The organism is Paenibacillus sp. FSL H3-0321, assembly GCF_038002865.1.
Lineage (GTDB): Bacteria > Bacillota > Bacilli > Paenibacillales > Paenibacillaceae > Paenibacillus_AQ.
In genome coordinates this window covers 1557127-1614797 of sequence record NZ_JBBODH010000001.1, presented here as the reverse complement: position 1 = coordinate 1614797, position 57671 = coordinate 1557127, and the positions used below count along the sequence as shown (strand labels likewise).

Below are 57671 nucleotides of genomic sequence, written 5' to 3'. Positions count from 1 at the left end.
GCCTGTGCGCAAAGCCGCTAATACTACATTTATTAAAATTGATACCGCCCTTGGTTTCCATCATGCAAAAGCAAGCAAAAAGAATTTTGTTTTGATGGCAGGTTCCTTTTCCCTGAGTATCATTCTTTTTCTCGCCTTTTCAGTCACGATTGACTTTATGCACCATACACTTACACCGTTGAAGCCGTGGACACCGGATTTATCTATTATCAGCACTGACAATACCGGTTCGATCAGCAACACCTTGTTAGAAAAATTCCAGAAAAATCCGGCGATCAAACGAGCATACGGACGAATGTTTGCCTATGACGTGCCAGTTACGGTGAACGGGGAAGAAAAAAAGGTTGATCTGATTTCTTATGAAAAGAACCAATTTGAGTGGGCAAAGGACTATTTGCTGGAGGGTTCTTTGGATACCGTTCAAAACGAGAACAATACCGGACTGATTGTTTTTGAACAGCAGAATACCGTGAAAGTTGGAGATACGGTGACGTTACACACAGAAAATCATTCTGCGAATATAAAAATTGTGGGCTCGCTTTCTTCCAGTCCTTTTAACAATGCCCCTGATGTTGGAACGATTATCTGTTCTGAGAACGCTTTTCGGCAGCTGACCGGCCAAACGGATTATACGATTATAGACTTGCAGTTGTCTAAGAACGCGACGGAAGCTGATATCGATGAAATTCATAAATTAGTTGGTACAGAGGTTATCTTCTCTGATGAACGCTCAGGCAATCGCAGCGTAATAGGCACTTATTACTCCTTTGGATTGTTTATCTATGGGTTTATGGCTTTGATTGCTTTGATTACCATATTCAATATCGTAAACAGTCTTGCAATGAGCGTTTCGTCTCGCATGAAACAATATGGCGCATTTCGTGCCATCGGTCTAAGTAATCGGCAGCTAATAAAAATGATTATTGCTGAGGCTTCAACCTATGCAATCACAGGAAGTATCTGCGGCAGCGTTGTCGGGTTAATGCTGAATAAGTTTCTGTACGCAAGGCTGGTAACCTTTCACTGGGGTGAACAATGGAGTATTCCATTTGCAGAAATTTCCATCATAATAGCAATCGTCCTTTTCTCCGTTGTCTTAGCTGTACGAGGCCCAGTAAAACGCATCCGCGAGATGTCTATTGTAGATACCATCAGTGCACAATAATAAAGGAGGCAATGAGGTTATTGGCTTTATGCCAAAGGGCTGAGCGGAATAAAAAATGGAGTTCATGAAATTCAGCACATAGGGGAATCTAGAGAATGGAGAGAACTCTCTAATTCCCAAAGTGATGAGGACGAAATTCATGAACCAAGCTTCCCGTAATACCAAAGAAGACAAAAAATTGAAATGGTGGCAGCTGAGTTTGCTGGGAGTTGCGGGCACCATTGGTACAGGGTATTTTTTGGGCTCGGGTCTGGCGATCTCCATCGGCGGACCAGCGGTGCTGTTTGCCTACATCCTTGCAGCTGTTGGAACCTATGTAGTCTTTGATGCCTTGTCTCAAATGACGGCAGAACACCCGGAGCAGGGCTCTTTTCGATCCTATGCCAAAAAAGCGTTCGGAACCTGGGCCGGGTTTGGCAGCGGCTGGGTATATTGGTTCTCGGAGCTGCTGATTATGGGGAGCCAATTGACGGCTTTGTCTATATTCTCACGCTTCTGGTTTCCGGCCGTACCGATGTGGATTTTTGCAGCCGGGTTTGGCGTCGTGAGCTTGTGCATTGTTTTCTTTGGCAATAAGGGGTTTGACCGGGTGGAGAATGTGCTGGCTGTCATCAAGATAGCGGCAATTCTGATGTTCCTGGTGATTGCGGCTGCTCTTCTGGCAGGCTGGATAGGGGGTGGGAAGTATGCCCCTAAACTCCCGCTCAGTTATCCTGCATTGTTTCCTGCCGGGGGGATAGGCTTATGGTCGGCCTTTATTTTTGCTTTCTATGCCTATGGCGGCATTGAGGTACTCGGCATTATGTCCAACCGGCTCCAAAAACCCGAAGAGGCACCGAAAGCAGGTAAGGTGATGCTGCTGGCATTGACTACAGTATACGTCTTGTCTATTGGGCTTGCCGTAACGATGGTTCCCTTAAGCGCCTTTAATCCGAAGGAAAGTCCCTTTGTGCTGGCGCTCAGCAGTGATCATCTTGCTTTTGTGCCTCATCTGTTTAACGGAGTATTGATTATTGCCGGTTTTTCCACAATGACTGCCTCGCTTTATGCGATAACTTCGATGATGATCACGCTTGCGCAGGAAGGGGACGCTCCCCGGCTATTTGCAAAGAAATGGAAGGATAAGTATCCGTTCTTTGCCTTGTGTCTGATTGCTGCCGGTTTAGTTGGTGCCATCGTGATGGCGCTGTGGTTGCCGGGGAAGGTGTATGAATATATCACGACAGCTGCGGGGCTAATGATCTTGTACAATTGGGCTTTTATCCTGTTATCGTCAGGCAGGCTGCTACAGCCAAGCAAGTTAAGCGGGGTAAAACGCTGGATCGGGTTGCTGCTGATCGGGGCAGCGGCAGCGGGGACTCTGTTTCATGCACTCAGCCGTCCAGGCTTCTACATCAGTCTGCTGATTCTATCGCTGATCGCGCTCAGTGATTGGATCGTCCAGCGGGTTCAGAAGAAACAAGCAGCCAGTTCCGCTGGCGCCAACGCTCATGAAGATAAACTATCGAATGAACACGAAGCCATGCGAGGCAGCAATCCTAAGTTTCGCATTACAGGCATCAGGCTGCGGAAGAGTAAACTTTAGTAGAAGAACAGCAGCTGAACAGCCTGTACGCCAAAATAAAAACCAAAACCAACCAGCGACAGGCCGGACAAGACGGAAATTCCCTTTAAGACCCGTGCGGTCATCACTCTGCGAAAGATGCTGGAGGCTGCGGCCATGGATACATCCCAAAGAAGAATCCCCATTACGATAGCTCCACTGTACATTAATAACTGCTGCATTGGATATTCATTGGCTGCTTTAGCAAGAATGGATCCGTAAATCCCGAGCCAGAACAGAATCGAGAGCGGATTAAATAAAGACATCAGAAACCCGGAAAGATAGGACTTTGACAGGGAAGTTTCGCTTGCTCTCATTTCAGCTGCGGAGATTACGCCTGCATTTTTGATGCTCTCCACACCTGTATAGACCAGAACAAAGAAACCGAATAACCATAAGAAGGCTTTCACAAAAGGAGCCTCAAGCAAATGGATAACGCCAAAATAAACCAGCAGCATATAAATGATATCTGCACTGATCGCCCCTAGACCGACAACCCAGGCGTGCCAGAAGCCTCCGCGAATCCCCTTGTCCAGCTGCGCGGCATTAATCGGGCCGATAGGAGCCGAAAGTGACAACCCAAGAAAAATATAACCTATAAATACATTAATCAGGACCTCCCCCTTTATATTTAGCTTATTCTTATAATGTTGTTTATAGGACAACCAAAACGAAGGCCCGCAAAGAGCGCGGGCCTTCGTTATATCCTGAACTATTGAAGCTTTCACATGACTGTGTGATCATAACTACACTTCAATAATGATCGGAAGAATCATCGGACGGCGTTTTGTTTTGTCGTACAGATATTTGCTCAAGGCATCTTTAAGCGTCTGCTTCATAATATTCCATTGGCCCAGATCCCCTTTGCTCATTTTCTCCAGGGTTGCTGCGATAAACTGATTGATCTCTTCCATTAGATTGTCTGAATTCCGTACATAAATGAAGCCTCGGGATATCGTGTCAGGGGCGCTCAGCATCCGGCCATCCGTTTGGCTAAGGGTAATGACAGTGATTAACACACCATCCGCAGACAATTGGCGGCGGTCCCGCAAGACCACATTGCCGATGTCGCCGACTCCCAGGCCATCCACAAATATTTGCCCGGCGGGAACCCGTCCCGATTGACGGACAACCCCTTCCAGGGATTCAACGACTTCACCGTTTTTCAAGATAAATATGTTGTCCTCCTTAACTCCGACTGCTTCTGCCAAGAGGCTATGATGATGAAGCATGCGGTATTCTCCATGAATCGGAATAAAGTATTCAGGTTTCATTAGGGTAAGCATCAGCTTCAATTCCTCCTGGCTGCCATGCCCGGATACATGAAGCTCACTCTTTGATCCGTAGATGACCCTTGCGCCGAGCATATACAGATTATCAACAATCCTGGATACATTACGTTCATTGCCCGGGATCGGATTGGCAGCGAGAAGAACGGTATCCCCGGCTCCAATTTCCATCAGCCTATGGCTGGAGTTGGCCAAACGGGACAATGCTGCCATGGGCTCCCCTTGACTACCTGTGCAAAGGACTGCTATCTGTTCTGGAGGAAGCTTCGCAGCTTCCGCAGGTTCTACCAGCATCCCGTCCGGGATGTTCAAATAACCCAGTTCCTGGGATACGGAGACCACATTTACCATACTCCGGCCAAGTAAGGTGAGCTTACGTCCGGTAAGGATAGAAGCATCTACAATTTGCTGCAGACGGTGCACATTGGAGGCGAAGGTGGAGACAAATATTCTGCGGTCCGCTTTTTGAAAAGCTTCTTCCATATGGGCGCCTACAAGCTGCTCAGACGGCGTGAATCCAGGGCGTTCGGCATTCGTACTCTCGGAGAGCAGAATTTTAACACCGTTTTTGCCGATGTCGGCCATTTTATGTATGTCCGGATATTGTTTATTGACAGGCGTCATATCGAACTTGAAGTCGCCCGTATGGACAACCGTTCCTTCAGGAGTATCAAAGACGACCCCGAGACAATCAGGAATGCTGTGGTTGGTACTAAAAAAGGTTGTCGTAATGGAACCGAAGGTGAGGCTCGACTCGGCATCAATGCAATGCAGGCTGGTTTGGCGGAGCAGACGATGTTCCTTAAGCTTGTTCTCAATTAACCCCAGTGTCAGACGGGAGGCATAGATGGGGATATTTAATTGTTTGAGCAGGTAGGGAATCCCTCCGATGTGGTCCTCATGCCCATGAGTTACAATCAGTGCTCTTAACTTGTCGACATTATTCAATAAATAAGTAACATCTGGAATGATAAGGTCAATGCCAAGCAGACTCTCATCCGGGAATTTAGAGCCGCAATCGATAACAAGGATGTCATCGGCGTATTGCAGGAAATACATGTTCTTACCAATTTCATGAACACCACCTAAGGCTGCAATCGATAACCTTTTATCTGACATTTTTATATTCCCTCCTTATTAGAATCCTCTATATTATGTTTAGAGTCTTTAATAACTATCCATCTTTTCGGCAGGTGAGTTAGGATAACACAGAACAAAAATAAAGCTGCGTTCCTCTTAACATGACGGAGAACGCAACTTTATGTCTGAATGGATCCAAATGAATCGTAATACGGCCTTCCTTGCAGCAATCTGCTCGTGAGGAGCATGGTGCAGTTGAATAATCTAGTAAACGTATTCCAAGCGTATTAAACTTGCTTTTCGCTATGGATTAATTCCAGAAACTCAACAATAATTTCGGAGGTCACATCTTCCGCCGGCAAATGTATAAATTGACTTAGCCGGAGAATGACCGGCTTGTACAGCTCAATCAGTTGAAGCGTGGCTTCAGGGTCTTTGTTTCTGACCTCGTTCAGCAAATTTAAAAATTCGCGATCTGGGATAGGCGCTGAATCAGCTTCCTTTTCCATTTGTGCACCCCCTGTTGACTGATGTTGAGTTGGCGAGCGACTTCAGCTTCCGTCAAACCTTCCAAATAGATTTTTTGCAAAATGGATCGCTCGTATGGGGACAGCATACTGATCAGCTGTTCCGCAGCGATTTTGTTATCTGAAGATTCTGTGAATGAAGGGACGGCAAGCTTGTCATCGTAGCTGTTCTCTTGTCGCTTGATCTTCTTTGCCCGATATTGCAGCCTCCAGCCAATACGGTAAATTTCGGTTTTATAGCGGTTATATTCACTCTGCTGCACACCAACACTCCCCTTTCTACTATTTAACGTTTATGTATATAGGGAACTTTTAAGAGGGAAATAACAACCAAAAAAGGAACATGTGTTCCTATATATTATACACGTTTTCCAATTTAATGGAATCGGTTGTAAAACAAAGCCCGAAATTTCCCTTCAATTAAAACGTCGGTTTAGGAAGGGAGGGGAGATTTATGGACATTGCAGATGTTGTCAGCTTGATTACTAATGTGGGCTTTCCGGTCACACTCTGCTTTATTCTGATTCGTTATGTACTGGAAACGGTAGGAGAGAAGCTGGATAAACTGGATGCTTCGCTTCATCAGCTCACCCAGGCTATTCAAACTCTGGAAGGCACAGAAAAGGCGGTAGAGTTCAAAAGTGTTAAATCTAAGCAAGTTTGACAAGCGTATCGCTTCAGCACAAAAAGCTTCCCACAAGAGGAAGCTTTTTGCCTTGAACTGTAAACCTGCTAATCATTGATGATAGGTTAGCGTATAATATGATTTAGAAAATTGAGGATTCCATTAGCCACCGATCGCCATCGCGCTAAAAACAACAGGACCGACAACAAATGCTGTGGAGTTATTATCCTGATTTTCAACAATCAGCTGATAATTTTGTGTTCCGGCAGGAACATTGATATCCACCATATGCAGGCTGATGATCCCATCATCGTTAAAGTCTTCTTCATATTCTGCCAGCGCATAGAAAATTTCAACACCTGCACGCCAAATGCGGATCAGAATATTCGGGAAATCACCGAGATTGGGAACATCGATACCAATGGTAGCTTTCAATTCCACCTTGTTCGGAAAATGGGCAGGATTTGCGGGATCAATAAACACCGCTACTCCTGCAATCTGCACGCCCGCAGGAGAAATTGGGATCAATGTAGAAATCCCTCCTGTAATTGGTGTTACTACAGTAGCATTATAATCCAAAAGAGTTTTTACCATTTCAAATCACCCCCTTCGGTCTACATCATCTTATGTGTGGCGCTGAATTCGGAGTGTGTGGTTGTCTTAATGAATATGCTCATTTTTAGTAGATTAAGTGAGTAGTGAGGTTGTTTTAGCCCCCGCACCAAGATCGTTGTAACCTTTCTTCCTGAAGATGGCACCTATAGTTAAGAACATGTGAAAAGAGGATCTAAAGTGATGCGGCAATGGGTTGAAGAGGCACAACAAGAGAATTCGGAGGCGTTCGGGCAGTTAATGCGGCATTTTCGCGGTATGGCTTATGCTGTAGCTTACGACATGCTGAAAGATGTACATCTTGCTGAAGATGTTGTGCAGGAAGCGTATATTGAAGCGTATTTGAATCTAGGAAAGCTACAGGAGCCGGCTGCGTTTCCGGGATGGTTCAAGACGATTGTCGTAAGGCAGTGCCAGCGGAGTCTGAGAAGTAAACGACATATATTGCTGCCTCTTGATGATGCCCTGCACCTCTCGGAAAAGTCGCCGGGCGTTGCGGAAATTGCCGAGCGCAGAGAAGGGGAACAGCTGCTGCAGAGAACGGTTGCGGCGTTGTCTGCGAAGCTGCGGGTGCCCATGCAGCTGTTTTATTATTATGGTTATTCCCTTCAGGAGATCTCTGATTATTTGGGGATTCCGGTTTCGGCGCTAAAGAAGCGGCTGTATGATGGGCGGCGCAAGCTGAAGGGAGCTCTTCCCGTTGCCGATCTCGCCTCCATGTTCAACTATCTATATGAAGGAGGCAGAAATATGCTGCATATTGTGAACGGAGACAGTGTGGGTGAAATGCTGAAGCAGGGAATTGTCCAGGGAGAGGTGCTGGTCTGGCGGGAAATCTATTCCGCGGGTCCGATATTCGTCAACCCGGCAGGCTCCAGTGAACGGATACAGCGGGCCGGGGTTCTGGAGAAGACATTAGGCATTCCTTCTACAGAGTATATAGCAGGCTGCGAGGCACAGGAGGCGAAGCTTCGCGAATTCAAACGTTATGATGAAGTAGTACTGTGGTTTGAGCATGACCTGTTCGACCAGAGCATGCTTGCTTATCTGCTGCACTGGTTCAAGGGACAGAAGCTTGGCAGTACGAAGCTGAGCCTGCTCTGCATTGGTGAATTTCCGGGGATTGAGCTGTTTCACGGTCTTGGCCAGCTGACTCCGGCGCAGCTTGGAACATTGTCTGGAACCTGGCAGGGCATCGGGCGCAAAGAAATGGAACTGGGCAGCGATCTTTGGCGAGCCTATGCGTCTCCCGATCCTGGAACGATGTCTGCTCTGCTGGAGGAGAGAAGGGGAGAACTTTCGGCATCTGCGCTGCCCTTTGCCTATGAAGCATTCAAAGCCCATCTCTCAAGGCTTCCTTCGGTTCATAACGGCCTGGGCATCGTAGAAGAGACTACGCTTCAGGCTGTCCGCCATGGCGCGCTTACACCGATGGAACTGTTCCCTCTGGTTTCCGACAAGCTGCACCGGCTCGGCATGGGTGATCTTGATTTTGGCCGTTATCTGCACACTCTGGTGTATAACCGGCAGCCTCTGCTGACTATAGAGGGAGCAGAGGGAAATACGGATTTCCGGCAGATTGCGGAATTTTGGGGCCGCCGGGTTGCCATCACCGAGCTTGGTGAGCGGATACTTGACGGGTTAGCAGACCGGGTAGAGGTTCAAGGCCTAGACGAATGGTACGGCGGGCTGCATCTGGAGGGTCACACCGTTCCATGGCGCTGGGACAGCTCCTCCGGCAGTTTGGTCCGGTCTGAATTGTAAGCTCCTCAGGGATGCAGAAATGGGCGCGGGCCAGTCCTATAAAGTTGTAGCCGCTTGCAGATTGACAAAGAAGACCTGAGATGCCCTCAAGGTCTTCTTTGTGATTACCAACCCAGCTTCTGGTCTCTAATCTCCGTTATCCAGAGATCCTGAAGCTTCTTGACGTGAGCTTCAGGCATCGCTGCTGCGCTGGCCGATATATTCTCAATCAGTTGGGCACTGTTCCGTACACCGGGGATGACGGTTGTGACTTCAGGATAGGCCAGGATGAATCTCAGAGCGGCCATCGTCATCGTCGTTTCTTCATTGGTTATGAATTTGATTTGCTCCAGAAGTGCTGCACGCTTACGGATCACTTCCGGCGACCAGCGGCTGCGCACACCTTCGAAGCTGCTCTGGCTGTTATATTTGCCGGACAGCCAGCCGGAGTCGAGTGGGACCTTGACAATAATGGCGATATTGTTATCCTGGGCACGCTTGAACGCTTCGGCAGTCTCCTGATAAAAGATATTAAACATCACTTCCAGCACACCGATGTTCGTATGCTCGATAACTTCCAGCATTTCCGGGATGGAATCGACAGAAACGCCGTAGGTGAGGATTTTACCCTCGGCTTTTAATTTCTCCAGTTCCTCATAATGTCCGTGTTTCCCATCCAGCATGTCAAAAGGCGGATTATGGATCAGCACGGAATCGACATAGTCAGTTTGCAGCCGCTGCAAGCTGACTTCAACCGAGGCCCTGATTTGATCCGCGCCATAGTTCGAGCTGCCGTCCGCCTGATGTCCGAATTTCGTATTGATGACGGCATTCCTGCGTTTTCCGGCTAGAGCCTTCCCAAGCAGCTCTTCGCTTTTGCCAAGTCCATAATTGGGAGCGGTATCAAAAAAGTTCATCCCTCTCTCCAAAGCTTCATGCACCAGGCGCACCGCCGCATCATCCTCCATGGCTTCCCAATCCTGTCTGTTGCCCAGCTGCCATCCGCCGAAGCCGATTTCGGATACGGGTTTACCTGTACGTCCATAAGTTCTTGAGTTCATCATATTCACTCCCTATAGGATTGATCAATGGTTCATATACTTAGCTGCTCATATTTCCTGAAGATTATATTATATTACTAGAATATTGCAATACTGGACACAGATATTTCCTAAGGCATGCAAAGAGCCTATGAAACATAGGATTGTATAAGAGCTGTCTCCATTCAACTGCAGCAGGAGGGATTGGTGTATGGACGGGAAGATGAGTGCAACCATTATGCAGATAGACGCTCTTGCAACCGATATCATTGTACCTTTACGCAGAAAAATTATTAATGAGGCCGGATTTATGCGGCTGTATGCCGTTCTGGAAGAGGTTTATGTGTTGATTGAGCACGAAAGGCAGATTGACAGGGAGCTGGCGGCCATTTTATTCCTGATTTATTCACAGCTTGTGACCCAGGCTAATTATGTGTATGACAAAAGCACTTTTGTGCCTCATATCGGCAAAATGCAGGGATACATCCGCAAAATATTTGGCGGCACGCTGCAAAATGACTAGTCCCAAGGTACAGGAAATCTCCGTTATCCGTCCTATTATCAAGGAGAGATAACGGGGATTTTGTGTTATTTAGGGCCAAAACTTGTCATTTTAACGGAGATTAGAGGTTTTTGAGCGGTGTGCTTTCATTTGTCCATTGCCAAACAACGCCATTTTCATTTACAATATTACAATGATAATGAGAATCAATTTCATAGAAAACAGGTGACTTTAATGAATCAACAGGCAACGGCCAGCAAAGGGCTAATCCAGGGGAGAGATCCGGTGAAGTTCCGTTCACGCCCATGGGCAGCAACGCTGATATTGGTCGGCGGTCTGATTGCATTAGCACTAGGCATTGCGCTTTCGGTCTCGTTCGGAGCCAAAGACATTAACTTTTCTGTAGTGTGGACCGCTGTGTTTCACTTCAATCCGGATATTACGGATCATCAAATTATCCGCGAGCTGCGGCTGCCGCGCGTGCTCGGCGGGGCCATGGTAGGTGCCAGCTTTGCGGTGGCAGGAGCGATTATGCAGGGGATGACCCGCAACCCGCTCGCGGATTCCGGGCTGATGGGCATAAACTCTGGAGCGGGGTTTGCGCTTGCACTCTGCTTTGCATTCTTGCCGAATTTACCGTTCATGTATCTGATTTTATATGCATTTGTCGGAGCCGGGGCCGGGGCGGCTATTGTGTATGGTATCGGGTCCATGGCCAAGGGCGGCCTTACACCTGCCCGCCTGGTACTGGCCGGAGCGGCCTTCAGTGCGCTGCTCTCTGCGCTCAGCGAAGGCGTAGCTTTATATTTTCAGATTGGACAAGATCTGGCTTTCTGGTATGCAGGAGGCGTAGCCGGTACGAAGTGGATTCAGCTCAAAATTATGTTTCCCTGGATCGGCGGGGCGATTATAGGAGCCCTCATTTTATCCCGTTCCATCTCTATGCTCAGCCTGGGTGAGGATATCGCCAGAGGCCTAGGGCAACGGACGGGTCTGGTCAAATTGGCCGGTGCATTAATTGTGCTGATTCTTGCCGGCTCCTCGGTAGCAGTAGTCGGAGCAGTGGGCTTTATTGGACTGATCATTCCCCATCTGACGCGTTATCTTGTAGGGGTGGATTATAGGTGGATTATCCCTTGTTCCGCCATTCTGGGCAGTCTGCTGGCTGTATTTGCCGATCTGACCGCCAGAATGATCAATCCGCCGCAAGAAGTGCCCCTGGGCGCTATCATTGCGTTAATCGGTGTGCCTTTCTTTCTGTATTTGGCCCGCAAAGAAAGAAGGGAGCTGTAGTCATGCAGAGAACAACAGCTTTATCCTATGAATCTACCAGACGCAGACGCGGACTGACCGTTCTGGCTGTGATATTCGCATTAATCGTACTCGTGTTTATTATCAGTGTGAATACAGGATACATACGACTTACTCCTATGGAACTGCTGAACACTTTGCTCGGCAAAGGTACGGACAAGCAGGAGCTGATCCTGTTCGACTTCCGTCTGCCGCGCATCGTGATCTCCGTTCTGATCGGAGCGGGACTTGCCGTTTCCGGAGCGGTCATGCAAGGCGTTTTCCGCAATGATCTGGCCGATCCCGGCATTCTCGGCATCAACGCCGGAGCCGGTCTGATGGTTATGCTGCTGGTTTCTTTTTATCCGTCGACGACTGCTGCACCGGTATACCTGCTGCCGCTGGTTGCTTTTGTCGGAGCGGGGCTGACTGCGGCCTTGATTTATATGCTTGCGTATAAGCGGTATCAGGGGATATCTCCGATCCGCCTGCTTCTGACCGGCGTAGCAGTTGCAGCCGGAATCAGCGCAGCTATGATTGTGCTGACGCTGCGTCTTGATCCTGATAAGTATCAATTTGTCGCTACCTGGCTGGCGGGCAGCATCTGGGGGACCAGCTGGAAATTTGTGCTTTCCCTGCTCCCCTGGATTGTGATTCTGCTGCCCTATGTGATCTACAAAGCCCGGGTAATGAATGTACTTAATCTGGGCGAGCAGACAGCCACCGGCCTTGGAGCCGCTGTTACCAGAGAGCAGTTCAAGCTGCTCGCAGCCGCAGTCGGACTCGCAGCTTCTAGTGTCGCTGTCAGCGGCGGGATCGGTTTTGTCGGCCTGGTCGGCCCGCATTTAGCCAGACGTCTGGTGGGTCCGAAGCATCAGCTGATGCTTCCGGCTTCCGCGCTGCTAGGTTCCCTGCTGGTTATCACCGCCGATACGATCGGCCGCTGGATATTGCAGCCCTCGGAGATTCCTACAGGTATCGTGGTTGCTGTTATAGGTGCCCCTTATTTTCTCTATTTGCTGGCCCGGACGAAGTCTTGATAGAGACCAAAAATACTCAAGCCAAAAACATATACGGAGGGAAATAAATGAGCAATCAACTGGAATTATACGATGTAACGATCATTGGCGGGGGACCCGCAGGTATGTATACAGCATTTTATAGCGGCATGAGAGATTTGAAGACAAAGCTGATTGAAGCCAAGGAAGAGCTTGGGGGGAGAATGCTCATTTATCCCGAGAAAATGATCTGGGATGTGGGTGGAGTGACCCCGATCCTCTGCGGCCAATTGATTAAACAGCTGGAGGAGCAGGCCCGGACTTTCGATCCGACCATTATTCTGGGGCAGCAGATTATTGCTCAGGAGCGGCAGGAGGACGGAACCTATATTCTGACTTCGAATACAGGCGAACAGCATTGGACGCGTACGATCATTCTGGCGATCGGCTATGGTATTCTGCAGATGGCGAAGCTGGAAATTGAAGGGGCGGACCGCTACGAGGTTACGAATCTGCATTATACAGTGCAAGAGCTGGAGCCGTTCCGCGGCAAAGCGGTGCTGATCTCCGGCGGTGGCGACTCGGCAGTAGACTGGGCCAACGAGCTTGAAGGTATTGCAGCCAGCGTAACTATTGTGCACCGCAGAGAGCAGTTCGGCGGACATGAGAAGAATATCGCGCGGATGAAGGCTTCCTCCGTAGAAGTACGCGTGCCGTTTGCGGTAAGCCAGCTGCACAGCAGCAATGGAGAGACGATCGACCAGGTGACGATCACCCATATTGAATCTGGGGAAACAGAGCAGTTTGCGGTGGACGCGGTAATTGTGAACCATGGTTTAAAAAGCGATTTCGGGCCACTCAAGGAATGGGGCCTCGATATGGGCGACTGGTGCGCCAATGTCAGCGGGCGGCTGGAGACGAATCTGCCCGGTATCTTCGCCGCAGGCGATTTTGTAGATTACAGCAGCAAGGTCCGCCTGATTGCCGGCACCTTTACCGATGCCGTTCTGGCTTTGAACAGTGCCAAGCTGTACATGGATCCCGATGCACCCAAAGCAGCCTATGTATCCTCGCATAATGACCGCTTCAAGGAAAAGAACAAGGCGCTTGGCGTAAGCGATGAACACTAGCATACAACTTAATGATTGATAAATATGGCTGTCCCAAAGTAGAAGAATCTACGGCGGGGCAGCTTTTTCTGTTTCCGCATGGATAAATTCAGTAATGAAGAATGAAGGATCAGCGGCTGGAAAGCTTCATGCAGCATCTCACACATTCCATAACCTGCATAAAAAGAGAGTGGCAAGCGAATAGTAAAAGGCAGGAGGTGCCGAAGATGGCTAAACGCAACCCAGAACCCAAGCCCGCCGGGGCGCATGAAGGCAGCACTTCAAGCCCCCCGCTCTCCTTAAGCCTAGAGGATAACGTTAAAGTGATAAGGTCCAGACTTGGAAACAGCCCGGATCTGATTATACGCGAGTACGAAACAACAGATAATGCCAACCAGATGGCTGCAGCATACATCAGCGGCATCATCGACAAGGAAAGGGTAGAAGAGTTCATAACCCATGCCTTTTCGTTTGGAATTCTAAGCGAAAAGACGTCTGATGAACAGACAATCTTGGACTTGTTCGCCTATGTGCAAGAAAAGGCTCTCACTATCGGCAAAGAAAAGCTCATTAAGGATCTGAACAGTCTTCTGGAAGCCCTCATGTCGGGAGACACGGTATTGCTGTTCCATGGTCTGAAGGATGCCATCAGCCTAAGTACAAGCGGTGGTGAAAGCAGAGCTGTCACGGAAGCCGCAACCCAGGTAGCCATCCGCGGCTCCAAGGAGAGCTTTACGGAATCTCTTGGTACGAACATTGCCCTTGTGCGCAGAAGAATCAAGAGCCCTGATCTTTGGATCGAGACAATGACCCTTGGGGCTGTAACTAAAACCGATGTCACCATGATGTATATTCACGGACTAGCCCCGGAAGAGACACTGCAGGAATTCAGGAAGAAGCTTCAGGCGATCCACGTAGATTCTATTCTGGAATCAGGATATATTGAGCAAATGATTGAAGAGAACAGGTTCTCTCCTTTTCCGACGATGTACAATACAGAACGGCCGGACAGCGTGGCCGGAAATCTGCTGGAAGGCAGAATAGCTTTGTTTGTGGACGGGACTCCTTTTGTGCTGATCGCGCCTACAACCTTTCTTATGTTTTTTCATACAGTTGAGGATTACTATCAGCGGTATGATATATCGACATTAATCCGTTTACTGAGATTACTCTGCCTGGTGATTTCCTTATTTGGTCCAGCCGTTTTTGTTGCAGCACTGAATTTTCATCAGGAGATGATCCCCACACCCCTGCTGATTAATCTGGCGTCCCAGCGGGAAGGCGTGCCCTTTCCCACGTTCGTTGAGGCGCTGATGATGGAGGTTACCTTTGAGATCATCCGCGAAGCCGGCATTCGGATGCCTTCTCCCATCGGTCAAACCGTCTCGATTATTGGGGGTCTGGTTCTGGGACAGGCGGCCGTGCAGGCCGGGATTGTGTCTCCCGCCATGGTTATTGTGGTTTCATTAACGGGGATCTCCAGCTTTGCCACGCCTTCCTTTAATATGGCGTTGTCCATACGCGTACTCCGCTTTGTTATCATGTTTATTGCTGCTTTTATAGGTCTTTACGGCATAGCCATTATCAGCCTGATGCTGGTTGCCCATATGTGCTCCTTGCGTTCCCTGGGTGTTCCTTATCTCTCCCCAATCGCTCCGTTTGCGCCGGGTGATCAGAAGGACGTCATATTACGGACACCTTTGCATTTCATGAAGACCCGTAAACGTTTGATCAACCGCAGTAGTACTGAATCCGGCCAGACCGGTCAGAACCGGCAGGGAAATAACAATGAGAACTAAAATGCCGGTTCTGCTGACGGTTTGGTTGATCCTATCTCTGATCCTCACAGGATGCTGGAACAGCAGAGAATTAAATGACCTTGCCATTGTGAGCGGTATCGGAATTGATCTAACGGCAAACAACGGGGAATTCCGGGTTACCTTTCAGGTGGTTAATCCGTCGGCTTCGTCTACAAGTATGGGGTCCGGGAACGGAATGCCTGCGGTTACTGTCATTTCTGCAAGCGACCGGACAGTATTCGGGGCATTGCGCAAAGCGTCCAAGCGGGCGACGCGTCAGCTGTTTTTTGCCCATTCTCAGCTCGTTGTTGTGGGTGAATCGCTGGCCAGAAGCGGAATTGAAGGCTTGTTCGATATTTTTGAACGATCACATGAACTTCGCCTGAACTCGCCGGTGCTGATTTCCAGAAATTCAGATGCCGCATCTGTACTCAAGATTTTGACGACGCTGGAAAGTCTGCCCTCCATGGGGGTGGTTAAAAAGATGCAAAATACCTCCAGAGTATACGGAGAAAACCGGAACATGAATGTATTCGAGATCATTAACGGGATCACGGGGGAAGGGGATTTGACGATTAACGGTCTGCGCCTTATAGGGGATCCGTCCGATGGGATGAAGAAATCCAGCCTCGAACAATCAGAAACGAAGGCAGGAACAATAATGAGCGGACTGGGTGTCTTTAAGGACGATAAGCTGATTTATTGGATGGACGGGCCTGCGGCGAGGGGTACTCAATGGGTGCTTAATAAAGTCATAGAAACTAATATTGACATCGCCTCTGCTAATAAAGATGAGGATATTGCCGTCAATGTGTTCTACTCGAAGACCACTGCCAAGGTTGAAGTCAGGAACGGTATACCGGTCTTTCATCTGCATATTCGTGAGGAAGGCATTATAAATGAAACGGGAAGCTACGTGGATTTGAGCCTCAAGGAAGAAATTGTGAAGCTGGAAGCCGAACTGGAGGAAAAAACCAAGGAGGAAGTAGAACTGGCTGTACGAACCGCGCAAGCGTCTCAAACCGACATCTTTGGTTTTGGCAATGAACTGAAGCGTACCGATCCGGCGATCTGGGATAAGGTAGGGAAGGAATGGAGCACCGCCTTTGCACGAGGAGAATTGGATATTCAGGTTGAAGCTTATATCCGCAGCACCGGGATGAGGTTGAAGCCTTACATGGCTCCAGAAAAAGAATGAATGGGTGAGCAGATTCATGAGAAAAGAAGCTATCGGGCCGATTCAATTATTTTCCATGATGGTACTGTTTGAACTGGGGACGGCGATTGTGGTACCCATTGGGCTGGAAAGCGGACATGCCGTCTGGCTGTCGATCCTGATGGCTCTGCCCGGGGGGATTCTCTTATATTGGATTTACGTCGATTTGTATCTTCAATTTCCCAATATGATTATCAGCGGATACACACAACAAATTCTCGGCAAATGGATTGGCTGGCCGCTGAGTTTGCTGTTTCTTCCCATACTGCTCTATAACGGCTCCCGGAATTTGCGGGAAGCAGGAGACCTCCTCATCTCGGCTTCATACGACAGGACGCCTGTGTTTATCATTAATTCAATTATGGTAATCGCCGTAATGTATATTCTATACAAGGGGATCGAGGTGTTCGCAAGAACGTCAGAGATCTACTTCTTTATCACCATCCTTATGGGTTTGCTCTGCAACTTTGTAGTCATTGCGGCAGGGCTGACTAAGTTCAAAAATCTGTTTCCGATTCATGCCGGGGAATGGATGGAAGCACTGCGCTCCGCATACCCGAGCATATGGATTTTCCCTTTTGGCGAACTTGTCTGCTTCACGACGATACTTCCTCATCTCAACAAAACGCGGAAGGTCAGGAAGACAGGAATCGCCGCTATTCTTTTAAGCGGATTTCTGCTCAGCTTCACGCATGCTGTTGAGATGTCGGTGCTTGGAACAGACATTTACAGCCGCACAACCTTTCCGATGTTTACGACCATTACGCTTGTCAATGTGGCCAACTTTATTCAACGCCTGGATGCTTTTGTCATCCTGACCCTGATTATTGGCGTGTTTTTCAAAATGTCGATTTATTGCTATGCGGCTGTCATGATTGCGGCGGATTTATTTAAGGTTAAGGATACGCGCAGGCTGGTCATCCCGGTAGGGGTTGTGGTATTGTTCACTTCGTTTGTCAGTGCGGAGAATTACCCTGTTCATATGAAAGAAGGCAGCGTTTTTCTCAAGAATATTCTGCCCTTTCTGTGTGCTGTCATCCCGATTGTGCTGTTTCTTGTGAACAGGCTGCGGCGCAGATTCGGACTGTACCGGTAAATTATTATTTCTGCGGAGCTCTGTTCCGTTTGATAAAGCCGGCGATTGCGGCAACAATGGGCAGAGCGGCAAATACAACCATGATGAATGCTTCCTGCAGGGCAGTGGTTGCAAATACGTTATAAAAGGAATGCATCGACATCGCGAGGCTGGTGCCTGACAACAGATCGACAATTACCAACAGCGAAAATGTTAAAAAAGCTAGCAGAAAATAGATCCCTAGAACCTTCATCCGGTTGTCCTCCTTGGCGGCAAGTGTTTGAAAAGTATTGCTCTTTCGGGAACTGTAGACTAGAGGTATTATCTCCATTTCTGGGTGCGGTTAATCAGACTGCCTCCTGTATACTCCGGGCTGCGGAAGCTGGCCATAAAAAAACCGGCAGACCAGCCAATCAAGGCTAATCTCCGGCTTGTGCTTATTGTCCTTTAGTCAGCCAGTCCGCCAATTCCTCAGTCTGGGACAATACGGCAATGGGGTCATAATACCACGAACGTTCCTCTTTCCAGACATAGAGATGATCGTTTTTTACTGCAGGGAGATTGCCCCAAATAGGATCATCTTTGAAGTCCTGAACGGTGTAGTTATTATCGGTCACGATGAGATAATCCCCTGCGTACTTGTTAAGCACCTCTGACGATAATTCCGCCCACTGCTTCTCCATGATTTCGGCGGCGACTTCGGTTGGAGGCTTGCGGCCCAGCGCCTGATAGATCGGCTGTCCGCCCCGTCCGAAATTGTCCCCGTAGACCCAGGTGGTTTTTTCTGAATGCTCCAGGATACTGAAGGTTGCATCTGCAGGAATGGCTGCATCTACCTTAGCCTTAGCAGCTGCGATACGTTTGTCGTATTCGGCCAGCCAATCCTTTGCTTGCTGTTCTTTGCCCAGCAGCTCACCGAAATAAGTCAGTTCCTGATGAGCATCTTTTAGATCCCCGTAAGGTACAATGACCGTTGGCGCGATTTGGCTTAAAGCCTCATAGCTGTCGGCATTGCCGGAGATAATCAGGTCCGGATCCAGCGCGATGATTTTCTCGGGCGACATTTTTCCGTAGGTTCCGGTATCCGCCACACCTGTAAGGGATTCCTTGTAGTACATATTTTGCAGCGTCAGGCCAGGAGCACCGACGGGAATGGTGTCCAGTGCAATCAGGCTGCCCAGATATTCCTCGGCAACGATCCGCTTCGGCTGAACGGGGATTTCAATATCGCCGCTTACAGTTGTCACTGTTTTGAACGATGCCGGTGCAGTTGTTTCTGCAGGCTGCTGTGAAGGTGCCGGAGCTTCGGCAGCACTTCCTGAATTAGTTGCGGAGCCAGTGCTCTGGTTGCTGCCACAGGCTGAGACCAGAAGAGTCAGGGTCAAGAGCAGCGGGTAGACGAGCCAGCGCTTCCGGGTGTTGCTGTTATGTTGCTGGTTAATCAACTTATAGGCCTCCTTATGTAGAACGATTATCATTCTCAATTACACTTTACAGACTTCAGCCAATGAACACTATGGCTTAATGTGATCTTGTCCTATGGAAATTTGTGATCTTATTGTTCTCATCAGCGTCTTTAGCTGAGCCAATGAAGAGAGGGGATCAAACCCATAGAACATGTCCGGCTGATCGAGGAGATAGACATGCCCGCTGCGGGCTGCGTCAAGCTCCTGCCAGCGGGCGGAGCGCAGCAGGGTCTCGAAGCGCCGCTGGCCCTCAGCGGTTGAAGCGCTGCTGGTGAAGAAGATATGATCTGCCGGATAATCGGCTATTTGCTCAGCCGGTATTTCCAGATAACCACGGTTCATCAGCCCGTGCTCCATCAAGACACCGGGCGGCTGAAAGCCGAGATCGCCATATAAAATCTGGCAGCCATGGCCATAACTGCTGCTGAAGCAGTATGCGCTGCTCGTGCCGAACTCCCAAATGACGGCTGTGCCCCGTGCGCCAAGCAGCCGGTCCAATTGCAGGTTAGCTTCGTAACACAGCTGATCATAATGTCTCAACCAGGCTTCGGCCTGTGGCTGCCGGCCTGCAATCCCGGCAATCATCCGAAACTGCTCGCGCCAGTCCATTTGCATGTAAGGCAGCTCTATCACTGGAGCTACCGGCAGCAGCTGCTTGCTCTCTCCGGGGAGGTCATAGCTGATGATGACATCCGGGCGTACAGCGGCAACCCTGTTATAGAGCATGGCCGCGCTGCTGCCTTCCAGCTGAAGCTTAAGCGCAGAAGGAACCGTCTCATGACGTTCCATCCACCCGGAATACACTCCGAGCTGTGGCGTAATCTCCAGAGCCCGCAGGCTTGCGGTATGGTTAAAATTGAGGGCCACAATTCTTTTATTCTTACGGTGGTAGGCTGCAGGAGAAATACCAACGACCTGCTTAAATTTCCGGCTTAAATAGGTCCCTTCAACATAGCCGACCTCCAGCGCGAGCTGAGACAAATTCGGAGCACCGGTCAGCATCCGCTTCTGGGCTCTGCGGATGCGCTGCAGGGTTACATATTCGTTGAAGGTTTGTCCGGTAGCTTTGCGGAAGACCCGCGAGAAGTGTTCCGGGCTAACTCCTGCACGTTCGGCCATCTGACTTCTTGTGATATCCTCGGAATAATGTGCTTCTATATATTCCAGCACGCGGTCAAGCCAATGCGCCGGGGACTGGCTGTTCTCTCTGATTTCGTCATGAAGCTCAGTCAGCAATTCGGTGAATAACTGCTGTACGGTGAAAGGGGACTGAATTTCGCTCCCCTCCCAGACTCTCAGCAGGCGGGCTGCGAGTGTGCAAACCTTAGTCGAGCAATTCCCCAACGGGTGCCTGTCGTTCAGGGGATTTGTCTGATTGCTCAGCAGCGGAAATGTAGAGTATTCAATCCATACACCCTGCAACTGATGCTGCGGGCTCAGAGAAACACCGGGCTGTGTGCTGCAGCACAGCATGCTGCCGCCGGAGAGGCTAAGGCGTTCGTCTTGAATATCGATAGTTCCGCTGCCTCCGGTTACAATAACAGACAAGTGTCCGGAGGATCCGGGTCCGGGAGCAATGCTTGCGGCTAATCCGGCTAGATTTTCAACGCGTACCGGGAAGTAGAAATGATGGGGATGAGGGCGGGAATCGCCAGGTTGCCGGAGAGGCATGGATAGAATCACTCCTTTGATGTTTGATAATCATTCTCATTTGTATTATAGCAGCCTTTCCCCCTATTGACGATTGTCCGGGCAATCGGTAGAGTTTAGGAGAATTCATGTAAAGGTATTATTGTTCAGAAAGAGGTGGGAGTTTCCATGACGACCTGGAATTTGCAAGGAACAGTAAGCCATCTGCTGATCTGCAATGGGAGCAGCTGCAGAAAGCATAAGGGTGAAGAGGTTGCTGATGCAATAGAGGATGAGATCGAGAAGCAGGGCGCGGAACGGCAGATTCATACGACGGTTACCCGCTGCAACGGAAGATGCTCGGATGCCTGCGTAGTGATTTCCTATCCGGAAGGCGTATGGTATAAGGAGATTACCCCCAAATCGGCCAAAGCGCTGGTGCGCAAGGTTCTGGAAGGCGAACGTCTGGAAGACAACGTGCTCTATACTTACGATGGAGGGCTCATTGCAGCAACCGAGAAAGATGCGAAGGGCAAAAAGAAGAAGTAAAAATTACATCCAATATGATCAAAATACCGTCAAAGCGCTGGCGGTATTTTTTTTATACTAAATTTATAAACAGCGCACAACCAATAACGAAACTATTGAGGTGTTAGACATGGGACAAAACCTGGAAACTTTACCGCAACAACCGCCTGTGCGCAGCCGTAGAGCCTGGTCGCTGCAAAAGGGTGAGACGCTTTCCGGACTGCTGTTCGTAAGCCCGATGCTGATCGGGGTGACGATACTGGTGCTGATTCCGATCATCGCCACGTTATTCCTCGGATTTGCCGATTGGAACTTTGTTCAGGGCTTTGACGGCATCCGCTGGGTAGGCCTGCAGAATTTCACCAATCTGCTGCAGGACGAGATGTTCATCCGTTCGGTGCGCAACAATTTTCTGTTTCTGCTGACGGTGCCGGTGTATTTGCTGGTGTCGATGGTGCTGGCGATTCTGATTGACCGTTATGTGTATATGAAGGGATATTTCAAAATTGCCTATTTCGTTCCTTATGTGTCCATGACCGTAGCGGTAGCCATCGTATGGCAGGTGCTGTTCCAGCCCTCCTATGGACCTATTAATGAGATGCTCAAGGCCATCGGGATTGCCGACCCGCCGAAATGGATTGCCGATCCGCATTTCGCGTTGATCTCGATCATGATGATCTCTGTCTGGATCTCCATCGGCTTCAATATGATTATTTACATCGCCGGACTGCAGTCCATTCCGAAGGATTTGTATGAGGCGGCCGACATTGACGGAGCAGGCGCCTGGACAAAATTCAGACGGATCACCTTCCCGCTGCTGTCACCAACGACCTTTTTTCTTCTTGTAACCGGTATTATTGCCACTTTTAAAGTGTTTGATATTATCGCTGTACTGACGCAGGGCGGCCCCATCGGCTCAACGACAATGATGGTATGGTATTTATACGATACAGCTTTTGTAAATCTGAAGGTGGGTTATGCGTCGGCCATCGCTGTGGTCTTGTTTATCTTCGTGATGCTGATTACTTTCGGCCAGTGGCTGGCAGAGAAAAAATGGGTTAATTACTAGGGCGGCAAGGGAGGGAAGAGAAACTATGGAAATACGCACAGGCTTAGACTGGCGCAAAGTAATTATTACGGTTGTAATGTTTGCGGGAAGTGTTTTGTTCCTGCTGCCTTTTATATGGATGCTGGTAACGTCGTTCAAAGTAGAGTCGGAAGTGTTTGCTTACCCGATCCAGTGGCTCCCCAAGAAGTGGAATGCCATAGAGAATTACAAGGAAGTCTGGTTCGGGGATTACCCGTTCACTCTATATTACTGGAACTCGATCAAAGTGGCGCTGATCACGACGGCGTTGTCCTGTCTGGTCTCGGCAATGGCCGCCTACGGCTTTTCGAAGATCAGATTCCGCTCCAGCAATTTCTTGTTTATGGTCGTACTAGTGACGTATATGATTCCGGGACAGGCGATCCTGATACCGCAGTTTATCCTATACCGTAACATCGGGCTGTTTGACAGCCATTTTGGACTGATTCTGCTCGGCAGTTTCAGTGTTCTTGGAACCTTTATGCTGCGGCAGTTCTTTATGGGACTGCATCAGGAGTTCATTGAATCAGCTAAAATAGACGGTGCGGGCCACCCGAGAATCTTCTGGTCGATTGCACTTCCGCTGGTGAAGCCTGCTGTGGCTACTTATGCTATACTCCGGTTCATCTGGACCTGGAATGATTATCAGAATCCGCTGATCTTTATCCGAAGCGACAAGCTGCTGACCCTTCCGATTGCCATTCAGAAATTCACTTCCATGAGCGGAGAGTTCTATTCCCTGATCATGGCGGCCGCAGTGTCGGCAATTCTTCCGCTCATTATTATCTTTATCCTTGGCCAAAAAAGTGTTATCGAAGGAATTGCTCTTGGCGGTGTTAAAGGATAAGCTGCAAGCGGGAACTCTCCTATATTAAATAGAAGTAAAAATAATTCAATAAAAGTAAATATTGTTTCATGTGTCAAATGAAAGCGTATTCTATAATTCAGTTGTTAGTTTCATGTAAGTGAAAGCTGAAGAAAACTTTGAGGAGGGTTATAGAAATGAGAACAAAAGTATGGGCAGGAGCAATTACGGGGGTTCTGATGTTAAGCCTGCTGTCGGGCTGCGGCGGTAATAACAATAACAATGCTGCGGACGGTGGAGCAACTGCAGGCGCAAACGGGGGGGCCTCAGGCAGCACCGAGACTACCAATCTGCGGCTCTACACCTACGGTACTGAGGAGGCCTATAACTGGAAGCATACGCTGGAGGCTTATGAAGCGGCAACTCCGGGAGTGAAGATTGAGCTGGTACAGCTCAGCGAGAAGGGAGATACACAGGAGGCCTTCAAAAAGCTGGATCTGGAGGCAGCGTCCTCCGCCCAAATGGACATTCTGATGTTCAGCGATGCGGCGGGTTATGCGCAGCGTGTCGCGCTTGGCATGGCGGAACCGCTGGATGAGTATATTGCCAAGGATAACTATAAGGTGGAAGAGGATTACAAGGTGGATACCCATCTGGACGGCAAGGTCTATGCGCTCCCGGGCAAATTCAATCCATGGTATGTGCTGCTGAACAAGGACCAATTGGATGAAGCGGGTCTTGCAGTACCGGCCGAATGGACCTGGGATGAATTTGCCGACTACGCCAAGAAGCTGACTAAAGGTGAAGGCGCAGATAAACGCTACGGAACCTATTTCCATGGCCCTCAAGCCGGCGGCTGGATGGAATTCCTGAAGCTGAAGCTGGAGAATCAACCGCAGAATTCCGAGTTTCTCAAAGCCGATGGCACGTCCAATCTGGACGATCCAAACTTCAAGGCGACGCTTGAGCTGAGACTGCGGATGGAGAAAGAGGATAAATCCTCGGTGCCCTATTCCGATATGATCTCCCAGAAGCTGGCCTACCGGACGCAATTCTTTAACCAATCCGCCAGCATGATTCTGATCGGCAGCTGGATGAACACGGAAATTGGCGGTACGGAAAAGGTGCCTTTGAACTTTAATGTGGCGGTTGCCCCGTTCCCTAAGAACACTGCAGGCGATGAAAATGGTCTGACTCCGGTTACTACAGACTATGTGGCTGTGGCAGCCAAATCCAAAAACAAAGAAGCGGCTTACAAGTTTGTGCGCTGGTACACAACGGAAGGACAGCTTGTCCAAGGTAAAAACATCCCGGCCTGGAGCAAGGTGACCAGCGATCAGGTGGAAGGCATCATTGATACGATTCTCACCGGCACCAAAAATCCGGAGAAGGTGGACAAAAAGTCACTGGTAGATACTCTCGTAGCTTCAAAAGCTTCGGCGATTATTCCACCCGCTACTTACCAGGCTGAGGTCTACAAAGCGATCAATGAAGAATACGAGAAAATGATTCTCGGCGATCAGGATGTGGATACAACGGTGAAAAACGCCAAGGAGCGGGTCGACAAAATTATTGCTGCCAACAAAAAATAATTGATATAATGTTTTAACCTTATACTTCTTGCAGAAACGGATGCCTTCCTTCATACAAGGGGAGGCGCACCGTTTCTACTTGTTTCAGGGGGACATCCGATATGATAGGCAGACTGAGGGAACTTGCCCCTAAATCGATCCGCCATAAGCTGATCCTGGCAGCTGTGGCTTGTATTCTCGTTCCAGCCGCTCTGACACTAATCATTTATAATTCCTTGACCCAAGAGGCAGTAAAACGGCAAGCGGTTTCAAATGCGGAGGATTCCCTGCAGCTGGTGAGCGGTTCAGTAATGAACAGCTTGAAGGGAATGGTGACCATTGCCAATTATGTGCAGACCAATCCCGGGCTGAGAGCCTATTTCAAGCTAGTGGCCTCGGGCAATGCCAGCGGCAATGAGTATGAACGCTTTATGGACAGCAACCGGGTGCTGGAGCAGCTTGATACCCTTACGGTTGTAGGCCAGAACTGCTATGTTACGATTCTGCTGACCAACAATGCTTACTATATGAACTATTCTGTTAGCGATTACAATCCGCTGGATCTTAAGAAAAAGCCCTGGTTCCAGAAGCTGATGGAACTGAAAGGGCTGGAATCCTATTGGATCGGTGTCGAGTCTACTGATTTCTCCTATGACAAATTTGATCATCCGTATCAGTTGACCGTTGCCCGTACGCTGCGGCTGGACAGCACAGAGATTTACGGCTATGCCATTGTCACGATTATGGAGGATCAGCTCCATTCGATTTTTGGCAATCTTTCCGCCGGCCAGAAGGTGACGCTGCTGGACAGTGCCGGCATGATCGTCTCCGGTGGCGATCCCGAAAGTATCGGCAAGCCGTTTCCATACACCGCCGCTGTGGATCATCTCAAGGATTCCTCTGTGGTTTCAATAGCAGGAGAGCGGTATCTGGTCGCCCAGCAGCAGATTCCGTTCAATGGCTGGAGGCTTGTGCTGATGCAGCCGTATTCACAGAGCATCGTCGATATCAGCTCCATCTTCAACCGGGTATTTACCATACAGCTCATTTCTTTTTTTGTGTTTCTGCTACTGCTGATTACACTGGTCCGTGCCTTTACGAAGCCGCTGGTGCGCCTCGGCAAAGTGACAACGGCAGTGCAGCGGGGCAATCTGCTGGTGCGTTCGGGGGTCCGGGGTAATGACGAGATCGGGCGCTTGGGCCTGCTGTTCGATCAGATGCTGGACCGGGTCAAGGAAATGATAGCCGAAGTGTCCGATACCCAGGCGCGCAAAAGAATAGCGGAGCTCAAAATGCTCCAGGCCCAGATCAACCCGCATTTTCTCTTTAATGTGCTCAACTCGATCCGGATGAAGGTCATGAAGCGGGGAGACCCGGACAGCGCCAAAATGATCGGTTCGCTGTCCATGCTGCTGAGGATGACGATCAGCCGTGAGGAGGATGAGATTTTCCTGCATGAGGAGATCGATCTGGTCTCCCATTATGTCAGCTTGATGAATCTGCGCCAGAAGGAAGAGGCTGCGCTTCAGCTGGATATTGATCCGGAAGCTTTTCTCCTTAACGTGCCGCGTTTCTTTCTTCAGCCGCTTGTCGAGAATGCGCTCATTCACGGCCTCAGCCAAAAGCCGGGAACGATCAGCATCCGGGCAGTCGTGGAAGAGAAGTTCATCGTGCTCACGGTTGAGGACAACGGGCGGGGGATGGACAGCAGCGAATTATCCAGCCTTACCCGCAAGATAAGCTTGGAAGCGGAGAGCCTTCCCGGCAAGGCGGAGCTTAAGGGCTCTTTTTCCGGCATGGGACTGCATAATGTGGTCGAGCGGATGAGAATTCTTTTTGGCGGGGAATTTGCTATTGAAGTCAGCAGCATAGCAGGGGAAGGGACAGTAATCAAGATGTTTATTCCGCACAGGGAGGTGATCCGGGATGTATAAAGTCATGCTGGTGGATGATGATTATCCTGTAATTGAGCTTTTATCCGAAAGTATCCGCTGGGAGGAGCTTGGCCTGTGTCTGATGGGGACGCATGAGAACGGCTGGAACGCCTGGGAGCATGCCCGGCTGGAGATGCCGGATATTCTGATTACGGATATCGGGATGCCGCGGATGAACGGACTGGAGCTGTCCTCACGTATGAAGGAGCTGAAGCCGGAGGTGCGGATAGCCATTCTTTCCTGCCACAACGAATTCCAGTACGCCCAGCAGGCGATGAGGCTGAATGTGCAGGATTATTTGCTGAAGGATGCGCTGGACCCGGAGGATCTGGTGCAGCTCCTGCGCAAATTCAAGGAATCGCTGGATGAGGAAACCAAAACAGGCTGGGAGAATTCCCGGATCAAGCATTTGTTCGGGGAGACCCGGGAGCTGCGCAAGGAGCGGAGCATCAAGAATTTTATCCACCAGCCGCTGCTTTCGCCGGAGAAATGGATGGATGAAGCTGCCGAATATGGATTGTTCCAGAATGGAGAAAGCTGCCTGCCGGTGATCGCCTATCTTGAGGACTACCGGCATGTGAAATACCGCTTCTCCTCGGATCAGACCCTGCATTTCGCCGTGTGCAATGTGATGAATGAGGTGCTGGACGGAATGAAGCCGAGAGGGCTGTATGTCGGTTACAATGTGAAGTCTTCGTTCCTGTTATTCTCCTATAAGCCCGGTCTTCAGGGCAATATTTATGCTGAAGCCGCCGCCGGTCTGAAGATGATCCAGTCTACCTTGTTCAGGGTGCTGAAGATTCAAATGTCCTTCATTACAGGGGAAGGGACCGGGTCGCCGGAGGGCCTGAAGCAACAGCTTGGCCAACTGCTGGCGGGGGAAGAACAACGTTTCTATCTGGAGCAGGGGGAGATTGCGAAGCGGAAATCCCCTCAGTCTCCGGTTAGCGGCCACACCAACAATCTGTTCGCCCATTATGACCAGGCCAGTATGGAGCTGAGAGAGGTGCTGCTGGGCAGGTCCGGTGATTTGTCGCACCTAATAACGGATAAATGGATAGCGCAGATCCGGCAGGAGAAGTATGCACCGGAAGTGGTCAAGGATTGGACGCTGAAGCTGCTGCTCGATCTGAAACTGAAGCTGCATTCCCTGCAGTCGGTCCGGCCTGCTTATTCGGCGGATATGCTGCATAAGGAGATTGTGGATATTGATTCACTGCCTGCCCTGCGGGAATGGCTCGATAATCACCTGAAATCCATCGCCCGCGCCAAAGGAGCGGGTGCCGGGGCAAGCAAACGGGCCGAGGTGATGGAAGCCTGCCAGTATGTCTCCCTGCGTCTGGGCTCCAGAATCAGCCTGGATGAGGTGGCGGATCACTTGCACCTGAATTCCAGCTATTTCAGCAGGCTGTTTAAGAAGGAAACCGGCACTACTTTTATCGAATATGTAACCAAGCTGAAGATGGAACGGGCCAAGGAGCTGCTGGACGGAACGAACTCTACGGTCGGTGAGATCTGTGAGCAGCTTGGGTATGACAACCAGAGCTATTTTATTAAAACATTCAAGTTGCATGCCGGAGTTACACCCGTGGAATACCGGGGCTGAACATTCAGGTGTGCCAGGAAAGGCGGCGTAATATGCAAAGGGTTGAACTGCATCACATTATTGCAGCGATGGAACCGTCAGATGTCCGGTTGTATTATCCTGACGGCGATCAGAAGACATTCTGGAGCCATGTGCTGGAATCACCGCTATACCGTGATGAGCTTGCGGAGATCCGCCGGGAAGGCGAACGGCTGAATGATGTTCCTATTCCTGAGCTTACGTATCAGCTGTTCTCCATCTATGCCCGCACGGGTTCAAGGCTGGAATATGAGCGGGTCTATTTCGAGCGCAGGCGAATACTGAATACGGCTGTTCTGCTGGCGCTGCTGGAACCCGGGCAGGAGAAGCATTTAACGGCAGTGTGTGAGATTGTGTGGAGCATCTGCAACGAATATACCTGGTGTCTCCCCGCTCATCTGGGAGACACCGGCATCACAGAGACGATTGATTTGTTCTCGGCAGAGACAGGCTTTGCACTCAGCGAAATCAATTGTCTTCTTGGCGAACGGCTGCCTGCCCTGCTGCAAGCCCGGATCAAAGAAGAGGTAGATAAGCGGCTGTTCGTGCCGTACTTAACCTGTGGACCTTATCATTGGGAGACTTCCACCCATAATTGGTCGGCAGTTTGTTCCGGCTCTATAGGCTCGGCGGCACTTTTGCTGATGGAAGATAAGGAAACGCTTACTGAGATCCTGTTCAAAGTGCAGGGCAGCATGAAATATTATTTGCAGGGCTTTGGTGAAGACGGCGCTTGTCTTGAAGGGTTGGGGTACTGGATTTACGGGTTTGGCTATTTCGTCTACTATGCCGATCTGCTGCGTCAAAAAAGCAGTGGGCAGCTGGACTGGATCCGGCGTGAGAAGGTAGGCAGCATCGCGGCCTTCCAGCAGAAATGTTTTCTCGGCGGGCAGCTTGTGGCGAACTTCTCCGATTCGCTGGAGTCAGGCCATGTGTTTCTCGGACTCAGCCATTATCTGGCTTCTACGTATCCTGAAGTGGAGGTACCTCCGTTGTCGCTTAGAGCCGCTTACACTGAGGATCACTGCAGCCGTTGGGCTCCTGCTCTGCGTAATCTGATCTGGCGCAAGCCGGAGGAAGGACCAAGAGATTGGGGCAACGCCAGCTATTATCTTCCCGATGCACAGTGGCTGTTGTCCCGTCATTCGGGAACGGATGGCGGTTTCGGGTTTGCTGCCAAGGGCGGCAACAATGACGAACCTCATAATCACAATGACCTCGGGGGATTTATCCTGCAGGGAGAAGGGACGGTATATATTTCTGAGCTGGGCAGCGGGGAATACACTTCAGGTTACTTCGGAACAGAGCGGTACTCCTATGATTGCAACGGTTCTCAAGGCCATAGCGTGCCAATTATAAACGGGCAGTACCAGGTTGCGGGAGCGGAGGCTTATGTTGAAGTTCAGGAAGCGAAGGCCGGGGACGGCAGTGATGTGCTAGAGCTTGATTTGACCCGGGCCTACCGTGTTGGCAGCCTGGAGGGATTAACACGCCGTTTCGAATGGGAGACAGGTGTTAATCCTCCTGTACTTGCGATGACTGATGAGTTCCGGTTTGCGGAAGCTCCAGCGGCACTGGTTGAACGGTTTATTACCTTTATTCCGCCTGTTCTGGAGGAAGATACGGTGCTGCTGGAGAGGCAGGGAGAGGGAGATGGGCAGGGACAGGCAGAGGCAGATGGAGATGGAGATGGAGATGGAGATGGGCAGGCAGATAGACAGGCAGATGGAGGAGCAGATGGGCAGGCAGATAAGAAGGCAGATAGAGAGGAACATGGACAGGCGGATGAACTAGCAGATGGGCAGGCAGATGGACGAGCAGATGGGCAGGCGGATGGACGAGCAGATGGACAGGCACATGGACAGGCACATGGACGAGCAGATGGGCAGGGGCAGCGTGGGCTGCGTATCAGCTATGACATTGCGGCGCTGAAGCCCGAAATCTCCGTGCATAGCTATAACGACCATTTCGGTAAGGTGAAGACTTGGTATAGTCTGGATTTTTATGCCCGGAACCCGTGTAAGCATGAAAAATATCATTTTGAATTCAGATTCCTGAACTAAATAAGCTTTCAACCGCGATGAGCGGTTCAATAGAAGAAATGCAGCCGGATGTAATACGTAAATCTAGAGTTCAACTTGTATCATCCTAAACAATGAATGGCGGTGGCTAGAGATGACAGCGGAAACAAAGCTGGGATGGGTAGAGGAAGCGTGGAGCAAGGCACTGGAGAAGACACAGAAGAACAGCCGGAGAATCGGCGCGGGGTTTCCCCATGCCAGTCAAGGCGGCCAATATGAACTGGCCCAGCCGTACTGGTGGACAGCCGGCTTCTGGCCGGGACAGCTGTGGCTTCTGTATAACGAGAGCAAGGATGAGTCTTTGCGCGCGCTGGCAGAGGACTGTGAGGAGCAGCTGGACCAGGTTCTGAATGATTATGTCCGACTTGACCATGATCTGGGCTTTATGTGGACCTTGACCAGCGTGGCTTCCTACAAGCTGCTGGCCAGCGAGGTTTCCAAGGTGAGAGCGCTGAAGGCAGCGAATTTCCTCGCGGCCCGCTTTAATCTGAAAGGCAGCTACATCCGGGCCTGGAATCCCTGGTATGAAGGCGAAGATAACCGCGGATACGCGATCATTGACTGTGCGATGAACATGCCGTTGCTTTTCTGGGCGGCAGAGACCAGCGGAGATCCGCGTTACCGCCATATCGCCGAAGCACATATGGACACGGTCGTGAAGCACTTCATCCGCCCGGACGGCTCCGTGTATCATATTGTCCGTTTCGATCCCGAAACCGGCGAATTCCTCGAAGGCATCGGCGGCCAGGGTTACGCCGCCGAGTCGGCCTGGTCCCGCGGCACAGCCTGGGCGATTTATGGACTGACGCTGGCCTACCATCATACCGGCAAGGCTGAATATCTCCATACCGCCCAGAAGGTGGCCCATTTCTTCCTGGCCCGTTTGCCGGAGGACCATGTCCCGCACTGGGATTTCCGCGCACCCGGAGAAGAGCGCGGCTTCCGCGATTCGTCAGCCGGCGCTTGTGCGGCAAGCGGTTTGCTGCTGCTTGCCGACAAAGTTGGCGAGACCGAGGCACCGGTGTACCGGGAGCCTGCGATCCGCATGCTGGAATCGCTATACCGCAATTACGGCACCTGGGACAACGATGCCGAGGAGGGGATGATCCTCCATGGTACGAGCAATTATCCGGCCGGAACGAACATTGATGTTCCCCTAATTTACGGAGACTTCTTCTACGTCGAAGGACTGGCACGGCTGAAGGGGAATGGGCCGTTCTATTGGGAGTAAGCGCTCACCGTTGCGCTGTAGGATTAGGGTAACAGCATGTTTATAGGGAAGAGAGCAATAAGCGCTGAATCTTAGGACTAGAATAAGGGTCAAGAAGAGGCAGCAGATGGGATAGAAATAGTACGACTAGAAGAGATAGCAGCAGATGGGATAGACATAGTACAACGAGAAGAGATTGCAGCAGATCGGATAGAAATAATACGACGAGAAGAGATGGCAGCAGATCGGATAGAAATAATACGACGAGAAGAGATTTCAGAGCGAATGGGTGGTACGACAAGCGGCCGTATTGATCACTAGCGATATTGCATTCGCTGCTGATCTGGCAGTAAGTAACTATGTTTCGGAGTACTAGCCTAGGCAGCCTGATGCACTATATTGCTTGCTGTTCCGCCTCCGTTCGAATATCACCGGATAGTTGCCCAGTACCTGAGATTGTGAATTAATTTAGAAAATTGCTGCCTGTTCCAGCCAATATGCCCTTCTAGCAGATATGCCTGCTCACTAGTTATCAAATCACTCGGAAATTCGTGGGCAACACGTCTTTTAAGAGCAGGCAGTGGATACACAGAGAAGCTGCGGACTCCAGTGCTCTTATTTTCCGGTTTTCGCCTGTTTGGCTTGCTTATCGGACTCCAGCGCACTTATTTGCTCGTAGATCAACTAAATATTCGATTTCCCTAGGAATAGCGTCCACTGAGTCCGCTCGTTCGTGCGAAGAGGCCATTTCTGCAAAGTAACGTCACTGGAGTCCGCAGAGCAGGCAGACACTGGTGGAAGGAGCAGCTTTCCAAGAAGAGCGTTGGTGAGAGTGCTGACGAGATTGTTGGAGGATGCGTTGGTGAGAGTGCCGATGATGCTGCCAGAAGATGTGCTGGCGAGTGAGGGGGATGTTGCTGGAAGGAAGGTGTTCTGGTGGTGAGCGTGGTTGGTTGCTAAGGTACATTAGCGAGCGTGGCGGGTTTGCTGGAAGTAGCACCAGTGAACTAACCTTGTGCGTCTGGATGAGTTGATGGGGCAAACTTGGAGGTAGGCTGCTAGATGATACATTAGCAGGTGCTGACGAGGTTACTGGAAGTAGCATCAGCGAGCAGGGATGAGGTTGCTATAAATTGCATTGCGGTGCGATGGGACCGTTGAAGATGATCGAAAAACCCAACAGCACAGCAAAAGTTACATCAGCGAGCGCTTCGATTTTGAACGTGTATAGTTGGAGCCAGACTCTATAAAAATTCGAGAAGCAATTAGGAGTGATGTTGATGAGTAGCCAATGGGGACCAATTGGGGCTAATCCGCTGGTCACAAAAGAAGATATGCAAAATGCTTTCCGTCAGCTGGCCTATCCGCTTAAGCCTTACTATAGTGAGGGACGTGCCCGTCTGAAGCTGGGGGTGACCGGGGTTCATTACGGGCCCGATATTGCTGAAATGGAGGGCTTCTCCCGGGTATTATGGGGATTTGTGCCGTTTCTGGCCGGTGGTGGTGAAGATGACATGTGGAAGATGCTGCTGGACGGCATCCGCAACGGGACCGACCCGGAGCATAAGGAATACTGGGGTGAGGTCGGTGATTATGACCAGCGCCTAGTGGAGATGGCAGCGTTTGGCTACGGGTTGGCGCTGATCCCGGACCGGATCTGGGAGCCGCTGAGCGAACGGGAGCAGGGGAATTTGTTCAACTGGCTGAACCAGATGAACTCACATCCTTGCTATGACTGCAATTGGCTCTTCTTCAATGTGCTGGTTAATCTGGGCTTCCGCAAGGCTGGTCTACCGTATGATGCCGATCAACTGGAGCAGAATCTGCGGCGTATGGATGATTTCTACTTGACCGATGGCTGGTACAGCGACGGTATCGGCGGTCATAGTGATTATTATGTTCCGTTCGCCATCCATTTCTACGGGCTGCTCTATGCCGAACTGATGGGTGAGGAAGATCCTGAACGGGCAAGCGTGTTCAGGGAACGGGCCGGAAAGTTCGCTGCTGAATTCATCCAATGGTTTGCTGCGGATGGCTCCGCGCTTCCGTATGGCCGCAGCTTGACCTACCGGTTCGCCCAATCGGCATTCTGGGGGGCCCTTGCTTATGCAGAAGTTGAAGCTGTGCCTTATGGTGTTATTAAAGGGATCGTTTTGCGCAACTTACGCTGGTGGTTTCAGCAGGATATTCTCAACGCGGACGGCGTATTGAACATCGGTTATACCTATCCCAACCTGGTGATGGCCGAGAATTATAACTCGCCGGGGTCGCCGTATTGGTCCTTGAAATACTTCCTGCCGCTGGCCCTGCCGGATCAGCATCCCTTCTGGCAGGCGGAGGAACTGCCGCTTCCGGAGCTTGAAGCGCTGGCTGTGCAGCAGCCTGCTCATCTTGTCATCTGCCGCCGGGCTGAAAGCGATCATGTCGTCGCCTTCAACAGCGGGCATAAAGGCACCAATGAGCATACCCATACTTCGGCCAAATATGAGAAGTTCGCTTATTCCACTGCTTTTGGGTTCAGCGTTCCCCGTTCGGAATGGGGAATCTCCCAGGGCGCATTCGATTCCATGCTTGCGCTCAGCGAGGCGGGCGACAATCTGTACCGGGTGAGAAGACAAAATGAAGAGACGCGGATTGAAGACAATCTGCTCTATTCCAGATGGAAGCCTTGGCCCAATGTGGAAGTGCAGACCTGGGTTGTGGCCGGTCTTCCCTGGCATATCCGGATTCACCGGGTACAAACAGAAAGAACACTGGATGCCGCAGAAGGCGGTTTTGCCGTGGCGCTGGAGCCTGGACTGCAGGAGATAATTCCTGCTGAAGGAGCAGGTATGACAGCGGTCAGCAGCCATGGCGCCAGCGGAATTCTCGGCTTGGCCGGCTACAGCGAAGCAGGGCTGATCCGTCCGCATACCAATACCAATGTGCTGCGGCCGCGGACAGCCATACCGACGCTGCAGGCGAAGCTTGCTCCCGGGACCCACTGGCTGATCTCGGCCGTGTATGGCGAGCCGGGAAACAGCGGTGAAGGAGGCAAGGCTATGGCTGCCGAACCAGCAGGTGACCCGTTGCAGCTTCTCGGTGTGGAGCTGACGGGAGATGAAATCCGGGTTGCTACTCATACCGGCCAGAGCATCACCATACCGCTGGATCAGTAGAATCTCCCGGCGGGTACAATATTCTGGCTGGCTGGCGGAGAGGGTACCCCTGAGGTTGAATGTTGACGAGCTGGTACCACAGTAACGGGAATAGTGCTGTATTAGGCTTATTTAGTGAAATCGAGCTGTTGCCGGGAAATCAGCCCGCTAAAATTTCAATATATTACGTAACAGGGTAATTCACTTAATTACCGTTAGGAATTCCCGCTATCCTCCCGGTAAGCGGGATTCTGGTGAAAGTAAAGGGTATTATTCCCGTTACTTTCACAATGCCCAATCAAGTACGCCAATTGGCGAAACCTGGCAGTTTGACCAACAGCCCGAACCGGAAATTCCGGAGACGGGCTGTTTATTTTTTCCGGCAGGCGCATTATGATTGAAAGAAAGGAAAAATTAGGGGGTTATGAGATGTTTGAGAGTTTTGAGCCGGATGATAGAGTGCTGCATAGCAGTGGGTTTAAGCAAGAGGAGGTTCTACATAACCTGATTCACCGCATTGCGGAGTACGAGGATGCGATCAAGCTCAAAAGCATTGATGATCAACTGATCTTTACCCAATCGACAGGTCACAATGCCTGGTTATGGGTTTCGAAGGAGCTTGAAGTACAGCAGCGGGACGATTTGGTGCGGCAGCTGGCGGAACGGGTGAAGGATAGCGGAATCCCTGGAATCAGCGCAGAGCCGGAGACGGCCAAGGCATTCGCGGAAGCTTTTTGCGCGGCCAAGGGGAAACTTCATCATACCTACATGATGCTAAAAGCCTACCATTGCCTGGAGGTGCGGAAACCCGGTCATGTCAGTGGGTCGCTGTTGCAGGCTGGTGAGGCCCATATTCCGGTGGTCGCTGAGTTTACAGCCAGATTCGTTGAGGATGCCTTCGGGACTTCTGAGCAGCAGGAGAATTTCCTTTCCTATGCAGATGAGGCAGTTCGTGCCGGCAACCTGTATTTGTGGGTTGTGGATGGCGTGCCCGTATCTATGGCGGCCATCGCACACCGCTCAGCGAGACATGTCCGGATTAATGATGTCTATACGCCGCGCACTCACCGTAAACAAGGGTATGCCAGCGCAGCCGTGGCTGAACTATGCCAAATATTGCTCGACGAAGGCTTAACTCCGGTGCTGTACGCAGACGACAAAAACCCGGATTCCAATAAGGTCTACCAAACCGTAGGATTTGTGGAGGCAGGGCAAATTGCAGATATTAAATTCGACTGAAGCAGCTGTAAAGCCGCTGTGGAACAAGGAGACAGATCATATGCTGAATGCCATGAAAATTATAGTAACCGGAGCCGCTTCCGGGATTGGCAAGGAAATTGTCCGGCTTGGTCTGCGGGAGGGAGCGGGCGTCATAGCCTGCGATATCAACGGCCCGGCGCTGGAGCAGTTGGAATCGGAAATGGCTTCCGGCAAGTTGTCCGCCTATCGGCTGGATGCCAGTCATCACCTTGAGGTGAAACAATTCTTTGCCTATATAGAGCAGCAGCATGCGGATATTAATGGTTTGGTCAACAATGCAGGCATCTATTTGGGCAAAAGTATCCTTGAGTATGCCCCTGATGAAATAGATCGGGTGCTGGATATCAACGTGAAAGGTTATGTCTATTTCTCTCAGATGTTCGGCAGGCTGCTGCTAGGAAGCCGTCGCCAAGGCGCAATCGTCAACATGTCGTCCGTATCCGGACAGGAGGGAAGCTCGGATGCCGTTTACGGCTTGTCGAAAGCGGCTATTCTGGGTTTGACGAAGAGCTGCGCGATGAACTTCGCCCCCTATATCCGCGTAAACGCGGTTGCGCCGACAATGACGAATACACCAATGATGAGCCATATTCCCGATTGGAGACAGACGGAATATCTGGAGCATCAATTGACTAAGGAGCCGCTGCTGGCAGAAGAGATTGCCGAAAGTGTTGTTTTTTTGTTGAGCAGGAAGTCAAGGGCTTATACCGGTGCAACGTTTGATATTAACAATGGCTGTTATTTGCGCTGACGGGAGGTTGTTTTTGTGATCACAGGTGTAATAGGACCATCGGATGAAGAAATTGAACATCTGATAAAGAAATGTTATATAGATTCGGTTTATGAAAAAGCATCCCTGAAATTCTATTCCGGATTCTACGGAGAGGCTCATCTACGCCGGAAAAATGATCTCCGGGGAAGAGTTCATCGCCAGCAGTGAAAAGCGCAAACGGCTGGACTCCTTTGGGGCGATGTGTGTGGACATGGAGAGCGCAAGCATTGCGCAGAACTGCTATGTCAATCATATTCCTTTTGTTGTTATTCGTTCGATATCGGACCATGCGGATGAAGAAAGTGTTGAAAGCTTTGAAACCCATGTGGAATCGGGCTCCCTGAATGCATTGTGCCTAGTGGAAAAGCTGCTGGTAAGTTTACATAAACAACCTTTGATTTGAGGATGACATCTGGATCTGGAACTTTCAAAAACGCAGCGTAAAAGGTGCAGAATTTCATAGAGGGGAGCTAGTGCTGAAAATTTGACTTGCAACCCCTGCGTTGACTATGCTAATAGCAAGTGCAATTTATCACACTTACAGATAAGTCTTTGTATTAGGGGGAAAGCAGTAATGGAAAGGGTGCAGGTATGGCCTGAGAGGTTTAAAAAGTTTTTTTTAAATAACAAATTTGTGGTTTCTTTACTGATTATTTTACTTATCGGGGTTACGATTCTGGTGTTCTCCAAGGTTCCGTTTATTTTCAAGCCGTTATCGGTCCTGCTGCACACAGTGGCGGCTCCGCTGCTGCTCTCTGGAATCGCCTACTATTTGCTGAATCCGCTGGTTGACCGGCTGGAGAGAAGAAGCAAAGTGAAGCGTGCCTATGGGATTGTGATTCTGTATCTGGTGATCGCCGGGATTATTACACTAATTCTACTGACAGTCATTCCGATAATCCGCACCCAGCTGCTTGGACTGATTGATAATTTCCCTAAATACAGTGAGCAGATTCAGCAGGAATTCGTTAATTTGACCGGCAGTGAGCAGTTCGAGCGCATTCAGGAGAATATTGGCATGGACTTCACTAATATTACCAGCAAGGTGACAACATGGGCCACCTCCTTTCTGAATAACGCAGTGAATGGCGTTGGCAGCTTCGTTGGGGCATTGACCGAAATTGTTCTGGCTGTGGTAACCACTCCATTTATCCTGTTCTACCTGCTCCGTGACGGCAAAAAGCTGCCTGACTACCTGATGAGGTTCATCCCTACCGGCTTGCAGCCGCAGACGCGGGAAGTAATGTCCGAGATGAACAGCCAGGTGGCTTCCTATATCCGCGGACAAATTATCGTAAGCTGCTGCATCGGTGCGCTGCTTTATATCGGGTATTTGATTATCGGGCTGGAGTATTCCCTGGTGCTGGCGATCGTTGCAGCCTGTACGGCGGTAGTTCCCTATTTGGGTCCGGCCATTGCCATTACTCCAGCCTTGATCGTTGCGATGGTGACTTCTCCGTTCATGCTGCTGAAAATGATCTTCGTCTGGACTGCGGTCCAGCTGATCGAAGGTAAATTTATTTCGCCGCAGATCATGGGCAAGTCGCTGAAGATTCATCCGATTACTATAATTTTCGTCATTATTTTTGCCGGTAAAATGTTCGGCGTGCTTGGCATTATCCTGGCTGTACCGGGATATGCCGTGCTGAAGGTGGTCGTTACCCATGTCTTCCAGTGGTTCCGTTTCCGCTCCGGATTATATCAAGTGATCGAAGAAAAAAAGGAATAACGCGAAAGGATGATTGTTTTATGACAGGACCCGTGGCAGATACATTATATGGGAAGCTGCAAGGAGCACAATGTGACGGTGTGAACATCTGGCGCGGAATTCCTTTTGCCGCCCCGCCTGTGGGTGAGCTGCGATTTCGCGCGCCACAGCCGCCGGAGCCATGGAGTTCCGTTAGAGAGGCCAGGGAATTCGGCCCGGTCAGCCATCAGCCTGTCAGTACCGGCAGCACCCGATTCGGAGGTACAACTCCGGAATATTCCGAAGATTGCCTGTACCTGAACATCTGGTCGCCAGCGGCTGAAGGGGAAGTCCTGCCGGTCATGGTATGGATTCATGGGGGCACTTTTGTAACCGGAGCCGGCAGCCAGCCGATGTTCGAGGGTACCCATATGGCCAGTAAAGGCAAAGTCATTGTGGTTACCGTCAATTATCGGCTGGGACCGTTCGGTTTCATGCATTTGTCGCCGTTTGGCGGAGGCTTGGCCTCCAATGCCGGTCTGCTGGACCAGATTGCCGCACTACAATGGGTACAGGGCAATATTGCCGGGTTTGGCGGCGACCCGAAACGGGTTACCCTCTTCGGCGAGTCTGCGGGCAGCATGAGTATTGCCGCGCTGCTGGCGATGCCTGCGGCACAAGGCTTGTTTGCGGGAGCTATCATGCAGAGCGGGGCTGCACAGACACTGAAGGCGCAGCAAGGTGAAGAGATTGGCGCAGCTTTTCTGGCCGAGCTCGGGATTCGTCCAGGCGGCGATACCACACTGCTGGACACGCTTCCGGCAGAGCAAATATTGAAGGCAGCAGGGGCGATGGTTTACAAGCTGTCCGGCAATGCGATGAGCATGCTGTTCCAGCCCGTTATTGAGCCGGATACGTTGCCGGCAGATCCGGCGCAGGCTATTGCCGAGGGTGTAGCAAGCGGTATACCGCTTGTGATCGGGACGAATCTTCATGAGGGCAACCTGTTCTTCCGGGGAAGTGGTTCGGCAGAGAACTTTGACCAGTCGCTTCAATCTCTGGAAATGATGATGGGAGTAGAGAATTTGGCTGAACTCGCACTTCATTATCCCAAGACCGTGGAGGGACAAGCCGATTTTCTGACAGATCTCTTTTTCTGGGACAGTTCCATATCTATCGCTGAGCGGCAGCATCGCTATGCCCCGGTATGGATGTACCGGTTCGACTGGACCATCCCCGGCCATCCGCTGCTCGAGAAGGCTGTACATGGTGCGGAAATCTGCTATGTATTTAATAATTTATCGCACATGGCGCATTATGGAGTAGAGGTTACTCCTGCCATGGAGAGTTTGTCGGATGCGATGTTGAACGCCTGGACAGCCTTTGCCCACCGTGGCGATCCGTCGGTGTCAGGCCTATCTTGGCCGCAGTATACACTGGATGACCGCGCTACCCTGATCTTTGAGCAGGACATCCGCATCGTGGCTGATCCGGATCGGAAGAAGCGGACACGGCTGCTGTCAGCACAAGAGAACCCGCCTCAAGACTCATCTGCCGGGACGTTGTCAGAATAGTAACTGAGTGAAGTTGCTTGTGTACAAAGAAAAAAGACCGGCATCATAGAGAAGCAGCAGGGACCCGGGCATTCGGGTTCCTGCTGCTTATTTGGTGTATCTGCGTTTGAGGTAGGGGAGTAGTCCGGGAGCTTATTTTACCGGGGTATAACCGGTTTTTGCCACCAGCTCCTGACCCTCGGGGGAAACTATCCAATCCAGAAAAGGCTGGATATGCGGATTGGAGCTTCCTGCGGTCACGGCATAAAATTCGGAGGCAATAGGATAGGCTCCGCTGCGTATGCTCTCCCTGCCGGGCTCAACCCCGTCGACGGCCAGCAGCTTGATCTCGTTATTGCTGTTCATCTCCGAGGCGTAGAACAGGAAGCTGAAGCCAAGAGCATTTTTATAATTACGGTAGCTGGCGGTCTGGCTGATAATGCCGCTCATCACATCCATAACATCTTTTTGCGGAGCTGCCATGAGCGGTGTGCCCTCCATGATTTTCTCAAGCATGGTCTGGCTGCCGCTGTTTTCTTCCCGCTGGAATGCCCGGATCGAGTCCCGTTTGCCGCCTACCTGTTTCCAATTTGTCAGCTTACCGGAATAGATATCCTTGATTTGCTGTGTGGTCAGTCCGTCCACCTTGTTCCGCTTATGAACGAAGAAGACAAATGCCTCGCGGCCAATGGGCGTAAGAACCAGTTCTTTGCCTACTGCTTTGGCTGATTTCTGTTGGGAGAGAGAGGGGGCTGCTGCAAAAATAATATCCGTATCTCCATCGATCAGACGATCATAAGCAGTGGAGGTCGAAGTGCAGACTACCGTACTGCTCTCAAAATCATATACGCTATAGTCGTCCTTCGGGTAGACGGCTTGAACAAATGCCGAATATAGCGGGTAGAGTGCGGTTGCACCGTCCAGCCGCGGAAGCTCGTCTGTGATCTTATAAGTGGAGGTTTGGTCCAGTATGGCTATCTTGGATTCCGGCTGGAAAGGTTTATATTTCTCCAGAGAAATCTCCCGGTCATTCACTTCAGCGAGGCTGTTCACATAAGCCTGATTGATTTCATAAACGCCTGCCGCCAGTAGACATAACCCGGCGAAAGATGCGAGCACGATCCGCCGGATACGCAGCTTAAACAAGTCAAAGATCGCCAGCACCGCATAAACTGCAAGGGCAAAAGCGACAACAGCGGAAAGGGGGGCATAAAATTGCAGCCCTCCAAATAAGGAAATAATGAAATAGGCGATAGTTTCGGCAAATGCAATAGCGGCTACAACGATAAATGATAACGGCAAGTTTGTTCCAAGTGGTCTTTTCATAAGGGCCTCTCTTTCAATGGATGAAGAATATGGATAATTCACATAATTCTATTATAACTTAATGAAATCAGCAGGAATTACAAAAAAATATCATTTAGAGGGCATGAAATGCGGTGATGAATGAAAAAATGTGTATATTTTCATAAAATACTGGACGAAATTCATAAACGGGAGTATCCTGAGATTGTGAAAAAAATAACGGAATACAAGATTCTCGGGGTAAGGTGAAATTCCTGACCGGCGGTGATGTTCAAAGCGAACTCAGCCCGCGACTCCTTCCCGCTGTCAGCAGCGGAAAGGACTGATCTGGTGACATTCCAGAGCCGACGGTAAAGTCCGGATGGGAGAGGATCATAAGATAAAGACGACAGGTTTATTCCTGATGGTCTTTATTGATAATGACCCCCGATAGTTGCCCCTCAGAAGGCAGCGCGGGGGTTTTTGGTCTCTTATCGAGGGTTTGTATCGACAAGGAGAATGGAATTATGAGTAATGTAACTGCTTCAACTTCAGAGGTGCGCCAGGCGCCGCTGCGCGGCGGGTTCTGGCTGGTTGTGCTGGGAGCGGCGCTATGGGGCGTCGATCCGCTGTTCCGCATCATCCTGCTCAAATCAATGACCTCTTCACAGATCGTTCTGCTTGAGCATGTTGTGCTCTTTCTGGCTGCCGCGCCGGTACTTTGGCGGCATCGCGCTGAACTGAAAGGAATTCGTCTGCGTCAGGCCGGAGCGCTAATGGTTGTATCTTGGGGCGGCTCCGCCGTGGCTACGATTCTCTTCACCAAAGCCTTGTCCAGCGGAGACCTCAATGCGGTGCTTCTGCTGCAGAAGCTGCAGCCGATCTTTGCCATAGGACTGGCGGCTGTCATCCTTAAAGAACGCCTGCCCCGAAATTTCGGACCGCTTATAGTGATTGCACTGGCAGGGACTTATCTGCTGACCTTTGGCTGGACCGCACCCTTCGGACATGTGAACAGCTTCATCAGTGTCGGCAGTCTGCTGGCGCTCGGAGCCGCTGCCTTGTGGGGCGGATCTACAGTAATGGGCCGCTATTTACTGGGTTCAATGAAGTATGAAACGGTGACTTCACTGCGGTTCATTCTGGCATTACCTCTCTTGTTCGTCGTCACCGCTATGGAGGGTGCTCCCTGGCAGGTACACGGCGGACTGGGCGCTTCATCAGCAATTGCGATCAATCTGCTGCTGCAGGCACTGCTGCCCGGACTGCTCAGTATGCTGCTGTACTACAAAGGTCTTAACACCACCAAAGCTTCCGTTGCCACCTTGGCAGAGCTCAGCTTCCCGATGACGGGAATTCTGATCAACTGGATTTTCTTCGATCTGCTGGTAACCTTGCCGCAAATTATCGGCTTTGCGCTGATTTGGACCGCACTGTTCCTTATCTCTAAACAACAGAGCCGTCAGGAAGCACTCAACTAGAGTGCGGCGGCTGTCTGAGTAATATAAAGTAGGTCTGAGGGGAGAACCCCCGGGGCTTTGAGTAGAAGAGGAGGATGTCCCCTGCAGCCATACGGCTGTAGGAGACATCCTTTTTTTCAGTTCAGCTCATCCGGAGAATTTTGTTCTTCCAAGTTTGCGAAACACCCATATTGGCTGCAAAAACTGCTGAAATGCTGAAATGTTGCGTAAGTGAACTATATGGCTATATGTGGAGCGTTTACACTTTAAGGGAGACCAGCCTGAAATCCGGGAGGATTTCTGTGCAGCGTACGGTGATCGGTACAGGGCTTGAGCTGCTTATTACGTTCCTTGCAGCCTATCCGCTGTCTAAGGGGAATTCGGTCTTTAAGGGCCGCACAAGGTATGTTAGAGGAAGAGCTAGAGCTAGAGCCTCTTACTCCGCATATGCCGAGCTGGTAAATCAAATGTATTATGTGCAGCAGATGGGTCCAGTTTTCCACTATATCAGCGATCTATTGCACTTTGTACAGCACACTACTTCAAAGACACCTGTTTATCGGTAAAATGCGGTAATCTGCTGCAGGAAATACAACAGAACGCTATTTTGAAGACGAATAGAGAGAATCTGGTGTGCTTATTGCAATAGAACTAACTCATACGGCAGGTGCGGCAGTATGAGGATTCGACGATTTACAGCACTCAATTTATAAGAATGAACGCAGCACCAATAAACAAAGGATAAGGCAGACGGGAGAATCGCCCGGTCTGCCTTTTTGTGCGTCTGTCCAGCACGCTAGCCAGTCAATTGGTAGTTGATACGGTGCTTTTCCGATAGCAATAAATAATCAAACTTATGCATTTTTTGGATACTAATCCGCAGAAATAGATCAATGGAAAGTGTTTCTGTGCGCTAAAGAGGCGATGCCTCAACTAGATTTCTGCTGGTCTGGAGTAAAAATAAGCCTTTTCTCCCATACTACCGTTATTCTTGCGTCTCATCCTGCTTTTCACGACAACAATAGGAGGTGTACGGATGAACACTTATTCGGCTCCCGCCATTTACATACAGCTTAAGAATCGGGTAACGGTGCCCAAAGGGAAAGGGGTCACGCTGCGGGATATCGCTTATTTAATCACCGAGCCGGAGTGGAGGGAGCCGCTGTATTCAATTCTGCTGCTGAAGCCGGCACAGAGTGACGGGAACCTCATTCTGATCGACCTGTTGACGGTTATCCCGCATATTCACGAATTGATACCGGGTGCTGACATCCAACCGATTGGCGAGGGGCGGACGATTGTGCAGATCGAAGGGCCGGTCGAAGCACGCAAACCTTCGGTTGCGCTGTTTGTGCTGGTGTGGCTGCTGCTTTTCTTCGGATCGGCGCTGACGATTATGAATTTTCATGCCGATGTCAGCATGCAGGAAGTGCATGTTCGCATCGTGGAGATGCTGACCGGACGGCGGGATGACCACCCCTATGTGTTCCAGATTGCCTATTCGCTGGGCATCGGGTTTGGCATGGTGATTTTTTTCAACCACCTCTTTAAGAAAAAATGGAATGAGGAGCCCACTCCGCTCGAAGTGGAAATGTTTCTTTATCAGAATAATATCGACCATTATGTAGTCCACGAGGAGTATAGCAAAATGAATCGCAGCGGAAACGATCCATCAGGACCTAAAGAGGATGGAACATGACCGCGCCGATTACACTTGGACTGAATTTGCTGCTCGGAATTGCCGGGGGGATTGCGGTAGGCGGAGGGGTGATTGCTTTGTTTATCGTGCTTGATATGGTGCCCCGGCTGGCCCAGCTGACTTCCTCCTACGACAAAGTTCATTGGTATGAAGGGGCGATGATCGGGGGTTCTCTGCTTGGCACTATGAGTGATTTCTGGAACTGGCGGATCAGCTCAGGCCCTGTGGTCGAACTGGGAGTTGGGCTGTTTGACGGGATATTTGTCGGCATGCTGGCCGCTGCTTTGACAGAGGTCTTGAATGTGCTGCCGATCTTGGCAAAACGTCTGCAAATGACGCATTATCTGTTTGGGCTGCTGATGGCTATGGTATGCGGCAAGGTTGCAGGCTCTTTGTTCGACTTCTTTGTATATCAACAGTAGAAGGGGGTTATGGAGTGGTAAGGTATATTCACAGCGGTGATCAGGTAAATGAGAAAAAAACAAAAAATCAGACAGCTAGCCCGGCTGCACCGCAGGCTGGCAATGTTGGTGGCGGGACAACTGGAGCGGCTCCGGCAGACGGAGCTGAGAGCTATGCAATCCAGTCAGCGGATAATCTTGGGGAAGCTCATACGGGGACTGCCGCCCGGCCCGGAGAAGCCGAGGCTGCGGTCGAGTTAGGCGTATTGTTAAGCCGGGAACAAACGGTACCCGCTTCCGGTTCTGTATCGGTAGGCGCTACGGAAGCCGGAGCAACCGGCTCTGGAGATCATGGCCTGCAAGCTCCGGACGGAGCGGGTATATCCAAACAGGAGGGAGCACCGGGAGGAGGTACAAATGCATCCGGGGAACAAGAGGCACCAGAGTCAGGCACAGCCGGTAATATCGCAGCAGACGGAAGAGGTACCATTAGTGCAGCAATTGTTAGTGCAGCGGCAGCGGCACAAGCTCACCGCACGCAAGCAAATGACTCGAAGGCCAGCGTAGAGGCAGATGGCGGTGTGGAAGCTGGCGGTGCGGAAGCAGGAGGGGGTACGTATGCGAATGCTGGGGGTGGGGCGGCAGACAGTAAGGATAATGGTGAGGCGGCTGGCAGCAGCAACGCGAATACTGGTGAGGCACAACCACAAGATGCGGAGAACTCCGGGAGCGGTGTGAGGGAGTTTTTTAGCACATTATTCAGTAAAGATACAGAGTTAGAAGTTACATCCGGATCCAATGCCGGCAATCAGGACGTTGAAGCTTCAACTGAGTCCGGCACGGGGAACCAAAGCAAAGGTGATTCCGCTGCGCCTGGGGCGGGTGCCGGTAAGGGAACAAACAGCAGTGTGGACATTGGTGTGGACGCCGGAGCAACCGGGTATGGCGACCATGATCTGCAAGCCTCGGATGGAGCAGGAACACCGGATCAGGAGGGGAACGACCCGCAACAAGTGGCCACGCCTTTGGTAGAGGGCAGTTCAGATACCGAAGCAAGCAACGCAGCGGGAGAAAGTGCAAAGGGAGCTGGAGGACAAGTGACGGCGGCGCAGGCTGGCGGCAATGCCCCTACGGCCGATACCGGCAATGCAGCAGCAGGCTCAGCCTCCACACCCGAAGCCGATAATGCAGCAGCTGAAGCGGAATCGGAAAGACCGGAGGGTGACAGTGCAGTGTCACCCGGCACAGCTGAGCCCGGGGATGAGACCGGCAGCCAGCCGCAGGATATGGAAGCATCAGATGAGCTGGGTGCAGAGGAGCCGGAGAGCGGCAAAAAGGGTTTTTTCGCCAGACTGTTTAGTGAAGAGCCGGATACTGAGGAAGATGCTGAGTCAGACGATGAATCAGGAATGGGGAGTCAGGCCGGAGCCGGAACTACGGCGGAGGCAGGGAGCGGGCAGCAGTCACAAGCGCAGACCCAGCAGCCGCAGAAGTCTAAAAAAGACAAGAAAAAAGCAAAGCAGGAGGATGCTCCACCCCAGGGGAAAATCGACCCGCTGCAATTAAAACGGGACAACGAACGCTCTGATTCGCTTGAAGAATCTATTATATACTGGCAGGGTAATGACAAAGTTTCACCGAACCTGGAGCATACCAAAAATACACTGACTGAGGTCATGGGGCTGGGTTCGTCTTTTGATATCGTGTTCAGGGAGATGTCCTTTGCCGGCCGCAAAGCAGCACTGCTTTGCATCAGCGGGTTTGCCAAGGATACGATTATTGACGAGATTCTGAAGCGGCTTACCTATCTGACACCTGAAAATGTCTCCACTGATGTGCTGGCCAGCTTCATGACTGAATACATCCCCCACGTGCAGGTGGAAAAAGGTGAGCTGCTGAGCGAAAGTATCAATAAGGTCTTGTCGGGAATGAGTGTGTTCTTCATTGAAGGCGAGACCCAGGTTATTATTATGGATACACGCTCGTATCCTTCACGGAATCCTGATGAGCCCTCTATTGAACGGGTGGTTCGCGGGTCACGGGACGGTTTCACGGAGACGCTGCTTAGCAACGTCGCACTGGTACGCAGACGAATCCGCGACCCCGGGCTGAAATACGAGATGCATCAGGTCGGCCGCCGGACGCGGACGGATGTCTGTGTAGCGTATATTGACGACATTGTCGATAAAACCCAGGTGAAGGCTGTCACCGACAAAATTAATAGTGTGGATATCGACGGAATTCCACTGGCGGATAAGCAGCTGGAGGAGGCGATCGTCGGCAGAGGCTGGAATCCTTATCCGTTGGTCCGCTATTCAGAGCGCCCGGATACCGTAGCTTCTCATCTGCTGGAAGGCCGGGTGGTAATCTTTGTAGATACATCACCAAGCGTCATCGTCCTGCCGACCACGTTTTTTGATCTCTGCCAGCATGCCGAGGAGAACCGCCAGACTCCGTTTATGGGGACTTACCTGCGCTGGGTCCGGTTCATCGGAATCTTTGCTTCTATGTTCCTGTTGCCATTGTGGATGCTGATGGTCATTCATCCTGAGCTTTTGCCGAAGATGTTGGACTTTATCGGGCCGCAGAAGACAGCTAAAATCCCGCTCCTGGCCCAGTTCCTGATTGTCGAGCTTGGGGTTGACCTGCTGAGAATGGCGGCGGTGCATACACCGACACCCCTTGGCTCAGCCATGGGTCTGATTGCCGCTATTCTGGTGGGAGACATCGCCGTACAGACCGGACTGTTCGTGAATGAAGTGGTGCTGTATATGGCGATAGCCTCCATCGGGATGTTCGCAACGCCGAGTTATGAGCTTGGACTGGCCAACCGCATTGTCAGGCTTGTGCTGCTGGTCGCCGTTGCTGCGTTCCAGGTGCAGGGCTTTATGATCGGAACCACACTGATCGTCGTACTGCTGACCCTGCACCGGTCCTACAATTCATCTTATTTGTGGCCGTTTATACCATTTAATGCAAAAGCGATGGGCGAGATCATCCTGCGCCAGCCTGTGCTCAGCTCCAAAACAAGGCCATCCTTCAACAAAACAAGGGATAATACACGAATGCCGCCTGTCCAGGAGAACGAGAAACAATCGTAGGAAAATACAAATCAACTGCAAATTAGTCCATTCTATGGTGTTCCCTCTGTCTGCTATACTGAATACACTAAACAGCCCCGTAAAAAGCGGAGTTTCTGCTCAAACAGCTATCTTTCAGGAACTCTGCGGGGCCTAATAACATACAATAGACAGGGTGGAACAAGACATTCCACAGAAATTGGAGGACTGAGTAATGTTTTTACACGGGACGAGCCGAATTAATGATGCCGGACATTTGGAGATCGGCGGATGTGATGTGACGGAATTGAAAGCGGAATATGGAACCCCGCTATATATAATGGACGAGCAACTGGTCCGGCGCCGCTGCCGCGAGTACATGGATGCGTTTACGGCCTCCGGTCTTGAGTTTCAGGTGGCCTATGCCAGCAAAGCCTTCTCCGTGATGGCGATGTGCCGGTTGGTGGATGAAGAAGGATTGTCGCTTGACGTGGTGTCTGACGGGGAACTGTACACGGCGCTGCAAGCGGGTTTTCCTGCAGAGCGTATCCACTTCCACGGCAACAACAAAACACCTGATGAAATTGAGATGGCGATTGATGCCGGTATCGGCTGCTTCGTAGTGGATAACCTGGTTGAACTCAGCCTGCTGCAGAGCATTGCCTCGCGCAAGGAAGTGAAGGTGAACATCCTGCTCCGCGTTACGCCAGGGGTAGAAGCTCATGCCCATCATGCGTATGCTTCTACAGGCCAGACCGATTCGAAGTTCGGCTTTGACATCGGCAATGGTTCCGCTCAAGAAGCGGTAAGCCAGGCTTCAGACAAGGCCAATTTGCAGCTGCTGGGTGTGCATTCACATATCGGCTCGCAAATTTTTGAAACTGAAGGGTTCCAGCTTGCGGTGGAGCGGATCGCTGATTTCACCCGCAAGGTGAAGGAAGAGCTTGCCATTGATTTCCCTGTCGTCAATCTCGGCGGCGGCTTCGGCATCCGCTATGTGGACGGTGATACACCGTTGTTGGTATCCGAATATGTAGCGGCAATTACAGATGCGGTGAAAACGCATTTCGCAGGAATCGGCGGCAAACTGCCGCAAATCTGGGTAGAGCCGGGCCGCAGCATCGTTGGGGATGCAGGTACGACGTTGTACACGGTAGGAACCAACAAGGAAATTCCGGGGGTCCGTAAATATGTCGCCGTCGACGGCGGGATGACCGACAATCCGCGTCCTGCACTGTATGAATCCAAATACGAGGCGCTGCTTGCCAACCGTGCCACGGAATCCAATGAAGAAACAGTCTCGATCGCTGGCAAATGCTGCGAGAGCGGCGATATGCTGATCTGGGATGTGGAGCTTCCGAAGGTGGAGAGCGGTGATCTGCTTGCCGTAGCCTGCACCGGTGCGTATAACTATTCCATGGCCAGCAACTATAACCGGATCCGCCGTCCGGCCGTCGTTTTTGTACAGAACGGACAGAGCGATGTAGTAGTACGCCGCGAGAGTCATCAGGACATTACCGCCAACGATATTGTGCCGGAGCGCATCGCCAAGCAGGCTGTTGCGAAGTAGGCCTTCATCACCGCAAGGCTTAATGTGTAGAATAATTGGAGCAAGCGGGAGTGACTCCCGCTTGCTTTGCTTTGTGCGTGGTTTCATAGTAAACTAAGAAAAGTGTTCTACATCTGTTATTTCGAAAGGGGTCATTTACATATGGCAAAGCAAGCGAAAATTACACTTGAAAACGGCGGCGTAGTGCTGCTGGACTTGTTCGATCAGGATGCTCCAAACACCGTAGCCAACTTTGAGAAGCTGGCAAAAGACGGTTTCTACAACGGTCTGGTCTTCCACCGCGTTATCCCTGGTTTCGTAGCACAAGGCGGCTGTCCTAACGGTTCAGGCTCCGGTGGTCCAGGCTATACGATCAACTGCGAAATCAACCCGAACAAGCATGAGCGCGGAACACTGGCTATGGCGCATGCCGGCAAGAACACCGGCGGAAGCCAGTTCTACATCTGCTATGCACCGCAGCCTCACCTCGACGGAGTACACACTGTATTCGGTAAAGTCGTAGAAGGCATGGACTATGTTGATTCTTTCCAGGGCCGCGACAAAATGACTTCGGTGGAAATTATCGAAGCTTAATTCAAATGAACTAAGGCGCGTCATACGCCTTTACTGCTATTCATAAAGCACCCGGCTGGGATCCCAGCCGGGTGCTTTTGTGCAAATATAACAATTTATATGCTTCACGCTATAAATTATCCTTCTATTTCTCGCGGAAACGGATACCGTCCTTATGAGGACGGTATCCGTTTCCACTTGGTGCACCGCTTCAAAGGATCCGGCTTCTACGCCGGTCCCGGAGAGCGGAACGCTGCGGCAGCCTGAAAAAGATCAGATACATCAGCAGAAAAAGAATAAAGGCAAACCCCTCTTCGACCAGCAGGTAATAAGGGTAAGGGCCGAAATAATCCAGTACGGAAAAGGTGCCGGGTTTATGCGCCAGGAACATGTAGTTCGATCCCAGCAATGAATTTGCGGCATAGACACAGGCAGCGACCACATTCAGGCAGAGCATGGTGAAGAAAAGCGAGCGCCAGGTTGGCCTATACCCTTCGACCCAGGTCATATAGAGAGAGGCCAGAATAATCGCGCCATGGGCCGTAAAAAACAGCAGAAAGCGAAAATGGGGATAAGGATACACCAGGTTAGGCGTCAGCAGGGCGATAAAAGCTCCGCCAATGCCGGCAAAGTAGAGAAAGGAATAGAGCCTTCGGCTGCGGGTAAGCAGCATAATGACGGACAAGAGCAATGTAATCCCGCACAACTCCAGCGGCAGCGATGACTCCTTCTTCCAGATCCCCTGCGAAAAGTACCATACATGCAATCCGGCTTCAGAAAAAAGCAGGATAAATACCAGCAGCAGTTTCACAACCCGGCGGAGTGATGGACGGGTACGGAGCGCAAAACGCGACCAGAACAGTATCAGGCAAACTAAGGTCACAACAGCCAGTGCAACCCAGTGTGACGGTGAAAACATACTGAAATCAGTCTCATGCTGCCGTGTGAAAAATGAGTCAAAATTCACAGGATTCTCTCCTTGGGACCCGTGGGTTATTTTAACAAAAATAAATATTCGAAATTTTAACATTTTCTGATTCTAGAGATCTATACTTAGGTGATATAAGTATATAATGCTCAAGCCGCACAGAAAAGGAAGAGATTTCTGCAATGTCACATAAGATGGATGCAGGAAACCGGAATACATAACTGGCTTGAGGTTTTTGAGTGTCATGGTGTGGGTCCGGCTGTCATCTTTTTTTGTATCATTGTTGACCGGGTTTTAGAGGCTGTTCCTGAAATCAAGCATGAATAGACAGAGAAGGAATATGCTGCAAGAGGGAGAATTATCCCATAATCAAATCAGAAACGGGGGCTTCCAGGGAATGTTGAAGAAGAAATTTAGTTTGTCCATTATGATCATTATGCTTTTTGTGCAGTATGCCTATGGTATTGGATTCACCTCGCAGGCTACGGCAGCTGGGATTGAGACTGAAAGAGATATTATTACCAGCGTCTCCATGGCTGTGTACGGACCTGACGGCCAGACCGTTACGGACAGTGTGTATGATGTCAATTCCACGGTCAGTCTGGATTACACCTGGTCGCTTCCAAATGGACACGGTTACGTAGCAGGTGACACCTTTACGTTCCTGCTTCCTGAGCAGTTCCAGCTGTTTAATGACATCGGCGGCGCATTGGTCTCCGATGACGGGGAAGTTGGCAGCTTCACGGTCAGTCAATCCACGCATCAGGTAGTGATGACCTTTAACAGCTATATTGAGAGTCATGACAATGTGCAGGGAACACTCCGGGTCAATACGAAGTTTGACAAACAGAAAATTCCCGGCAGCGGGGTAGAGGAAATCCTCTTCCCTGTGAATGGCGGGACGCAGAAGGTTATCGTGCACTTCAAGCCTGAGATCGGCTCGACCATCGACAAGCACGGCAGCTCCAGCGGCTACAATGCGACCAGCATTCAGTGGACGGTTGATGTGAACAAGAAGCTGGAACATGTAGCCAACGCTACGGTGACTGACCCTATTCCGGCAGGATTGTCCTTGGACAGCACGGCCACGCTTGCGGTTTACGAGCTGGCAGTCCAGCTTGACGGTACAGTGTCACCGGGTGCGCTGCTCGACAGCAGCAAATATACTGCGGAAATCCTGGACGGCAAGCTTATCCTTCACTTCACAGATCCTGTAATCAGCCGTGCTTACCGCATTGCATACACCACGCCCATAGCTGTGGAGAATAAAAGGATTTTCACCAATACAGCGACGTTTACAGGAGATGGGCGCGATCCGGTCAGCTCCTCGGCAACGGTAACTGTTGAGCGCGGCGGAACACTTAAAAAATTCTCAACCGGATATGAATGGGGAAATCAGGTGATTTCCTGGGCAATAGAATATAACTACAACAGCAAGAACATCCCGCAGGCCAATGCTGTCTTATCGGATTTATTCGATGCTTCGCATGAGCTTGTAGCCGGTTCGGTTAAGGTTTATCCGGTAACCCTGGATTCAGCGGCTGTAGCCACAAAAGGCCCTGCCCTGATTGAGAATGTGGACTTTACTGTTTCTCCTATTACCGCTACCGGTAAAAAAGGCTTTAAGCTGCAGTTCACAAACGATGTATCCGCACCGCACCGTATTGAATATAAAATCAAGGCCAAAGACCGCGTGATCAAAGAAACGACGGTTATCAATTCGGTTACGGACAGCACGTATACTTATGATGCCAAACAGCTTGTCCGGCCTGCAGTCATCTATAAGACGTTATCGGGTGTAGACTACAAGAATAAAACGACAGATTGGAAAATTACGCTTAACGGTGATAATTACCCGATGAGCCATGTTGTTGTGAAAGACAGCTTCCCGGATGGCGGTCAGAAATTTGTTCCCGGTTCGCTGCTTGTAAGGGATGAAAACTGGCTGGTAGTGAGCCCTTCCAAGTATACAGTGACCTATGATTCACCTGTGCAGCCGAACGCCGGATTTACAGTGAAGTTTCATTCACCGATATCCGGGTTTCATACCATCAATTACACCACCTTGTTCAGCAATGACTGGCTGACTGGAAGCACTGATGATTTTATTAATAAAGCACAGATTGATTGGATGGACAGTGCTGAAAATATCCAGTCAACTGTAGCATTTGGAAAGTTCATTCCGCGTCCCGAGGTAAAGAGCAACGGGTTCAAGTCGGGTGTTTACAATGCAGCCGCCAAAGAAATTACCTGGACTGTGGGTGCGAACTACAACGGCAAGGCGATTGCTGATCCTGTGGTAACCGATGTGCTGACTGCGGGCCAAACGTTAGTTCCAGGTTCGCTTAAGGTTTACAACATGAACATCGACTCAAAAGGTGACTATACAAAAGGTTCAGAGCTTAGCACATCGGCGTATACTTACGCTGTCAGCAGCAGCAATGAGCTGAAAGTAGAATTTGCCGGCAACATCGGCGAACCGTATATCATCGAATTCAAGACAACTCTTGAAGGCCAGCTTATCGACGCTAGCGTAGTCAATACGGCTAAACTTCTGGATGGAACTAAGCAGGTATCAAAAGACTTGACTGCTTCCCTGAAGATCCCGCACGGTGGTGAATATATCTACAAAGATGGACTGCAAAGCGGCGATAAGGTAGATTGGAGCATCGCGGTCAACCGGACACAGTCGTTCGTGAAGAATGCAAAAATCATTGACGAACCAAGCTCTAATCAAATACTGCTCCAGGATTCCTTCCATTTGTATCCAACCGTTGTATCTGTGAACGGAGAAGTGACCAAAGGCGGACCTGAACTGGTGAAGGATGTTGATTATTCACTTAACATTAATCAGAATGCCAGTGGAAAGCAGAGCTTTGAACTCAGCTTCTTAAAGGATATCAAGACAGCTTATGTGCTGGAATACAAGTCGCTGATCGTAGCGAATACAGGCGACAAGCTGCTTAATACCGTAAAATTCAACGGCAACAATGTTGTATTGATCGAGAAGGATACATCCAAAGAGGTCATCGTGGGAGTATCCAGCGGTTCGGGCACAGGAAGTGGTGTCAGAGGAGCATTGATCGTCAATAAGCTGGATGCCGTAAACAAGGAGAAACCGCTGGAAGGGGCAACTTTTGAGCTTTACCGGCTGAACGGAACAGAACGCGTGCTGATCAATACCCTGACTACCGACACTGCAGGCAAAGCGGCATTCAACAATATTTGGCTGGGCAGCTATGTATTGATTGAGACGGCGGCTCCGAAAGGATATGTGCTGGATTCCAAAGAGTATCCGGTCACAATCGGTTCGTCGGTGAGCGTAGGGCTGACTGTATACAATACAGAGGAGGTGCCGGTACCAACGCCGACGCCGACAACAGTGCCAACAACAGTACCAACAACAGAACCAACAACAGGTCCAACGACAGAACCAACAACTGGACCGACGACAGAACCAACACCAGTACCGACAGTAGGCCCTGGTGGCAGTCCAACACCAGTACCACCGACACCAGTACCGACACCAGTACCAACACCATCACCAACACCGACAGTAGCACCTGGCGGCAGTCCAACTCCTCTTGTCATTATCGAAGAACCACAGATTCCTGCGGGACCTGGGGCGACGGCACAGGTTACACCTGCTCCGTCAGCGACACCTTCACCGACTCCGGGACAAGTGACAACGACTGATGATGACATCCCGCTTGGCGGAGTGGAAGTTGAGGATGATGAAATTCCGGCGGGTACAGTGACCGGCTCGGGCGGCCAACTGCCACAGACGGGTGAGAACAGTCCATTGCCAATCTATTTGGCAGGATTAGGATTGATTCTTGCTGGGTTCATTCTGAGCCGGGTATTCAGACGCAGAAAGCAGGAATAGCACCAGAGGCAGCTGGAAATTCATTTTTTCTGCCAAAGCGGCACTAACAAAGAGCACACGGCGATCATCTGCCGTGTGCTCTTTTTCTTATTGGAATTACACAATCCACTGTAGTTATGGAGTAAGGCTGTAGCGGATCCAGTTCCCCTTCTTATCGGTAGTGACATCCCAGCCCAATTGTTCAGCGGTAAAGGCGAGCGGGATCAAGGCTTTGCCTCCGACGAGCAGCGGAGCGGCTTCCAGGACAATGCTAGTGCCATTCACAAGCGCTTCACTGCTGCCGACAGTCATTGCAATACTGTGCCCGCCGGACGTGAGCGTTACTGTTTTGCTGGCTCCATCCCATTCCACTTTTGCCCCCAGGGCAGGCCCCAGGTCTTTGGCAGTCAGCCACAGCTCCTTGTCCCCCTGGACCAGCCGGGTGGTATATCCCAGCTGCACTCCACCGAACTGAACGCTGCTCTGATAGAGGTTCCCGCTGAGGTCGGTAACGGCACTTTCCGCCTGGGACTGCAGCTTATTGTTGAACTTGCCGATGTTATCATCCGTTACAAGATAATCCGGATTCTTCTCTCCGATGGCCTCTGCAATCCAGCTGTTAACTTCTTCGCTGTGATGGCTAAGATCCTTGTACAGATCAAGGTTGAACGTCCACTTCGATTCCGCCTGGAAATCATATAGCGACACATTATCGAACTGCCGGAATTGCTCGTACATCCATTTGCGCATCACCAGTTGATTGCCAAAGCGGATAGGATTATCAGAATTCCAGGCAACCTGCCGCATCACGCTGTAGGGAGGATAATAGAAGTAGAACTGCACGTCAGGGTATTCCTTCAGCAGCGGCAGTATATGGGTATTGAAATGTGCCTTCAATTGATCGATGTTCTCCTCGTTAAGCCCGGAGGATATCTCGTTGTCACTGGCTTTCAGGTAAGCTTTGGTTACATATTGCTGGCCGAACTTAACTACATGGTTCCAATTGTTCAGATATTCCAGAGTTTTACCGGACTCACCCGAAATCGAGCTTTTGAGGCTGAGCCAGAACTGCTTGTATACCGAGGAGTTGAACCAATATTTATAATCGGACCATAGCTTCCCGTCGTACAGATAATCCGGAAATTCTTTTGCCGCTTTTGTGGTTTCCAGCTTCAGGGAGAAATAATCCAGCCCCCAGAGGACCTGCTTCACTTTGCCGGTTTCCAGAGCAAGCTTGGCGATTTTATAGTGCTCGTCGACAGTTGATCCCTCCATTGACAGCTTCATTGTGGTTCCGCCTAAGCTTTTGTCTACTTGAGAAGGCAGAAAGTTCTCGGTCATGGAAGTCCCGATAATAATATTGTCGTAATCATAGTTTTTGGCCAGCCCGGGATTCTGGTAACGTTCCTCCTGTGAGAAAACCGGGGTATACCATGAGGATTTATGATAGAACTGCAGCGGATCCAGGAAAATGGTAAGAAGAGCGGCGAGAGCTGCGAACGAGAACAGAAACAGCAGGAATAAAGTCATCATTTTTTGGGATCGGGCATGCAATCCGCGTGGCTGTGCCGGGGTTTTGGCGATTTGAATATGGGGTACTGGCATCATTCGAACCTCCTAAGCAAATAGTCTGAGTGAGTTTGACGGGATCGTTTACTGGATTAGAAGTTAAAATACAGGAACGGAGTGATACGGTTGAAGAAGAACAAGGAAATGACGAAGATCAGAGCCATGGCCATAACCGTCTTCCAGCTTCGCACCTGAATTTCTGTCTTGTGCCGCAGCAGGATCACGCCGAGCAGGATAACAATTAGGACGATAGCCCACTTTAAGCCGCTGACTGCAGAAGTTCCCAAACCGTTTATTCCGCTCATTCCTTTTAATAGTCTAAGGGCTATCGTAAGCTTCTCTGCGCGGAAGAATACCCAGGTTACGTTTAAAAAGGCGAAGGTGAGTAGCCATGCGATACCCTTGGGCAATGGCGTGCCCCGGCGTGCCCACAGCTTCTCTACCGCTTGCCCGACTCCATGCAGCAGCCCCCAGAGTACGAACATCCAGCCTGCCCCATGCCATAAGCCGCCAAGCAGAAAGGTAATGATCACATTGCGGATGGAGATCCAGAAGCCCTTGCGGTTGCCCCCAAGCGGAATATAGATATAATCCCTAAGGAAGCGGCTGAGCGTCATATGCCAGCGTCTCCAGAAGTCACGGATACTCAGGGCGCGATATGGAGTATTGAAATTTTGCGGCAGTACAATATTGAAGAGCAGGGCAATGCCGATCGCCATATCCGTGTACCCGCTGAAATCAAAGTAAAGCTGGAGGGTATAGGACAGCACAGCCACCCAGGAGTCCACAAAATGAGCAGCGGAGGCAAAACCGCTATTGGCAAAGCCGACCAGGGTATCCGCGATGATCACTTTTTTACCGAGGCCGATGCTGAACAGCAGGGTACCCTTCAGGACGTTATTCCAGTTCCAGAGCTTGCCCCGCAGTCTGTCGAACTGAGGCATCATCTCCTTGTGGTGAAGGATCGGACCGGCAATCAGATGGGGGAAGAAGGTAACGAATAGTATGTAATTGACGAGACCGTATTCACGTGCCTGATGCCGGTAGGCGTCGACAAGATAGGCAATTTGGGTAAAGGTGAAAAAGCTGATCCCGAGCGGCAGCAGCAAATGAAGGGGAGCCACTTTCCAACCTGTCAGCCCATTCCAGTTTGTGATGAAAAAATCGGCATATTTGTAGTAGCCCAGCAGCAGGAGATTGGCGCTTAAGCCGAAGATTAGCAGTGTGCGGGGGCGGAATTTTCCGCTGTGTATATACCGGCCAAGCG

At 50.5% G+C, this 57671-nt stretch carries 45 protein-coding genes, 1 pseudogene and 1 riboswitch (2 of these 47 only partly in view); of the genes and pseudogenes, 33 read left to right on the top strand and 13 right to left on the bottom strand.

The features are described from left to right. A protein-coding gene (locus MHI45_RS07140) for an ABC transporter permease (RefSeq protein ID WP_076108948.1) crosses the window boundary here: on the top strand, positions 1–1165 show its end. 1196 nt of this gene lie to the left of the window's left edge; only the last 1165 of its 2361 coding nucleotides appear in the window; its start codon lies off the left edge, out of view; it ends in the stop codon at positions 1163–1165. Between the two features lie 139 nt (positions 1166–1304). Then, the gene (locus tag MHI45_RS07135; RefSeq protein WP_076108949.1) at positions 1305–2750 is read left to right on the top strand and encodes an amino acid permease; all 1446 of its coding nucleotides are present in this window, start codon (positions 1305–1307) and stop codon (positions 2748–2750) included. Here the strand turns inward: MHI45_RS07135 and MHI45_RS07130 are convergent. From MHI45_RS07130 to MHI45_RS07115, 4 genes are all read right to left on the bottom strand, one after another. Next, positions 2747–3379: a LysE family transporter gene (locus MHI45_RS07130; RefSeq protein ID WP_076109012.1), complete on the bottom strand. Its 633-nt coding sequence runs from the start codon at positions 3377–3379 to the stop codon at positions 2747–2749. The two genes, MHI45_RS07135 and MHI45_RS07130, sit on opposite strands and share 4 nt — an antisense overlap. 135 nt (positions 3380–3514) lie before the next feature. Further along, complete coding sequence (locus tag MHI45_RS07125) at positions 3515–5182, bottom strand: ribonuclease J (RefSeq protein WP_218642506.1); 1668 nt, start codon at positions 5180–5182, stop codon at positions 3515–3517. Between the two features lie 242 nt (positions 5183–5424). Further along, a complete protein-coding gene (locus MHI45_RS07120) occupies positions 5425–5646 on the bottom strand; it encodes a hypothetical protein (protein WP_076108951.1) in 222 nt (73 codons plus the stop codon). Then, on the bottom strand, positions 5598–5927 hold the full coding sequence (locus MHI45_RS07115) for an RNA polymerase sigma factor (RefSeq protein WP_038594678.1): 330 nt from the start codon (positions 5925–5927) through the stop codon (positions 5598–5600). The genes MHI45_RS07120 and MHI45_RS07115 overlap by 49 nt, the downstream gene beginning before the upstream one ends. 191 nt (positions 5928–6118) lie before the next feature. Here MHI45_RS07115 and MHI45_RS07110 point away from each other — a divergent pair, with 191 nt between their 5' ends. Further along, complete coding sequence (locus MHI45_RS07110) at positions 6119–6328, top strand: hypothetical protein (RefSeq protein WP_076108952.1); 210 nt, start codon at positions 6119–6121, stop codon at positions 6326–6328. A 123-nt stretch (positions 6329–6451) separates the two neighbouring features. Here the strand turns inward: MHI45_RS07110 and MHI45_RS07105 are convergent, their stop codons facing one another. Further along, the gene (locus tag MHI45_RS07105; RefSeq protein ID WP_052092209.1) at positions 6452–6883 is read right to left on the bottom strand and encodes a hypothetical protein; all 432 of its coding nucleotides are present in this window, start codon (positions 6881–6883) and stop codon (positions 6452–6454) included. Positions 6884–7084: 201 nt separating this feature from the next. Between MHI45_RS07105 and MHI45_RS07100 the strand changes: the two genes are divergently transcribed. After that, positions 7085–8665, top strand: coding sequence for a sigma-70 family RNA polymerase sigma factor (locus MHI45_RS07100; protein ID WP_076108953.1), 1581 nt, complete (start codon positions 7085–7087; stop codon positions 8663–8665). A gap of 104 nt (positions 8666–8769) precedes the next feature. On the opposite strand, the gene MHI45_RS07095 is transcribed toward MHI45_RS07100, so the two are convergent. Then, positions 8770–9705, bottom strand: a complete 936-nt coding sequence (locus tag MHI45_RS07095; RefSeq protein ID WP_076108954.1) for an aldo/keto reductase — start codon at positions 9703–9705, stop codon at positions 8770–8772. 190 nt (positions 9706–9895) lie between these two features. Between MHI45_RS07095 and MHI45_RS07090 the strand changes: the two genes are divergently transcribed. From MHI45_RS07090 to MHI45_RS07060, 7 genes are all read left to right on the top strand, one after another. Then, the gene (locus tag MHI45_RS07090; RefSeq protein WP_076108955.1) at positions 9896–10207 is read left to right on the top strand and encodes a hypothetical protein; all 312 of its coding nucleotides are present in this window, start codon (positions 9896–9898) and stop codon (positions 10205–10207) included. A 213-nt stretch (positions 10208–10420) separates the two neighbouring features. Next, entirely contained in the window at positions 10421–11479 is a 1059-nt protein-coding gene (locus MHI45_RS07085; protein ID WP_038600267.1) for a FecCD family ABC transporter permease, read from the top strand. A gap of 2 nt (positions 11480–11481) precedes the next feature. Then, positions 11482–12516 (top strand): FecCD family ABC transporter permease, encoded by a 1035-nt coding sequence (locus tag MHI45_RS07080; protein WP_341118931.1) that lies wholly within the window; start codon positions 11482–11484, stop codon positions 12514–12516. A gap of 47 nt (positions 12517–12563) precedes the next feature. Continuing rightward, positions 12564–13604, top strand: a complete 1041-nt coding sequence (locus tag MHI45_RS07075) for an NAD(P)/FAD-dependent oxidoreductase (protein WP_076108957.1) — start codon at positions 12564–12566, stop codon at positions 13602–13604. Positions 13605–13810: 206 nt separating this feature from the next. Further along, positions 13811–15382, top strand: a complete 1572-nt coding sequence (locus tag MHI45_RS07070; protein WP_076108958.1) for a spore germination protein — start codon at positions 13811–13813, stop codon at positions 15380–15382. Beyond that, positions 15372–16580, top strand: a complete 1209-nt coding sequence (locus MHI45_RS07065) for a Ger(x)C family spore germination protein (protein ID WP_076108959.1) — start codon at positions 15372–15374, stop codon at positions 16578–16580. Before MHI45_RS07070 ends, MHI45_RS07065 begins: the two co-directional genes overlap by 11 nt. 16 nt (positions 16581–16596) lie before the next feature. Next, positions 16597–17694 (top strand): GerAB/ArcD/ProY family transporter, encoded by a 1098-nt coding sequence (locus MHI45_RS07060; protein WP_076108960.1) that lies wholly within the window; start codon positions 16597–16599, stop codon positions 17692–17694. 4 nt (positions 17695–17698) lie between these two features. Here MHI45_RS07060 and MHI45_RS07055 read toward each other — a convergent pair whose 3' ends face one another. The 3 genes from MHI45_RS07055 to MHI45_RS07045 form a co-directional block, all read right to left on the bottom strand. Beyond that, the gene (locus tag MHI45_RS07055) at positions 17699–17926 is read right to left on the bottom strand and encodes a hypothetical protein (RefSeq protein WP_076108961.1); all 228 of its coding nucleotides are present in this window, start codon (positions 17924–17926) and stop codon (positions 17699–17701) included. Between the two features lie 184 nt (positions 17927–18110). Further along, positions 18111–19118 carry an ABC transporter substrate-binding protein gene (locus tag MHI45_RS07050; RefSeq protein ID WP_076108962.1) on the bottom strand — a complete coding sequence of 336 codons (1008 nt, stop codon included), beginning with the start codon at positions 19116–19118 and terminating at the stop codon, positions 18111–18113. Between the two features lie 69 nt (positions 19119–19187). Next, on the bottom strand, positions 19188–20810 hold the full coding sequence (locus tag MHI45_RS07045; RefSeq protein WP_076108963.1) for an AraC family transcriptional regulator: 1623 nt from the start codon (positions 20808–20810) through the stop codon (positions 19188–19190). A gap of 147 nt (positions 20811–20957) precedes the next feature. Between MHI45_RS07045 and MHI45_RS07040 the strand changes: the two genes are divergently transcribed. The 14 genes from MHI45_RS07040 to MHI45_RS06975 all read left to right on the top strand — a co-directional run bounded on the left by MHI45_RS07040 (position 20958) and on the right by MHI45_RS06975 (position 40038). Next, positions 20958–21317, top strand: coding sequence for a (2Fe-2S) ferredoxin domain-containing protein (locus MHI45_RS07040; RefSeq protein WP_076108964.1), 360 nt, complete (start codon positions 20958–20960; stop codon positions 21315–21317). 109 nt (positions 21318–21426) lie between these two features. Then, a complete protein-coding gene (locus MHI45_RS07035; protein ID WP_038594652.1) occupies positions 21427–22365 on the top strand; it encodes a carbohydrate ABC transporter permease in 939 nt (312 codons plus the stop codon). Positions 22366–22390: 25 nt separating this feature from the next. Then, the gene (locus MHI45_RS07030; RefSeq protein ID WP_076108965.1) at positions 22391–23230 is read left to right on the top strand and encodes a carbohydrate ABC transporter permease; all 840 of its coding nucleotides are present in this window, start codon (positions 22391–22393) and stop codon (positions 23228–23230) included. A 155-nt stretch (positions 23231–23385) separates the two neighbouring features. After that, positions 23386–24780 (top strand): extracellular solute-binding protein, encoded by a 1395-nt coding sequence (locus MHI45_RS07025; protein WP_076108966.1) that lies wholly within the window; start codon positions 23386–23388, stop codon positions 24778–24780. A 101-nt stretch (positions 24781–24881) separates the two neighbouring features. After that, positions 24882–26693, top strand: coding sequence for a sensor histidine kinase (locus tag MHI45_RS07020; protein WP_076108967.1), 1812 nt, complete (start codon positions 24882–24884; stop codon positions 26691–26693). Beyond that, positions 26686–28299, top strand: coding sequence for a response regulator transcription factor (locus MHI45_RS07015; protein ID WP_076108968.1), 1614 nt, complete (start codon positions 26686–26688; stop codon positions 28297–28299). The genes MHI45_RS07020 and MHI45_RS07015 overlap by 8 nt, the downstream gene beginning before the upstream one ends. A gap of 32 nt (positions 28300–28331) precedes the next feature. Then, positions 28332–30380 (top strand): heparinase II/III family protein, encoded by a 2049-nt coding sequence (locus MHI45_RS07010; protein WP_076108969.1) that lies wholly within the window; start codon positions 28332–28334, stop codon positions 30378–30380. A 112-nt stretch (positions 30381–30492) separates the two neighbouring features. Beyond that, positions 30493–31629 carry a glycoside hydrolase family 88 protein gene (locus MHI45_RS07005; protein WP_076108970.1) on the top strand — a complete coding sequence of 379 codons (1137 nt, stop codon included), beginning with the start codon at positions 30493–30495 and terminating at the stop codon, positions 31627–31629. A gap of 1259 nt (positions 31630–32888) precedes the next feature. Next, positions 32889–34766: a DUF2264 domain-containing protein gene (locus MHI45_RS07000; RefSeq protein ID WP_083675442.1), complete on the top strand. Its 1878-nt coding sequence runs from the start codon at positions 32889–32891 to the stop codon at positions 34764–34766. Positions 34767–35174: 408 nt separating this feature from the next. After that, positions 35175–35984 carry a GNAT family N-acetyltransferase gene (locus MHI45_RS06995; protein WP_076108972.1) on the top strand — a complete coding sequence of 270 codons (810 nt, stop codon included), beginning with the start codon at positions 35175–35177 and terminating at the stop codon, positions 35982–35984. A 40-nt stretch (positions 35985–36024) separates the two neighbouring features. Continuing rightward, a complete protein-coding gene (locus tag MHI45_RS06990) occupies positions 36025–36756 on the top strand; it encodes an SDR family NAD(P)-dependent oxidoreductase (RefSeq protein WP_076109013.1) in 732 nt (243 codons plus the stop codon). Between the two features lie 115 nt (positions 36757–36871). After that, positions 36872–37180, top strand: coding sequence for a 5'-methylthioadenosine/S-adenosylhomocysteine nucleosidase (locus MHI45_RS06985; RefSeq protein WP_341119145.1), 309 nt, complete (start codon positions 36872–36874; stop codon positions 37178–37180). A 171-nt stretch (positions 37181–37351) separates the two neighbouring features. Beyond that, positions 37352–38506 carry an AI-2E family transporter gene (locus MHI45_RS06980; RefSeq protein ID WP_076108974.1) on the top strand — a complete coding sequence of 385 codons (1155 nt, stop codon included), beginning with the start codon at positions 37352–37354 and terminating at the stop codon, positions 38504–38506. Between the two features lie 20 nt (positions 38507–38526). After that, positions 38527–40038, top strand: a complete 1512-nt coding sequence (locus MHI45_RS06975; RefSeq protein WP_076108975.1) for a carboxylesterase/lipase family protein — start codon at positions 38527–38529, stop codon at positions 40036–40038. Between the two features lie 132 nt (positions 40039–40170). On the opposite strand, the gene MHI45_RS06970 is transcribed toward MHI45_RS06975, so the two are convergent. Then, on the bottom strand, positions 40171–41343 hold the full coding sequence (locus tag MHI45_RS06970; RefSeq protein ID WP_076108976.1) for a PstS family phosphate ABC transporter substrate-binding protein: 1173 nt from the start codon (positions 41341–41343) through the stop codon (positions 40171–40173). A gap of 206 nt (positions 41344–41549) precedes the next feature. Next, positions 41550–41699, top strand: a riboswitch (FMN riboswitch). Between the two features lie 129 nt (positions 41700–41828). Between MHI45_RS06970 and MHI45_RS06965 the strand changes: the two genes are divergently transcribed. From MHI45_RS06965 to MHI45_RS06935, 7 genes and pseudogenes are all read left to right on the top strand, one after another. Continuing rightward, the gene (locus MHI45_RS06965) at positions 41829–42782 is read left to right on the top strand and encodes a DMT family transporter (protein ID WP_076108977.1); all 954 of its coding nucleotides are present in this window, start codon (positions 41829–41831) and stop codon (positions 42780–42782) included. 275 nt (positions 42783–43057) lie between these two features. Continuing rightward, positions 43058–43168, top strand: a pseudogene (locus tag MHI45_RS06960) (carbohydrate ABC transporter permease); the annotation flags it as partial. A 629-nt stretch (positions 43169–43797) separates the two neighbouring features. Next, a complete protein-coding gene (locus tag MHI45_RS06955) occupies positions 43798–44460 on the top strand; it encodes a stage V sporulation protein AA (RefSeq protein ID WP_076108979.1) in 663 nt (220 codons plus the stop codon). Further along, positions 44457–44882 (top strand): stage V sporulation protein AB, encoded by a 426-nt coding sequence (locus MHI45_RS06950; RefSeq protein WP_038594622.1) that lies wholly within the window; start codon positions 44457–44459, stop codon positions 44880–44882. The genes MHI45_RS06955 and MHI45_RS06950 overlap by 4 nt, the downstream gene beginning before the upstream one ends. A 1388-nt stretch (positions 44883–46270) precedes the next feature. Then, positions 46271–47962, top strand: a complete 1692-nt coding sequence (locus MHI45_RS06945) for a spore germination protein (protein WP_083675447.1) — start codon at positions 46271–46273, stop codon at positions 47960–47962. Positions 47963–48155: 193 nt separating this feature from the next. Further along, on the top strand, positions 48156–49490 hold the full coding sequence (gene lysA / locus MHI45_RS06940) for a diaminopimelate decarboxylase (RefSeq protein ID WP_038594620.1): 1335 nt from the start codon (positions 48156–48158) through the stop codon (positions 49488–49490). Between the two features lie 141 nt (positions 49491–49631). Next, the gene (locus MHI45_RS06935; RefSeq protein ID WP_038594618.1) at positions 49632–50063 is read left to right on the top strand and encodes a peptidylprolyl isomerase; all 432 of its coding nucleotides are present in this window, start codon (positions 49632–49634) and stop codon (positions 50061–50063) included. Between the two features lie 190 nt (positions 50064–50253). Here the strand turns inward: MHI45_RS06935 and MHI45_RS06930 are convergent, their stop codons facing one another. Next, the gene (locus tag MHI45_RS06930; RefSeq protein WP_083675444.1) at positions 50254–51009 is read right to left on the bottom strand and encodes a YwaF family protein; all 756 of its coding nucleotides are present in this window, start codon (positions 51007–51009) and stop codon (positions 50254–50256) included. Positions 51010–51367: 358 nt separating this feature from the next. Between MHI45_RS06930 and MHI45_RS06925 the strand changes: the two genes are divergently transcribed. Continuing rightward, entirely contained in the window at positions 51368–54856 is a 3489-nt protein-coding gene (locus MHI45_RS06925) for an LPXTG cell wall anchor domain-containing protein (RefSeq protein ID WP_076109015.1), read from the top strand. Positions 54857–54970: 114 nt separating this feature from the next. Here the strand turns inward: MHI45_RS06925 and MHI45_RS06920 are convergent, their stop codons facing one another. Both MHI45_RS06920 and MHI45_RS06915 read right to left on the bottom strand, forming a co-directional pair. After that, on the bottom strand, positions 54971–56443 hold the full coding sequence (locus tag MHI45_RS06920) for a copper amine oxidase N-terminal domain-containing protein (protein ID WP_083675446.1): 1473 nt from the start codon (positions 56441–56443) through the stop codon (positions 54971–54973). A gap of 53 nt (positions 56444–56496) precedes the next feature. Beyond that, positions 56497–57671 carry the 3' portion of an MBOAT family O-acyltransferase gene (locus tag MHI45_RS06915; RefSeq protein ID WP_076108981.1) on the bottom strand. 190 nt of this gene lie beyond the right edge of the window, so 1175 of the gene's 1365 nt are visible here — the last part of the coding sequence; its start codon lies off the right edge, out of view; its stop codon occupies positions 56497–56499.

What these genes read in the sequence shown, in the direction of transcription:
- MHI45_RS07135 (WP_076108949.1), top strand. Translation starts at nt 1,305, where the DNA reads ATGAACCAAGCTTCCCGTAATACCAAAGAAGACAAAAAATTGAAATGG.
- MHI45_RS07120 (WP_076108951.1), bottom strand. Translation starts at nt 5,646, where the DNA reads ATGGAAAAGGAAGCTGATTCAGCGCCTATCCCAGATCGCGAATTTTTA.
- MHI45_RS07110 (WP_076108952.1), top strand. Translation starts at nt 6,119, where the DNA reads ATGGACATTGCAGATGTTGTCAGCTTGATTACTAATGTGGGCTTTCCG.
- MHI45_RS07105 (WP_052092209.1), bottom strand. Translation starts at nt 6,883, where the DNA reads ATGGTAAAAACTCTTTTGGATTATAATGCTACTGTAGTAACACCAATT.
- MHI45_RS07100 (WP_076108953.1), top strand. Translation starts at nt 7,085, where the DNA reads ATGCGGCAATGGGTTGAAGAGGCACAACAAGAGAATTCGGAGGCGTTC.
- MHI45_RS07095 (WP_076108954.1), bottom strand. Translation starts at nt 9,705, where the DNA reads ATGAACTCAAGAACTTATGGACGTACAGGTAAACCCGTATCCGAAATC.
- MHI45_RS07090 (WP_076108955.1), top strand. Translation starts at nt 9,896, where the DNA reads ATGGACGGGAAGATGAGTGCAACCATTATGCAGATAGACGCTCTTGCA.
- MHI45_RS07085 (WP_038600267.1), top strand. Translation starts at nt 10,421, where the DNA reads ATGAATCAACAGGCAACGGCCAGCAAAGGGCTAATCCAGGGGAGAGAT.
- MHI45_RS07080 (WP_341118931.1), top strand. Translation starts at nt 11,482, where the DNA reads ATGCAGAGAACAACAGCTTTATCCTATGAATCTACCAGACGCAGACGC.
- MHI45_RS07075 (WP_076108957.1), top strand. Translation starts at nt 12,564, where the DNA reads ATGAGCAATCAACTGGAATTATACGATGTAACGATCATTGGCGGGGGA.
- MHI45_RS07070 (WP_076108958.1), top strand. Translation starts at nt 13,811, where the DNA reads ATGGCTAAACGCAACCCAGAACCCAAGCCCGCCGGGGCGCATGAAGGC.
- MHI45_RS07065 (WP_076108959.1), top strand. Translation starts at nt 15,372, where the DNA reads ATGAGAACTAAAATGCCGGTTCTGCTGACGGTTTGGTTGATCCTATCT.
- MHI45_RS07060 (WP_076108960.1), top strand. Translation starts at nt 16,597, where the DNA reads ATGAGAAAAGAAGCTATCGGGCCGATTCAATTATTTTCCATGATGGTA.
- MHI45_RS07055 (WP_076108961.1), bottom strand. Translation starts at nt 17,926, where the DNA reads ATGAAGGTTCTAGGGATCTATTTTCTGCTAGCTTTTTTAACATTTTCG.
- MHI45_RS07045 (WP_076108963.1), bottom strand. Translation starts at nt 20,810, where the DNA reads ATGCCTCTCCGGCAACCTGGCGATTCCCGCCCTCATCCCCATCATTTC.
- MHI45_RS07040 (WP_076108964.1), top strand. Translation starts at nt 20,958, where the DNA reads ATGACGACCTGGAATTTGCAAGGAACAGTAAGCCATCTGCTGATCTGC.
- MHI45_RS07035 (WP_038594652.1), top strand. Translation starts at nt 21,427, where the DNA reads ATGGGACAAAACCTGGAAACTTTACCGCAACAACCGCCTGTGCGCAGC.
- MHI45_RS07030 (WP_076108965.1), top strand. Translation starts at nt 22,391, where the DNA reads ATGGAAATACGCACAGGCTTAGACTGGCGCAAAGTAATTATTACGGTT.
- MHI45_RS07025 (WP_076108966.1), top strand. Translation starts at nt 23,386, where the DNA reads ATGAGAACAAAAGTATGGGCAGGAGCAATTACGGGGGTTCTGATGTTA.
- MHI45_RS07020 (WP_076108967.1), top strand. Translation starts at nt 24,882, where the DNA reads ATGATAGGCAGACTGAGGGAACTTGCCCCTAAATCGATCCGCCATAAG.
- MHI45_RS07015 (WP_076108968.1), top strand. Translation starts at nt 26,686, where the DNA reads ATGTATAAAGTCATGCTGGTGGATGATGATTATCCTGTAATTGAGCTT.
- MHI45_RS07010 (WP_076108969.1), top strand. Translation starts at nt 28,332, where the DNA reads ATGCAAAGGGTTGAACTGCATCACATTATTGCAGCGATGGAACCGTCA.
- MHI45_RS07005 (WP_076108970.1), top strand. Translation starts at nt 30,493, where the DNA reads ATGACAGCGGAAACAAAGCTGGGATGGGTAGAGGAAGCGTGGAGCAAG.
- MHI45_RS07000 (WP_083675442.1), top strand. Translation starts at nt 32,889, where the DNA reads ATGAGTAGCCAATGGGGACCAATTGGGGCTAATCCGCTGGTCACAAAA.
- MHI45_RS06995 (WP_076108972.1), top strand. Translation starts at nt 35,175, where the DNA reads ATGTTTGAGAGTTTTGAGCCGGATGATAGAGTGCTGCATAGCAGTGGG.
- MHI45_RS06990 (WP_076109013.1), top strand. Translation starts at nt 36,025, where the DNA reads ATGCTGAATGCCATGAAAATTATAGTAACCGGAGCCGCTTCCGGGATT.
- MHI45_RS06980 (WP_076108974.1), top strand. Translation starts at nt 37,352, where the DNA reads ATGGAAAGGGTGCAGGTATGGCCTGAGAGGTTTAAAAAGTTTTTTTTA.
- MHI45_RS06975 (WP_076108975.1), top strand. Translation starts at nt 38,527, where the DNA reads ATGACAGGACCCGTGGCAGATACATTATATGGGAAGCTGCAAGGAGCA.
- MHI45_RS06970 (WP_076108976.1), bottom strand. Translation starts at nt 41,343, where the DNA reads ATGAAAAGACCACTTGGAACAAACTTGCCGTTATCATTTATCGTTGTA.
- MHI45_RS06965 (WP_076108977.1), top strand. Translation starts at nt 41,829, where the DNA reads ATGAGTAATGTAACTGCTTCAACTTCAGAGGTGCGCCAGGCGCCGCTG.
- MHI45_RS06955 (WP_076108979.1), top strand. Translation starts at nt 43,798, where the DNA reads ATGAACACTTATTCGGCTCCCGCCATTTACATACAGCTTAAGAATCGG.
- MHI45_RS06950 (WP_038594622.1), top strand. Translation starts at nt 44,457, where the DNA reads ATGACCGCGCCGATTACACTTGGACTGAATTTGCTGCTCGGAATTGCC.
- MHI45_RS06945 (WP_083675447.1), top strand. Translation starts at nt 46,271, where the DNA reads ATGGGGAGTCAGGCCGGAGCCGGAACTACGGCGGAGGCAGGGAGCGGG.
- lysA (WP_038594620.1), top strand. Translation starts at nt 48,156, where the DNA reads ATGTTTTTACACGGGACGAGCCGAATTAATGATGCCGGACATTTGGAG.
- MHI45_RS06935 (WP_038594618.1), top strand. Translation starts at nt 49,632, where the DNA reads ATGGCAAAGCAAGCGAAAATTACACTTGAAAACGGCGGCGTAGTGCTG.
- MHI45_RS06925 (WP_076109015.1), top strand. Translation starts at nt 51,368, where the DNA reads ATGTTGAAGAAGAAATTTAGTTTGTCCATTATGATCATTATGCTTTTT.
- MHI45_RS06920 (WP_083675446.1), bottom strand. Translation starts at nt 56,443, where the DNA reads ATGATGCCAGTACCCCATATTCAAATCGCCAAAACCCCGGCACAGCCA.